Here is a 57671-nt window from a genome sequence, read left to right on the forward strand (position 1 = left end):
TGATTCTTATAAAGCCAAAATCTAATTTGGATATTTTTTTTGCATCAGGAATTATTGCTGTAACAACGCTCAACTGGTTTGTGAAGTTCTTTTATAAAGACAATTCTATTGTTAAGACTATTGGAATAATAGGGATTAATACTTTGTTAGTCTCCTTTTTGTACAAATATTTAGCTACTTATTATATCGTTCAGATTTTCGGATTGTTTGTAATCGCTTTACTGAATCATGAATTTTTATGGATTCAGTTTAAACGAAAAACACTTTCTGTAGAAAATCAGACCTTATTATATGGCCTTTGTCTTGCTTTTTCTGTTTTTGGAAGTTTTCTGTTTTTGTATAATACGCGATTCTTCAATAATACCGAAATTGGTTTAATCGCAGTTGGACTTTCTGCAATTGAAATTTATATTTTCTTTGGAGAAAAAATCAGAAATAAATCGAATGAAATTATTTCAGGATGGAAAAATTTCAACGTTCTAAGCTCTGATTTTGTTCTTTTTAATGCTTTGGTTTTTGGTTTTTTTTGCATTGAGATGAACTATATTCCTGTTTACTTAGGTATTTTGGCATTGGTTACTTTTTGCGGTTTTCAAAAAATAGAAAATATCAAGCGCTATAATATTTACTCTTTTGTACTCTTAATTGTTGCTGTATTCCTAACGATTTATTTAAGTGCTTTTGAGTTGAGTGGAAATAATCAAACCACTTTGTACATTATAGAAGCAATCAGCGTTTTATGGTCTGCTGTATATGTATATCTGCAGACTAAAAGCCGTAAAGAAGAAGGTAAAATGTTTATTGCAGTTTTGCCAATTGTTCAAAATTTGTGGATAATCGCTTTATTATTTATTCAGGTAGAAATGGCTTATCTGCCTTTGCTGTTTATGATTCTGGCATTAGTCAATTTTGGTTTGATTCTTTATAAAAAAATAGTATTAGTATCAGAATCAGTATTAGTTATAGGAGTTTTAGCTATTTTGGCTTCTGTTTTTTATAGCATTAAAAACCTTAATGATTTCTCTTTACTGGATTGGATTTTGCAACTTTCGGCAGCAGCATTGTTGATTGTTTTAACTTTCCTGATTCACAAAAAAGAATTTATAAAATCATTTCAGATCGATTATCAAATTGTGATTAACGTTTGGCTTTCTATTATTATGTTTTCACAATTGGAGCACAAATGGCTTCCAGTATTTTGGTCAGGAACAGCGATTGTAAACGCTTGGCTTTATTATAAAAAGATTAGCAGTAAAAAAGAAATCAGTATTGTTTATTATTTATTAGCTAATTTTCATTTGGCCTTTGTTAGTTTCAACTATTTTGAATCCAAATTTGAGTTTGTGTATCTCATTATATTTGTACTTCTTGCCCTGTATGTTTTTATCGTTTACAAGTTTATCGAAGATTTTCAATTCAAAAACAGTATTATTATTTATCCCGCAACTTTTAGCATTGGATTATTTTTATATCTCACATTCGACAAAGGAATCTTGACCTTTTTCTGGATTTTGGAATCTTTAGGATTGTTGATACTCGGAATTATTCTAAAAGAAAAATACTTCCGTTATGTTTCACTTTTCTTAGTAGGTGTTTGTGTCGTTCGATTAATGTTTTTCGATTTATCAAATGCCGATTTCTTAATAAGAGCCTTAGTTTTATTAGGAGTAGGAGTAGTGCTTTTAGTAATGAATACTTTGTTCAAAAAATATAAAGAGCGATTTGATTAAAAATCGAGTTTTGTTTTGTAAAAAAGCCTCAAATTCAAATGAATTTGAGGCTTTTTTTTAATCTCTACAAAATGATTGGTAAAGATTATTTGCGGGTTATAAAAGCTATTAAATCTAAAAGTTAAGTACAAGCATCATTTGAATATCTACTCTATTGTAAGCTGAAGAAAGACCTGTTATTTCTTTAAAACCTAATTTTTCGTATAATTTTATAGCAGGTTTCAGTTTGGTGTTGCTTTCCAGATAGATTCTTGAAGCGCCTTTGTCTGTAGCCCATTTTATTGCCGATTCAGCCAGTAATAATCCAACGCCTTTTCCTTGCGCTTTTGGACTTACAGCCATTTTTGCCAATTCGTAATCATAGTTTTTTCCATCACTTTTAATTAAAGCACAAACGCCTAATACTTCATTGTCTAAAATTGCAGAAAATATTTCACCACCTTTGTCTATAATATATTCTTCAGCATGATCGAGCGCTTTTACATCATTGGGTTCAACCTCAAAATAAGTTGAAATCCATTCTATATTTAAATCCTTAAAACTTTTTTGATATTTGGGGTTGTAAGTTGTTATTTCTACTTGATCTTTATTCTTCATAATGCTATTAAATACTGTTTTTTATTATCCTGCCCAATTTTTCCAAATCAGAATCTACGCGTTCATTCCATTCTAAAACATAGGTTAATCTCATGCAGTTGTTGTATTGATTGTACTGCGAAAAAATTCTTCCTGGCGCAAAGACGATTTTTTGGGCTAGGGCAGTATTGTATAATTCTGTTGTAGAAATTCTTTCATCTAATTCTAGCCATAACATAAAACCGCCTTTTGGTTGTGCTATTTTAGTGTTATCCGGAAAATAAGATTCTACTGCACGACTAATCTGAAGATAATTATTGTAAAGCTTATTTCTAAAAGACCTCAGATGATGATCGTAACGTCCGTGTTCTAAGAAATCTGCAATTACATCTGAATATAAAGAAGAATTGCAAACTGTTTGAACTAGCTTTTGACGTATAATTTTATCTTTAAATTTTCCGGGAGCAATCCATCCAACACGATATCCGGGAGCAAGCGTTTTAGAAACAGATCCGATCCATAAAACCAAACCAGCTTCGTCATAAAATTTACAAGGTTTCGGGCGCTCTGAACCAAAGTAAAGATTGCCGTAAATATCGTCTTCAATTAATGGAATGTTATATTGTGTTATGAGTCGTACCAGTTCCTGTTTGTTTTCATCAGGCATTTGAAACCCCATCGGATTATTAAAATTGGTAACAAAACAACAGGCCTTTATTTCAGGCAGTACTTTTTTTAAAGCGTCGAGATCTATTCCATACAAAGGATGTGTCGGAATTTCAACAGCTTTTAAACCTAATGCCTTAATGGCTTGAAGTATTCCAAAATAAGCAGGACTTTCTACAGCAACGCTATCTCCTGGAGATGTCACGGCCATAAGTGCATTGTACATGGCATGCATAGCACCAGAAGTAATTACAAGATCGTCTTCGGTAATTTTTCCTTCCATGACAAGTGCCCATTTTGCAATGGCACGTCTAAGTTCTTCAGATCCTTGAACGGGTTCGTAGGTCGTGCCTGCATCACCTCTATTGCGGACAGCATTGATGATTCCTTTGTTAAGTTTGGCAACTGGAAGGAAATTCTTTCCGGGTAATCCAAGTGCAAATTGTGTTACATCGGTTTGATTGATCGTGCCGAAAACTTTATCAATAAGTTCTTCGGGTGTATTTTCTGTTTCATGATTGTCTATACTTGCAACCGTTGGAAGCCCCTTTGTGCGCTGTGAACTTTTGCTTACATAATATCCCGTTTTTGGACGAGATTCTATGAGAGAACGGCTTTCGAGTTCTAAATACGCTTGTTTAATGGTATTAAGACTAACATTATATAGTTTCTGTGCACTTCGTACAGAAGGTAGTTTGTCGCCAAGCATTAAAGTTTCAGTGTGAATTTGATCTTCAATGATTTTTGCAATTTTTAAATATAATGTCTCTTGATTCTTCATTGTGCTTTTTCTTAAGCGTTTAAAGGTTTAGATAATGAATAAAATGTTCGGTACTTTTTTTTAGTTGTTCAGCATTATTAAAATTGGCACTTCTTTTTTTCGTTAGAAAATTTTTGATGTAGTCATTAAATGCTGCTTTGTCTTCATTTGTCAAACTTCCGTTATCATAAATTTTAAATCCGATTTCATTATTTTCATCCAATACTAAACTGGCAAACGAATTTATTTCATTGTCTTTTTCGCAGAGAAGAAAAGGCATTCCAAAAAGCATTTTATCTTCAGCTTTTTCACGCATGTTCTGAATGAAGATGTTTTGCAAAATCTCCATATCAAATACATAAACTTCTCTAAATGTTGTTTTTTTCTGTGTTACTGCTTTAGGTTCCATATCTTTTTTTAGCAAAATTATTGCTATTAAAAACTTGGGTACAGATACAGAAAATGCTTTTTTTATGGATACAGATAAAATTACTGCTTTTTGACGAGAAGAGAAAATAGCAAAAAAAAGAAAGTCCCTGAATGTTTTATTCAAGGACTTTTGGTATTCTTTTAATAAGTATTAAGGAAAGGACAATAAAAACAATTATTGGTTTTCCTTTTCCAAATCTGCGGCAGAAATCTGGTCTAATATATTAGTCTGATTTGGCGAAATGTAATTTTTGTTTTCGCTAATTTGCTCTTTCTTAAAAAGAAGATCTAATGCGTTGTAAAGTTTTAATAAAACATCTTTATCTTCTTTGGCAATATCCAAAGCAGTATTGAAATTAAAAACATAATTGTTAGAATTACGTACTTCTACTTTGATCGTTTTAGATGTGATCTTAAATTTTACTATGTCCATATGTTATAAAATTGCATCTGCAAAATAACTATTTTAATGGGAGTTATTGCGGTTATTTTTTGATTTTTTAATTACAAAGAATTTTTACTTTCTTGTTTTAATTTCAGGAGTACTTCCATTGCTTTCACAGCATCATTCTCATCAACAAAGATATGGTCGTGTAAATATGCCGCGACAACATTGCAGCTAATATTTGCATTTCCTAATGCTTGAGAAAATGCAGCAGTTAAACCTACAGCGGCCAAAGAAGAATGAACTTCTAAAGTTATCCAAGAAGCAATATAAGAGAAAGTAAGATTTAGCTCTTCTGCAAAGCGTTTTTCTAATACTAAAGTGATTCCTTCTTTTTCTTTAAATAGAAACAAAATCTTTGAAAAAGGAATCTGATCTAGAGCATCAACTTTTGTAAAAACATATTTTCCTTCATTAAGAACAGGATTAAGATTCTTTAAAATAGTACTTAAATTAATTTCTCCTTCCATAAAATTAGGATTGTTTTTTATTTAAAAATAATAAAAAACCCTTAAACATTTCTGTCTAAGGGTTTTACCTTCTAGTAGCGAGGACGGGAGTTGAACCCGTGACCTCAGGGTTATGAATCCTGCGCTCTAACCAACTGAGCTACCTCGCCTGGACTGCTATCATGAATTCCTGATTGCGGGTGCAAAGATATAAATATTATTAAAGCATACAAGCATAAAATGAAGAAAAAAAAATATTTTTAAAAATGCATTGTTTTTGGACATATATTCTTATATTTCGAAAAAATTAAAAGTAGCACATGGATTCAAAAATACGTTACGAAATCGAGTTTCCGATCAATTCTTCGCCGCAATTATTGTATCAATATATATCAACTCCGTCAGGTTTACAAGAATGGTTTGCTGACAATGTTAATTCAAGAGGTGAGTTTTTTACCTTTATGTGGAATGATTCACAAGAAAAAGCGCGTCTGGCTTCAAAAAAATCTGGAGAAAAAGTAAAATTTAAATGGGTTGATGACAGCAGTAAGGATACTGAGTACTTTTTTGAACTTCATATTTTAGTAGATGAATTGACTAAAGATGTATCGTTAATGGTAGTTGATTTTGCCGATAAAGATGAATTGGGAGAAGCTAAACAATTGTGGGAGAATCAAATCTCAGATCTAAAACATCTTATAGGATCTGTTTAGTAAAAGTCTATTTTATACCTTATATTTGCCCTGAACAAAATTCAGGGTTTTTTTATGATTAATTTTAACGGAAATATAGCGAAGGAAGATAATATACTAACTCTAAACCGCGCTTTTTTGTATGGTGACGGAATTTTCGAAACAGTAAAAATTGTCAACGGAAAAATCTTGTTCCTTGAAGATCATTATTTTAGATTAATGGCTTCAATGCGTGTAGTTAGAATGACGATTCCTATGGATTTTACAATGGAATATTTTGAAGAGCAAATTCTTAATTTGGTTAATCAATTAAATATTGCCTCTTCAGCACGCGCAAGAATTACTGTTTTTAGAAATGATGGCGGTTTGTATCTTCCAAAAAGCAATGATATTTCATTCTTAATCAATGCCATTTCTCTTGGAAATAAAGCCTACAGTATAAATGCAAACGAATACGAAGTAGATTTGTATAAAGACTTCTATGTGACAAAACAATTATTATCATCTCTTAAAACAACAAATAAGATGATCAATATTACAGGAAGTATTTATGCGAGTGAAAATGATCTTGCGAATTGTATTTTACTGAATGATAGTAAAAATGTTGTAGAAGCACTTCAGGGGAATGTTTTTATGGTAACAGGTAACAAGCTTATTACACCTCCAGTTTCAGAAGGTGCTTTAAACGGGATTATGCGCAAGCAAATTTTAGCATTGGCTAAAAAAGTTGAAGGCATAGAAGTTGTAGAAGATATAATTTCGCCTTTTGATCTTCAAAAAGCAGACGAATTATTTCTGACTAATGTAATCACGGGAATACAGCCGATAACTAAATATCGAAAAAAGGAGTTTACAACAAATCTGGCTCATTTATTAGTGCAGCGACTAAACGAATCCATTTCTGAAAATTAATTCAGATATGGATTTTCTGGTGCATTAGACCAAATAAGATAATCACCGCCAAGCTCAATAATCTGCTCTTTCCAAAAATGGGTAGTAGATTTTCCGATAATTTTATTTTTGTAATTATTATCAGCAATAATCCAAGAGTTTCCTTGCATCTCATTCTCAAGCTGATTTTCTTCCCAGCCAGTGTAGCCTAAGAAAAAACGAATATTATTTTTACTAATAGATCCGTTGTTTATTAAGTCTTTGGTTGACTCAAAATCGCCACCCCAATAAATCCCGTTTGAAATCTCAACACTATTTGGGATCAACTCAGGAATATTGTGAATAAAATAAAGGTTGTCTTGTTCTACAGGGCCGCCGTTATATATCTTAAAGTTAGCATCAATCTCAGGAATCAAGTCATTAATGGTATATTTTAATGGCTTGTTAATTATAAAACCTATTGATCCTTCTTTGTTATGGTCTGCTAATAAAATTACCGATCTATTAAAAGATAAATCTCCAATTATTGAAGGCTCGGCAATAAGCAGGTGTCCTTTTTTTAATTTTTCTGAAATCATACGGTTACAATTTTTATTAAATTTAATCATAAAAAAATTAAAATCACAAAAAAAATCGTTAAACCGCATAAAAAAACCTTCCAGAAGGAAGGTTTTAATTATATTATAAGTTTAGAGAACTTTCTTACTTAGTTCACTGCACCTTCTAATTCAGCACCAGCTTTAAATTTTACAACGTTTTTAGCTGCGATTTTGATAGTTTTTCCTGTTTGAGGGTTTCTACCGTCTCTAGCAGCTCTTGAAGATACTGACCATGATCCGAAACCTACTAATGAAACTCTTCCACCTTTTTTCAAAGTAGTTCCTACATTACCTAAAAAAGACTCTAAAGCTAATTTCGCCGCAGCTTTTGTAATTCCTGCATCAGCAGCGATAGCATCGATTAATTCTGATTTGTTCATAATAATTAGTTATTAATTGTTGGTTAAAAAAAATTGTTAATACACAAATTTAGTAGGAAATCCGTTGCGTGCAAGTGTTTTCTTTATTTTTAGCAAAAAATGTTAATAACTTGCTTTTTTTGTTCATAAAGAGTGTTGTTTATCGATGAAAAACAGGTACAAACCCCTGTTTTACTGACCTTAATACACTTTTGCAGCATCTGAAAAACTCACTCCATTTAATAATTCTGAAGCAAGCATTCTCTTTTTTCCTGGAAATTGTAGACTTAATAACTGAATAAAGCCCTCTTTTATTGCAATCTTGATTTCTTTTTTACTGCTAATTAACTTTCCGGTCTCATAAGAATGTGATTCTGAGATTAGTTTTGCTTCGTAAATTTTTATGTTAAGTTCTTCATTTTGATCTTTTAAATAACACCAAGAAGCAGGATATGGGCTTAAGCCTCGAATCAAATTATTAATTTCTGCGCCAGATTTCGTCCAGTCAATTTTACAGTTTTCCTTGTTTAACTTATAAGCTGTTTTAATATTGTCGTTATCTTCTTGGATTGTTGTGGTTACATTTCCGCTTTCTATAACTTTTAAAGTATCAATTACAGTCGTGCTTCCTAATTCCATTAAACGATCATGCAGTTGTCCTGCCGTTTCTTCTGGTTCAATATTGATTTCAGAATTTAAAATCATAGCTCCGGTATCAATTTTATCATCAATAAAGAATGTTGTAACACCAGTTTTAGTTTCTCCATTAATAATAGCCCAGTTGATAGGAGCAGCTCCACGGTAATTTGGCAATAACGAAGCATGAAGATTAAAAGTTCCTAAACTTGGCATTTCCCAAACAACTTTTGGCAGCATTCTAAAAGCAACTACGATTTGTAGATTAGCATTTAACGCTTTTAATTCTGCTAAGAAATTTTCGTCTTTTAAATTGGTTGGTTGTAACAGAGTAAGATTGTTGGCAAGTGCATATTCTTTTACAGCCGAATATTTTATTTTTTGTCCGCGTCCCGCCGGTTTGTCTGCAGCAGTAATTACGCCAACAACGTCATAGTTATTTTTAATAATGGTATCCAAAATGCCAACGGCAAATTCTGGTGTTCCCATAAATATAATTCTCAATTTCTCCATTATGATTTTAAAGTGTATTTATTATTCGCTTGTATAATGATATGATTGTTTTCGAGCAATTCTTGAAGAACCATAATAATGTCTTTTGCGTCCATTTTGATTTGATTTTCAATTTCTCTCGAAGTCAACGAAGCTGTTTTGAGCAAAGAAAGGATTTTGTCTGCAATCGAATCAGCTTCAGTGATTTTTCCTTTTTGTGTAATGCAATAAGAACATATGCCACAATTTTCAGTTGTTTCTTCTCCAAAATAATTCAAAACCAATCTGTTTTTACAGGTTTTGTTATCCTTTATATAATGAAGAACCGACAAAAGCTGTTCTTTTTTAACCTCGTTTTGTTTTTCTAAATACTTCGAGACTCTATTTATAGTAAGATCATCCTCGCGGATTTCATTAAATAATATAGTAGCGTCGTTGTTTTTAGACTTGTATTCTATAATTTCTTTTTCTCTTAACTTTTCTAAAAGTGCTGTAACTTGTTCTTCTGAGTGATGAGATTTTTTAGCAATTAAACCAAGATTCAGATTAGATTTAACGTCATAAATTCCAGGATAAGTTCTCAAAATAGCCAGTATAATCTCTTCGTCATTCGGATTCAAACTTATGTATCGAATGACTTCTTTAGATTCTATTAAAAATTGAGCGCTAATTTTTTCTGAGAATTCTTGAGACATTGTAATAATTCCCTGCTGATTTAAAAATTGTAAAGAATTGTAGGTTTTAAGAGTAGGGAAGTCGTATTTATTGCAAAAGTGATTCAGCTTAAATGAAAAAGATTCATCTAGACCTTCGCCATATGCAATCTGAAAATAATTACAGAGTTTGATGTACATTGTTTTTAAAAACTTCTTGTCGGGAAGAATGTTTATAAACTGCTGTTCGGTCTGAATCATGTCTGAATTATTGTAAAGCAAAACCGAAAAAGCTTTTTCGCCATTTCGTCCCGCCCTGCCAGACTCCTGATAATAGTTTTCTATGTTTTCTGGAAGCTGTGTATGAATAACGGTTTTAACATTGTCTTTGTCAATTCCCATTCCAAAAGCATTTGTTGCCACAATAACTTGTGCTTGCTGTGACATCCACAACTGCATGTTTTTGTCTTTTTCTTTAGACGAAAGTCCGCCGTGATAATACGTTGATGTAAAACCTAAAGATTGCAATTGCGAAGACATATTCAAACATGCTTTGCGATTTCGTACATATATAATAGAAGGCTGCGGATTCTTTTTAAGGATCTGTTCAGTACGATATAATTTATCTTCGACTTCAAAAACCATGTAACCGATATTTTTTCGCTCAAATGACTGCTGAAAATGTTTCGGATTTTTTAATTCTAACTGCGTTCTAATATCTTCAATAACTCTCGGAGTTGCTGTAGCAGTCAGAGCTAAAAACGGAATTTTAGGGAAGAACTTTTTCAGATCCGAAATTTTAAGATATGCAGGCCTAAAATCATGACCCCATTGCGAGACACAATGCGCTTCGTCAATAGCAATTAAATTGATAGGAAGGTTTTTAATGCGCTCCAGAATCCAATCTGACTGCAAACGCTCTGGCGATAAGTAGAGAAATTTATAGTTTCCGTATTGGCAATTGTCTAAAAGATCAATTAATTCTTCGGTGTGAATTCCGCCCGTAAGAGCAATTGCTTTAATATCTCTTTTTTGTAGATTGGCAACCTGATCTTTCATTAAAGCAATCAGAGGAGAAATAACAAGACAGATTCCTTCTTGCATCATGGCTGGAACCTGAAAACAAATCGATTTTCCTCCGCCTGTCGGAAGTACTGCAAAAGTATCCTGTCCCTCTAAAACAGAATCAATAATTTCTTTTTGCAACGGTCTAAAACTGTCATGTTTCCAGTATTTTAGAAGTATATCCTGCGCTCCGAGCATTGCGTAAGTTTTAAAGTTAAAAATTTAGAAAACAGCTTCTAGTTTTGCAACTTTAAAACTTTTTGCTAAATTTTGTCTAAGATATAAAGAATTCTGTTTTCAACTGTATCTTTTGGAACCTCAATTAGTTCGTAACCATATTTTTTATAGGTCTCAACAAGATGTTCCTGAATTTTAACTGCCTGTTCAAAATTTTCATAACGCTCTGCATCGCTTTGGTAAATTTCTTCCCATGGCGGCAGAATAAAAGTTTTAGAGTATTTATAGTCCTCGCAAGCCTTAACGAAACTTTCCGGATATTCGTCGCCAATATAATCCATATAAGCGACAACATCTGGAATTCCTCGGTCAATAAAAACCACATTATCGGGTTCTTCAAGAGCATTTTTGTATTGTTCTATACGACCTTCAAGCAACATTTGGCTAAATAAAAGAGGCTGTTCTAAAAACAGCTGTTCAATGCCTTCCTGCTGTGCTTTCATGGTAACCTGTCTAGAGATTTCTGGATAGCAGCAAAAGCCACGAGCTACCAATTCGTTAATAAGTGTTGATTTTCCAGTACCAGGTCCGCCAAGCAAGACTATAATTTCTTTTTGCACTATTCTAAAAATAAAGCGCAAATTTACCTAAACTTATTCGTAATTAAAAAGAATTTTTATTTGAAGCGAAAGATTTGGCATTTTTAGCAGTCATGGGTTCCTGCTGTCCGCTCCAATCTTTTGCTTTTTAAAGAAAAAATCAAAAGGATTTCCGCTTCCATCAGGGCTAAAAAGGAGAGATGGTTTTGTTTTTGGAATTATTAAAAAGATAACTTTTGAAAAGAAGAAAGTCCCAGAGGGATGACATATTTATAGAAAAATTATGCGTTATTAATATAAAGCTCCAGCGGAGCGACATATTTAGAGTGATTTATATGTCGCTCCGCTGGAGCTTTTTGATGCTGTATGATGTATTTGCTATAAATATTTTGCTCCGCTGGAGCAGTTTTTATTTGAATTGCCGTTGGTTTAACCCAAATGATTATTTAAATCTTGGCTTTAGCCAAATAAACTATTCGCAAAATGAATACTTTCCAGAACTTTTCCCATTTTTAGAAGGCATAATCAAATGCGATTGGAATTTTTTACCATTCAAAACATCATTCACAAAATCGAGAACATATTGCTGTCCTTCATGGAAAAGATAACCCGAAAATTCATGTCCGCCGCCGCAGAAAGTAATCAATTCAATGTCTTTATGCAAATCAGTCATTTGATTGTAAACTGCATACGAGCCAAAAAGAATCAGCCAGCCCGAAGCATTTGTTGGGCAAGAGCGATGCGAACCTGCAGCGTAAGGAACTGTGTCATCATTGCTTCCGTGCGCTAATAACATCGGTATTGCTTTTTCTTTTGTAATCAGATTAATATCCTGAATTGCTCCCGAACCTCCGATGAAGCCTTTGTATTTAAAATTTTCAGGAAGATTGCTTTTGTATAAGTTCATTAATTTATAATCCCAGAACGAAGCATGAAAACCAATTTCAGCACCAGCGCTAATTCCAGAAATGAAGATTTTTGAAGTGTCAAGGTTGTATTTGTCAGCATTCTCAACCAAGAAAGCTGTCGCTTGCCACATGTCGCTTACACCAATTTGGATTGCTTTTATTTTTTCGGTTAAAGTCCCTTTGCATCCAAAATCTTTTCCTTTCATATATAAACTATATGAAATGCTTGCAACAGCATAACCATTTTTTGCCATGAATAAACCAAAATCTTTTTCGCTTGTACGCTCTCCGCCAGAAAATCCGCCACCGAAAGCAAACATAATCAGCGGAATTTTCTCGCCTGCTTTTTTCTTTGGCAGATACAAATCTAAATCTAGTTTTAAAGTGTCGTTTTGGAAATAAGTCAGTGTTTTGACTTCTTGTGCTTGAACTGAATTTAAGGTAAGAGCGATAAAAAGTAAAAGGAGTTTTTTCATTATAAATGTTTTTAATCTCGCAAAGTCGCTAAGACGCAAAGTTTTTTCGCAATATTGTCATTTCTCCTTCGTCGAAATCACAAACAGTACGATACATACTTCCTTCTGGGGAACTTTTTGAGAAATATTGCAGGTATTGTTTTTCTCAAATATAAGCGTAAAATTTACAAAGAAATAATCTTTGATTGCTTTTTTCTCTGCACCTTTGCGCCTTTGTAACTTTGTCCCTTTAAAACAAAGTTTTAAGCCCCAAAAAAATCTAAAATCTAAACTCAAAAGTCTAAAATCAAAACCGTATATTTGCGTTTATTTTTAATTACGAATGGAGAACGATAAAGAAAAAAATACCGCCGAATTTTACGAAAGATTAAAAGTAGAGCTAGATAACGCAAATACTTGGCCAGCAGAATATTTATACAAATTTATTGTGCCTTCTATAGCAGACAATGTAGAGCGTGTCGAAAAAGCTTTTGATCGAATGGGTGCGGTAATTAAAACAACAAAATCTAAAACAGGTAAATTTACCAGTGTTTCTGTAGACGTTACGATGCACAGCTCAGACGATGTGATTAGTAAATACAAAGAAGTTTCTACAATTGAAGGTATAGTTTCATTATAAACTTATGATCGAAAAATATAAAAGAGAAGCAGCAAGCGACGTTGTGTATAATTTAGAATACAATTCTGAAAGACAACGTTTGATAATCCCAGAATATGGTCGTCATTTACAAAAACTGATTGATCAGGCAACTGCAATCGAAGATGATGAAACGCGCAATAAAGCCGCAAAATATATCATTCAGGTTATGGGAAGTCTGAATCCGCATTTGCGTGACGTACCAGATTTTCAGCATAAACTTTGGGATCAGCTTTTTATTATGTCTGATTTTAAACTGAATGTAGAATCTCCGTATCCAATTCCGTCAAGAGAAGTTTTGGAGCTAAAACCGGATGCTTTGCAGTATCCGCAGAACTTTCCAAAGTATAGATTTTATGGTAACAATATCAAGTATATGATTGATGTTGCTAATAAATGGGAAGAAGGCGAAATGAAAAATGCATTGGTAATGGTAATTGCCAATCACATGAAAAAATCTTTCTTAAGCTGGAACAAAGACACCGTAAAAGACGATGTTATTTTTGAACATTTATATGAATTATCTGGAGGTAAAATCAATTTATTGCACAGTACAGAAGAGCTTTTAAATACGACAGACTTAATGCGTACAAACAAACGTATGTCTAATAAAACAGCTTCTGGTGCTCAGCCAAAAATTCAGAACAACAAAAATAACAACAACAAAGGCGGTCAAAAAAAGACATTTCAAAAAAACAATAATCAGAAATAAAAAAGGGTCTAAGATGCTAAGTTACTAAGATGCTAAGATTTTAGCTCAGAACCTTAGAATCTCAGAACCTTAGAACCTAAACAAAATCTATGGGAATTTTTAAAATCGAAGGAGGAACTCCTTTAAAAGGAGAAATCACTCCACAAGGAGCAAAGAATGAGGCACTACAAATTTTATGTGCTGTGCTTCTAACAGGAGAGAAAGTAAAAATTAATAACATTCCTGATATTATAGACATCAATAAATTAATCACTTTGCTTGGTAATTTAGGGGTGAAAATTCAACGTAACGAGCCGGGTTCAATTACTTTTCAAGCTGATGAAGTTAATGTTGGATATTTAGAAACTGAAGCTTTCAAAAAAGAAGGTGGAGCGCTTCGCGGTTCGATTATGATTGTTGGTCCGCTTTTGGCTCGTTTTGGAAAAGGTTATATTCCAAAACCTGGAGGAGATAAAATTGGACGTCGTAGATTAGATACTCACTTTGAAGGTTTTATTAACCTTGGAGCAAAATTTAGATACAACAGAGAAGATCACTTTTATGGAGTGGAAACTCCTAAGGAAGGTCTTAAAGGAACAGATATGCTTTTGGATGAAGCGTCTGTAACTGGAACAGCAAACATTGTAATGGCTGCAGTTCTAGCAAAAGGAACAACTACAGTTTACAATGCTGCTTGTGAACCTTATTTACAGCAGTTATGTAAAATGTTGAACTCTATGGGAGCTAAAATCACAGGGGTTGGGTCTAACTTATTGACTATTGAAGGTGTTGAAAGCCTTGGAGGATGTGAGCACAGAATTCTTCCAGATATGATCGAAATTGGTTCTTGGATTGGTCTTGCGGCTATGACAAAAAGCGAAATTACAATCAAAAATGTAAGCTGGGAAAACTTAGGTTTGATTCCGAATACGTTTAGAAAGTTAGGAATTACGGTTGAAAAACGTAATGATGATATTTATATTCCTGCTCACAAAGATGGATATGAAGTAAAAACAGATATCGACGGTTCTATTTTGACAATTGCTGATGCGCCTTGGCCAGGATTTACGCCTGATTTATTAAGCATCGTTTTGGTTGTAGCAACTCAAGCTAAAGGAGATGTTTTAATTCACCAAAAAATGTTCGAAAGCCGTTTATTCTTCGTGGATAAATTAATAGACATGGGCGCAAAAATTATGTTATGTGATCCGCACAGAGCTGTGGTTATGGGACATAATTTCGAATCTCAATTGAAAGCAACAACAATGTCTTCTCCTGATATTCGTGCGGGAATCTCATTATTAATTGCTGCGCTTTCTGCAAAAGGAACAAGTACAATCCAAAATATCGAGCAAATCGATCGTGGATACGAGCGTATAGATGAGCGTTTAAGAGCAATCGGCGCAAAAATCGTGAGAGCTTAAAAAAATATTTGCCACGAATTCACGAATTAAACTAATTCAAAATTTTTAAAGTTAAATTAAACGAATTTCATTTTAAAAATTAGAGAATAAGATAAATTCTAAATTTCGTTTAATTCGTGAATTCGTGGCTAAAAAAATGTCTTTAAATGACAAACGAACAAAAAGCTGTAAAAGCTACTATTTTTAGTATAATAGGAAATACCTGCTTGGCCCTTATAAAAGGTCTCGCAGGTTTTTTTGGCAATTCTTATGCCTTAATTGCAGACGCGATAGAATCGACAACAGATATATTTGCGTCTTTTTTGGTTCTGTTTGGAATTAAATATTCGAATAAACCAGCAGACGAAAATCATCCTTACGGTCACGGCCGTGCAGAACCTCTAATTACCTTTTTGGTTGTTGGGTTTTTAATTACTTCGGCAACAATTATTGGTTATGAAAGTATCGCCAATATTGGAACTTCACACGATTTACCTAAATCTTGGACTTTGTATGTTTTAGGTGCAATTATTTTCTGGAAAGAATATTCTTTTCGCTTGGTAATGAAACGTAGCCGACAAACCAATAGTTCTTCTTTGGCAGCCGATGCATGGCACCATAGAAGCGATGCTATAACTTCTGTAGCAGCTTTTATCGGAATTTCAATTGCCTTAATTATGGGCAAAGGTTATGAATCTGCAGATGACTGGGCAGCGCTTTTCGCAGCCTTTTTTATTCTTTATAATAGCTATAAAATTTTCAGGCCAGCACTTGGTGAAATCATGGATGAAAACCTAAACGATGATTTAGTAGAAGAAATCCGAATCGTTGCTTTGACAGTTCCAGGGATTCTTGGAACAGAAAAATGCTATATCCGAAAAGCAGGAATGCGTTATCATGTTGATCTTCACGCCATAGTTTCGGCTAAAATTTCTGTAAAAGAAGGTCATGATTTATCTCATAAATTGCAAGATAAATTGAAAGAACAAATTCCGCAGTTAGGAAATGTTTTGATTCATATAGAGCCAGATGATTATCATTGAAAGAGGTTCTAAGATGCTGAGATGCTAAGATTCTAAGTTTTTTTCTTTGTCAAAGTTTTAAACTTTGACAAAGATTAATTTTAAAAACATTTGCGAGGGCTTCGACTTCGCTCAGTCTGACAAAACATAGTATTCGTTGCTAAAAGAAAAACTTAGAATCTTAGCATCTTAGAACCTTTGCACCTTAATCTAATGCATTCAAAATCTTCAATCCAAATACAACACCATTTTGTTGGATACCGGCTTGGTAAGAATGTACATAATCCACTCGGAATAATTTGAATTTACCAAAGCCTAAGTTGTCTAAACCGACTGTGAATTCGGAATATGGTTTTCGATCAGGAATTGCAAGAGAATGAAAGCCAATATTCATAGTTGATTTTAAAAGATTTAGTAACGGAATTTTATTCATGATAAAACCTGTGTCATTATATTCGGTGTGCATTTCAAAGTAACTATCGTTTGTGCTGTTAGAATAATAGGGCATCATATTAAAAACATTCAAATAACGTTCACTTGTTCCAATATGAGTTTGGTTTCCATTAAAATGTCTGTAATCTATAAACGAAATGTTTTCGGCATTAAAGAATTTTCCGCCTCTAAAATTGGTTCCTAAAAGACCTTTGTTTCCAAGTGATAAATCATATTGAACAGAAGCTCCAATTCTTTCATACTCATATTTTTTTTCGCTCGCCGCGAATGTTTTTTCAAAAGCTAGATAAACCGTCGGATATTTATCGTTTTTGAAATTAAATCTTCCGTCAGGTCTAGAAATGTATTTGTTGCCAAAGTTGATTCTAGTTGTTACAAGAGCTTTAAACAAATGATGCTGATTAAAAGCAGGTGTTGTAAAATCGTCTGGAGCCAAGGGATTATTAGAGGAATAAACATCATCTTTTTTAAAGAAAGAATAATCAGTTGTGTTGAAAAGTGGTTTTCGTTGTTCGTAGCCAATTTTTCCCGTAAGATTCATTCCATTTGCAATATCTTGCCCATAATTGATTTCAACAAATTCCAAGTTGTACAACTTCATATAATTGTCTTTAAAAAATAAGGAGCTTACAGAGTTGATCAGTTTAGAAATAGGTTCGGCACTATTAAACTGAGCCGTTTTTGTTCCTCCCGAACCCCAAACTGTCGCATAATTTATAGTATTGAATCGATGGCTGAATTCGCCAATTACGCGAAAGCGTTCGTCTGAAAAACCATAGTTAAAAGTTGTGCTTATAGAAGTGTTTGTTCCTTTTTCTTCATCCCATTTTCTGAAAGAGAAACCCGAATCCAAATTAAAACCTTGTACAGTATTGAAGCTTAAAGAAGCAACATTCAATAAACCTTTATAATCAAAAGAATATTTCTTAAAAGTATTTTTATAATGGTAACCCATTAAAATATCCCAAACCTTAAACTTATTGTTTTTGGCATCAATAGAATCGGTATATTTTTTTGATTTTCTAATGGTTTGCAAACTGTCTTTTTTAGCATAATCATTACTTTCTTCAATTGTTAACGGAATGGGACGGATTTCATTCCAGAAAGCATCATCTTTTTTGTTGGCATTAAGTTCAAAAGCTACGAGTTCATTTCCGAAAGTTTTCTTGTCGAAAGAATCAGGAAATTCATAATTCGAATAAACATAATTGAAATTTCCAGAAAACTTTATTCCAAAAATACCGGCATTAAAAGACAGAGTCTGTGCATTTTTAGACCAGATTTTATTTTTAGTATTGTAGCTAAAACTCTGTTTTAGATTCATTACTTCTGTAAATTCATTTTTCATTCGATACCCTTTGATATCTAAATCAACGGCATAAATAGCAAAACTGTCGTCTACAATATAAATATAGCCTTCAAAAACAGGTTCTTTATCTCGTCTCGGAATAACTTTGATTTTATTAATCTGCTGGTTATTGTCATCATAAAAAGTGCTTTCCAGTTTGTATTTGTAATAATTGAAAGCATTGTCGGCAATAGGAGAGATGAGTTTTACATCAAAATCTAAAGTGTTGTCGTAGAAGTCATAATTAGATAGGGCAGCCGTGTTATAGCTGTAACCTCGATTGTTGCCAGAAATTTTTGAAGCAATAATTTTTTCTTTTAGTTTGTCTGGTTTTTCAAGAGCAACTTTTGAAACAGTTTCAGACAAATATAAAATACCCGTTCCTGTAGAATCTAAATTTGCGCCCATATCATTACCAAGTTCTACTTTTTTACCGAGGATTTTTTTTGGAAGATCTTTTACTTTAAACATTCCTTTTGAATAAAAATCGGCTGTATAACGTCCTGTTTTACCTAGATTTTCTTTCTTATGCGCAATAGCACTTTTTATGATGTCGTTTGCGGGATTGTTTTTAGGATCAATGATAACTTCATTTAATGCGAAACTTTCTTCCTGAAGTTTAACATCTAAATTGACAATTTTCGTTGCCGCTAAGACGGTTATTTTTTGAGTTTTATAGCCTAAATATTGAAAAGTGATTTTGTTTCTTCCAACTTCTTTTACATTCAGCTGATATTTTCCCTGTTCGTTTGTAGTAGTTCCAGAATAAGTATTTTCTTCAAAAACGGAGACAAAAGGAAGCGGATTTCCCTTGTCATCTGTTACAGTTCCTTTTATTTGAGCAAAATTGGAAAGCGAAAAAAATAGAAAGGCTAATAACGTATAGTTTCTCATGCATGTGTGTTTTTCTTACAAAAATATAATAAGTTAAATCTGAGCTTATTAATAATTTGTTAAATTGAATGAGAGAGTTTGTCTGATTGGGCAAAGTCGAAGTCAGTAGTCTTAAAGGCCTTCGACTTCGCTCAGGATGACATTATATTATAGAAAAGATTGTATAGCCAATTCGTAGCTTTTTAGACCGAAACCTAAAATAACGCCTTTAGCATTTCCAGATAAATAGGATTGGTGTCTAAAACTTTCGCGCGCGTAAGTATTTGAAATGTGCACTTCAATTACGGGAGTTGTAACGGCTTTCATAGCATCGCCCAAACCTATAGAGGTATGTGTATATGCACCAGCATTCAGAATAATTCCGTCAAAAGTAAAGCCGCATTCTTGAATTTTACCAATCAGTTCGCCTTCAATATTGCTTTGGTAATATGAAAGTTCGATGTTTGGGAATTTTTGTTTCAACGTTTCAAAATAATCTTCAAAAGTCTGGCTTCCGTAAACTTCTGGTTCGCGTTTTCCTAAAAGATTCAAGTTCGGTCCGTTGATAATGCAGATTTTCATAAAGTAATTTCGTTTTTAATTAAGTAATGTGATGTATTTTACATTTCACAAATGACATTTCACACACAAGTGTAAAAATAAAAAAAACCGCACTAATAATTAGAGCGGTTTTTATAAAAGTATGTGATATTCTTTTAGAACATGAATCCAGCTGAAAGCTGAACTACTGAGTTTCTAATGTCTGCATTTGAAGAAGCGTCTGTTAATCCTAGACTATAACGTCCTTGAACAAAAATGCTTTCTGTAATTTTTAAACCTAAACCAGCATTAAGAGCAAAATCAAATGTATTTGCATCGTCAAATCTTACATCATTTTTTTGACTCAATAAAAATGAAGCTTGTGGACCAACCTCTAAGCTTAATGATTTAGTCATATAGATTTTTGCCATTACAGGAATCGATAAATAAGCTAATTTATTTTCGAAATCTTTTTGAGCATCAGAAAATTTATAAGTTGCTCCTTGAGTAGAATACAAAAGCTCTGGCTGAATTGCGAATTTTTCTAATAATTTTACTTCCGCTACTACACCGGCATGAAAGCTTGTAATTCCATCTTTATCAAACGCTACACCATTTAATGTTGCATCACCAGGCTGGCTTGCAAAGTTAACTCCGGCTTTTACCCCTAATTTCAATAATTGTGCTTGTACTGCCGCCGATGTTGCAATAAACAAAACAGCTGCTAAAAGTATTTTCTTCATAAAAAGGTTTTTAAAAATTGGTATTTTAAAATGTTATTCAAAGGTCAAAACTACATATTTAGCATTTTATTGCATTATAATTTGGATTAAATAATTAATAAAATTCCCACTCAAATTGATTTTTAATCTATAAAATCCTTCTTTTTCTCATCTAAAGTTTTGATTTTGAGCAAGTCTAAGTCAGTTTTATTTTTGTCCTATTTTAATACTTTTTAGGCTTTTTGTGGAGTTTATTTTGTAGGTCTAATCTTAGTTTTGTCCAATATTTAATCAAATAATATTTTAAAAATTATGAAAAAAATTGTTTTAGCTGCTATTGCAGTATTTGGTTTTACATTTGCTAACGCACAAGAACAAACAGCAAAAGGAAAATGGTTAATTGAGGCTAATACTGCTTTTGGTGGAGCTGATGCAAATGTTGGCAATACTAGTTTTAATTTGTCATCTAGAGATGGAGAGACTGAATGGGGGTTAGGAGTTGAAGGTGGTTACTTTGTTGCCAATAATTTAGCTGTTAAGGCTGGTTTAGGTTATAATGACTTTGGTCATAGCTCAAATGCTTTTTCTTATAAAGTTGGAGCGAAATATTATTTATTAAACAAGTTTCCTTTAGAGGCTTCTTACACAGGAGCAAGTATTAAAGATGCAGATGAAAACCCTTCTTATGTAGGATTACAAGGAGGATATGCTTGGTTTGTTGGAAAAAACATATCTATTGAGCCAGGACTTCGTTACAATATTTCTATGAACGAAGATTATGGAAAAGATGTTTTCCAATTAAACATTGGTTTTGCATTACACTTCTAATATTTAGTTAATAGTGTTTTTTGAGAGCCTTTCCAGAAATGGAAAGGTTTTTTTTATTCTGATCTTTTGATAAATTCATGATCTCTTAACAATTAGCATATTAGTTACTATTTTATTTGTTAAATTCCTAATATAGATTTATGAAGAATATTTTTATATTTGACGCATTAATTTAACCCAAAACAAATTAGAATGAAAAAAATTATCTTATCTGCCATTGCAATTATGGCTTTTGCATTCTCAAATGCTCAGGAAACAAGATTTGGAATAAAAGGAGGTCTTAATATTTCAAGTATTGTTGGTGGTGATGTGAGAGATGCTAATTCATTAGTAGGATTTCATATTGGTGGTTTAGCTGAAATCCACGTCGTAGAAAAGTTTTATATTCAACCAGAGCTTTTATTCTCTACTCAAGGAGCTAAATTTGATGGACCTTTTGGAACTAATGAAGATGTAAAATTAAACTATTTAAATGTTCCAGTTTTGGCGAAGTATTATATTGTTGACAAAAAATTTAGTGTAGAAGCGGGGCCACAACTTGGTTTTTTACTATCAGCTAAATCTGATAGTTTTGATATTAAAGACGATACAAAATCGGTGGATTTTGGATTTAATTTCGGAGCAGGTTATAGTTTTACTGATAATTTTTCAGTTGGTCTTCGTTATACTGTGGGCTTATCTCCTATTTGGGATGACAATATTGATGATTCAGAAGATTTGTATGATAGTGCGAAAAATGGTAATTTCCAGATTTCTTTGGCTTACAAATTCTAATCTGAATTTTTAAATATTTAAAGAACCTTCCCGATAACGGAAGGTTTTTTTATGCCAAAAAATCACTTACTTTGTAAATATGAATTGGAGTAGATATATAAAAGATTATCAGTCGTATTTGAGGATAGAGAGAGGTTTGTCTAAAAATACGATCGAAAATTACGGCTTTGATATTGAACGTTTATGTCTGTTCTTGGAAACCAATCAGATTGATGTTTCTCCGATAAAAATTTCCGACGAAACTTTACAGCAATTTATTTATACGGTAGCCAAAGAAGTTAATCCAAGATCGCAGGCAAGGATTATTTCTGGACTCAAAAGTTTCTTTAATTATTTGGTTTTTGAAGATTATAGAAATGATAATCCTTTAGAATTAATTGAAGCTCCAAAAACAGGTCGCAAATTACCCGATACTTTATCGCTTCCGGAAATCGACACTTTAATTGAAACAATTGATTTAAGTACTAATGAAGGAGAGCGTAACCGTGCAATGCTCGAAACGCTTTATGGTTGCGGACTTCGTGTTTCTGAACTGATCTCACTTAAAATTTCGGATCTTTACTTTGATGAAGGTTTTATTAAAATTACCGGTAAAGGAAACAAGGAAAGATTTGTTCCGATCGGACCGCTAACTCAAAAATACATTGATATTTATAGAAATGCGATTCGCTGCAACCTCAATATTAAAAAAGGAGCAGAAGATACTTTGTTTTTAAACAGAAGAGGGAGTCAATTAACACGTGCGATGGTGTTTACAATCATTAAAGATCTCGCGCAAAAAATGGGGCTTAAAAAGAGTATCAGCCCCCACACACTGCGACATTCTTTTGCAACTCATCTGCTTGAAAATGGTGCTGATTTAAGGTCAATTCAGTTGATGCTTGGGCACGAATCAATTACAACAACTGAAATTTATGTGCATCTGGATCGCAGTTTTTTGAAAGAAGTAATGTATAGTTTTCATCCAAGAAAATAATTTTTTTGCAGTATGATATGTTTTTGATTTGAAAATTTATATATTGTGTTAAAATTTTGTTTTAATTTGAATAAAAAGCACTAAAACGTTGTAGTTTGTCTTTGCTTTTTCTGAATAAGTTCTGAATATCTTATTTACATAAAAGAAGTAGTATATGGTTTTTGATTTATATGGAAATGACGATTGCTTGGAGGTAAATAATTTTTATAAAAAATTGTTGGCCGAAATGCCCGACCTGCTTTTTCAGTTTGTTATTGATGCGGATAATAATTACACATTTCCTCTTGTAAGTAAATCGGCAGATGAAATATTTGAACTTTCTGCAGCAGATTTTAATAACGATATGAAGTTTATAGTTTACGATCGAATTTTACCTCAGGATCGTGAACCTTTTTTTCAATCTTTGGTCAAAGCTAGAAAAGAAATAAAACCTTGGAAAATTGAGTTTAGAGCGACTCTTCCTAAAAAAGGAATTCGCTGGTTCAGGGTATCCTCAAAAACAGAATCTTCCACAAACGGGAGTGTGATTTTTTACGGACATGTTTCGGATATTACCGAATTGAAAGATAAGGAAGAAAAGCTTAGAATTTCTGAAGAGCGTTTTCAATTTGCTCTCGATGCCTCTACCGCTGGAATCTGGGATTGGGATATGGTCACAAATAGTGTTTTTTATTCTTCTTTGTCTCTTAAAATCTTGGAGCTGGAATCTACTGATATTTTTGACGATCCTGAGCGATGGGATAAAATTGTGCATCCAGATGATCTCCCAAAATATTATTCAGATATTCATGATCATTTTGATAATAAGATTCCGTTTTACGAAAATTATCATCGTGTAATGACTTCTAGTGGTAATTATAAATGGATTTTGGACCGCGGAAAAGTGATTAAACGCGACGAAAATGGAAAACCTCTGCGTGTAATTGGAACACATACCGATGTTTCGGCTCAGAAAGAAAAAGAACTTGAGCTTATGAAAACCATGAAGCTGTATAGTGATCAGAATAGCCGTTTGTTGAATTTCTCACATATTGTTTCGCACAATTTAAATACACAGGCAGGAAATATAAAATCAATTTTAGACCTTATTGATGCCGATGTTAGCAAGCAGACTGTGGCAGAAATGCTGGAATATTTGCGTGCCGTTTCTAACGATCTGAATGAAACTATTTCAAATTTGACCCAAATCGTTAAAACGCAGAGCAATATTAATATCGCTGTGGTTCCGTTAAAGCTATGTGAGTATATAGAAAAAACTATTTCGACGATCAAAGGCTACGATAAACAGCGTAAAGTGACTATTATAAACAATGTTCCGAAGTATTTAACGATTAATTTTAATCCGGCTTATATGGAGAGCGTTTTGTTGAATTTTACCACAAATGCAATCAAATATGCGCATCCAGATCGTGATCCCGAAATTACTTTTGATTTTGCAATCGAACCGGAAGGCTTTAAGTCACTTAAGATTACAGATAATGGACTTGGAATCGATTTGAAAGTCTATGGCGATTTGTTGTTCGGTATGTATAAAACTTTTCATAAACATGAAGAAGCACGAGGTATAGGATTGTATATTACCAGAAATCAAATTGAAGCAATGAAAGGAACTGTTGAAGTGGAAAGTGAAGTAGGAGTAGGAACAAGTTTTAAAATCATTTTTAATGATATGTAGAACTTTAGATTATAGATTAAAAATAAAGGCTGTCAATTGACAGCCTTTATTTTTATTTATTGTTTCTTGGATTATTTAGCAATATTTACAGCTCTTGTTTCTCTAATAACTGTAACTTTTACCTGTCCAGGATAAGTCATTTCTGTTTGGATTTTTTGTGAAATCTCGAAAGATAGGTTTGCAGCATTATCATCAGAAACTTTTTCACTTTCTACAATTACACGAAGCTCTCTACCAGCTTGGATTGCGTAAGCGTTTTTAACACCGCTGAATCCGTAAGCTACATCTTCAAGATCTTTTAGACGCTGGATGTAAGAATCAAGAACCTGACGTCTTGCCCCTGGTCTTGCTCCAGAAATAGCATCACAAACCTGAATAATTGGAGATAATAAAGATTTCATTTCAATCTCGTCGTGGTGCGCTCCAATAGCGTTGCATACTTCTTCTTTCTCGCCATATTTCTCAGCCCACTGCATACCTAAAAGTGCGTGAGGTAAATCACTTTCTGTATCTGGCACTTTTCCGATATCGTGTAATAAACCAGCTCTTTTTGCCAACTTCACATTAAGTCCTAATTCTGCAGCCATAATACCGCAAAGCTTAGAAACTTCTCTTGAGTGCTGTAATAAGTTTTGTCCGTAAGAAGAACGGTATTTCATTCTACCTACAACTTTAATTAATTCAGGATGTAAACCGTGAATTCCTAAGTCAATAACGGTACGTTTACCAACTTCGATAATTTCATCATCGATTTGTTTAGCCGTTTTAGCAACAACTTCTTCGATACGTGCCGGGTGAATACGTCCGTCAGTTACAAGTTTGTGTAGAGACAAACGAGCAATTTCTCTGCGAACAGGATCGAAACAAGAAAGGATAATTGCTTCTGGTGTATCGTCAACAATAATTTCAACTCCAGTTGCAGCTTCCAGCGCTCTAATATTACGTCCTTCACGTCCGATAATTCTACCTTTTACATCGTCAGATTCTATGTTGAAAACAGATACACAGTTTTCTACTGCTTCTTCTGTTCCAACTCTTTGGATAGTGTTGATGATGATTTTTTTAGCTTCTTGCTGCGCAGTAAGCTTTGCCTCTTCAATAGTCTCTTGAATATGAGACATTGCTTTTGTTTTAGCTTCAGCTTTTAAGCCTTCTACTAATTGTTCTTTTGCTTCTTCTGCAGAAAGACCAGAGATTACTTCTAATTGCTGTAATTGGCTTTTGTGAAGCTTTTCAACTTCAGCTTGTTTTTTGTCTAAAACTTCAATTTTGTTTTCGTATTCAGCTGTTCTTGCTTCAAAATCGTCGTTTACTTTTTTAGCTTTAGAAAGTTCGTTAGAAACTTGAGATTCTTTATCGCGAACACGTTTTTCTACTTCAGCCACTTTTTTGTCACGTGCTAAAATAACTTGTTCGTGTTCTGATTTTAGTTCGATAAAACGCTCTTTTGCTTGAAGAATTTTATCTTTTTTGATGTTTTCTGCTTCTAAATTAGCGTCTTTTAAAATAGAAGCTGCTTCTTTTTTAGCGTTTTTAATTAGGTTTGAAATATTACTTTTCTCGATAATTTTAGCTATTGCAAATCCTGCCGCAATACCTACAATACCAATAATGATCGTTATGATGTCCATGTTTGTTAGGGTTTATATATAAAAAAAGCCTACATTAATTGCTTGTATAAACTCGTAAAGACAAGTTTTGAGCTAACTCACTGTTCAAGTTTCCCAGCCAAAAGGAGGGCATACTATAGTAGCGACGATTTGCTCATTCTAAATTGTTAGTGTTGAGTTTACCAATTGTGAACTAATGTAGGCAGTATCTTAGTTTCTGTAAAGAACGTTTAATTTTCGAGATATTGATCTAAAAGCGTATTTAATCTTTTAATTCTTTCGATAGTTTCCTCTCCATCGATTGCATTATCAATTTGTTTTTGTTCTACTTGCGATGCAAATTGCAATGCACACATGGCTAGAACATCTTGTTTGTCACGAACCGCGTAATTTTCTTCGAACTGCTTGATCATGGCATCAATTTTTTTAGAAGCACTTCTAAGTCCTTCTTCCTGAGCGGGTTCAACCGTAAGTGGGTAAACGCGGTCGGCAATTGATATTTTAATTCTAAGCTTTCCGTCCATATTATTAATCTGATAGTTGCGCTATACAGTAATCAATTTCGCGAATTAATGAATTTATTTTAAGCTTTGTCTCTCTCTTGTTATTGTCGCTGCCAAGCAACGAATTGGCTATCTTAAGTGTTTCATTTTGCTTCTTCAAAGCTTCCATTTCCTCAGATTGTTTCTGGATAATTTGCGCAGCTTTGGCTAGTTCTAATCGTAATACTTGATTGTTTTGTTCAAAAGCCTTTGATTTTTCAAATAGCTTTTCAACTTTATATTCAAGAGTATCAATTATTTCTGCAATTACACTCATTATACATCCTATTCATTACTTAATCATACAAAGTTAGTATTCCTTTTTATTAATGCAATTTTTTATCGATTTTTTTACATTAAAAATAGGCAAATAAATGAAATTCAAGTTATTGTGTTTTTATGGGGGTTTTGCTCGGTTTTACCCTGTTAATTTTTTATCTTAGCAAAAATGTTGTTTATGAGATTTTCTGTACTTACCCTTCTGTTTTGTAATTTTATATTTGCTCAAGCACAATATCCAAAAGACTATTTCCGACCTCCATTAGATATTCCAATGCAGCTTTCGGGCAATTTTGGAGAACTAAGGCCGAATCATTTTCATGCTGGTTTTGATTTAAAAACGAATCAAAGAGAGGGGCTAAGTGTACACGCAATAGCTGATGGATATGTTTCTAGAATAAAAATTTCGACTTTCGGGAACGGAAAATGCATTTATATAACTCATGCGAACGGCTATACATCTGTTTACGGACATTTGCAAACGCCAGTTGGACCAATTTTGGATTATGTAAAAAAAACGTATTACAAGGAAAAAGCGTATGAAATCGAAATGTTTCCAAAACCAGATGAGCTTCCTGTTAAAAAAGGTGATATAATTGGACTTTCTGGAAATACAGGTTCATCAGAAGGACCGCATCTTCATTTTGAAATTCGAGATACCAAGACAGAATTTGTGATCAACCCGATTTTCTTTGGCTTTGACCAAAATATTAAAGATACCAAAAAGCCAACTTTGTCTAGTTTGTATGTTTATCCTTTGGATAATGCTACGGTAAACCAGTCTAAACAGCCTTTGCTGGTAAACATGGCGCTTCAAAAAGACGGAACTTATCTAGCTTCAAAAGTTAAGGCAAACGGAAAAATTGGTTTTGGAATTAATGCTATTGATACGGATGATGTTTCCCATAATAGAAATGGGGTTTTTAACGTTTCGACTTTTTTAAACGGAAATCAGAATTATAACTATCAATTTAATACCTATTCTTTTGATGAAATGCGTTATGTAAATGCATTGATAGATTATTCTCGTTATAAAAAATCGGGACAGCGTGTGCAGAAACTTTTTATGAAAACGCCTTTTGCGTTAAGCATTATCAAGACAGATTCTCTTCGCGGTATTGTAAAAGCAGAGCCTAATTTAACTTCAAATTACAAAATTGAAGTATCGGATTATTTTGGGAATATGAATTCGATTACGGTTCCAATTGAATATGATGCTGCGATACCTCTTGTGGAGTCAGAGTCGGTTAATGGAAAATATTTCATCAAGTATAATAGAGATGCTAATTTTGAGAAAGATAATATGTCGGTCTTCTTTCCAGCTGGAACTTTTTACGATGATTTTAATATGAATTTTGATGTGAAAAATAACAAAGTTTATATTCACGATGATACGGTTCCTGTGCATTCTAATTTTACTATTACCATAAAAGACGACACTTATCCAGAATCTCTAAGAGATAAACTTTATATTGGTAAAGGAACAAGTTTTAATGGAACCGTTAGAAAAGGTGATGTTTTTACTGCGAAAGCAAAAATATTGGGAACTTACGGTTTAGTTCTTGATACGATTCCGCCAGTTGTTAAAATTGCAAAACCAATTGAAGGAAAATGGATTAGTGATCAAAAGAAAATTGATTTTACAATAAGCGATTCTCTGTCTGGAATAAAATCGTATAACGGTTATCTAAACGGAAGCTGGGTTTTGTTTGAATACGAAAATAAAGCCAGAAGAATCACTCATACTTTTGAGGATCAATATTTAGCAGAAGGTGAAAACGTATTAAAAGTTGAAGTTGTTGATAATGTAGGAAATACTACTATCTTTGAAACTCGTTTTTTTAGAAGTCAACAAAAATAAAACCCAAAATCTTTGAGTTACAATAGGTTTACATTCGCTTTTCTTTTTTTATTTTTCAGCTGTATTGCTTTGGCTCAAAATGCTCGCGTGAAAGGGCTGATTTTAGATGCAGAAAAACATCCGGTTGCAAGCGTAAATGTCTCTTCGCAGGAAACTTCTGTGCAGTCTGATGCAAATGGATTTTATGAAATTGCAATTCCATCAAACAAAAAAGTTTCTCTGATTTTTACTCACCTTTCTTTAAAAATGATGAGTTTGACTGTCAGTTTAAAAACAAATGAAGTTTTTGTTTTTAATCCGATCATGAGCAATTCTGAAGAACAAATGGGAGAAGTTTTTGTTTCTTCTGGAAATAGAAAACGAGTTCAGGGAATAACATCAATTGATACCGAAACTATAAAGAAAATTCCAGGTGCCAATGCTGGAATCGAAAATATTCTAAAAACACTTCCGGGCGTTAATTCAAATAATGAATTGAGCACACAATACATGGTGCGTGGTGGAAATTATGACGAAAACCTAGTTTATGTAAATGAGGTAGAAGTATATCGCCCGTTTTTAATTCGTTCAGGACAACAGGAAGGATTAAGTTTTACCAATACCGATTTGGTTCAAAATGTTGAATTTTCTGCTGGCGGATTTCAGGCAAAGTTCGGAGATAAATTGTCTTCGGTTTTAGATATTACCTATCGAAAGCCAACTCGGTTTGGTGCTGCCTTTGAGGCAAGTTTTTTAGGAGGAAGTGCAGCTGTTGATGTGGTTTCGAAAAATAAAAAATGGTCAGCTGTAACAGGAGTTCGTTACCGAAATAATAGTCTTTTGGTAAATAGCCAAGATACAGAGACGAATTATAAACCGACTTTTGCAGATATTCAGACCAATATAAATTATGATATTTCTGAGAAATGGCAAATGAGCTTTTTAGGAAATATTTCTCAGAATAAATATTCGTATCAACCGTTAGTCCGCCAGACAAATTTTGGAACAGCAGATCAGCCTATGGCTCTTGCTGTTTATTATGATGGGCAAGAAAAAGATCAATACGATACTTATTTTGGTGCTTTAAAAACTACTTATAAAGCATCGCCTTCACTGACTCTTAAATTGATTGGTTCTTTGTTTCATACTACAGAACAAGAGCATTTTGATATTTTGGCACAATATCGTTTAGGAAATGTAAATGTAGAAGATTTAGAAAATGCATCTGCAGTTGATTTTACGCGGGGAATTGGTTCTCAGCTGAATCATGCTCGAAATGATCTCGACGCTTTAATTGCAAATATCGAATTGAAAGGAATTAAAGATTGGAAAGAAAGCCAACTGGAATTTGGTTTAAAATATACCAGAGAATCTATTCGAGATCGAGTAGTAGAGTGGGAAGTTATTGATTCGGCAGGGTTTTCTATTAATCCACCGTTAGTTATTCTTCCTAAAAATAATCAGCCTTATGCACCTTATACGGGACCGCTTTTGCCATATCAGAATATTCGAGCAACCAATTTTAATACCATAAATCGATTCTCAGGTTATGCGCAATGGAACAAACAATCAGAAATTGGTTCGAGCCAGATCTGGTATCATTTGGGGGCGCGTTTTCAGGGTTGGAATGTTTCGGGAGCTCTAGAAGAAGGAAAAACACAATTTGTAGTAAGTCCGCGTGCGCAATTTGCTATAAAACCAGATTGGGATAGCGATATGGTTTTTAGGATTTCGGGAGGATTATATCATCAGCCGCCATTTTACAGAGAATTGCGTGATCTGGATGGAGTTGTAAACCCAAATGTAAAAGCTCAGGAAGCTGTTCATGTGGTTTTAAGTAATGATTATAACTTTAAAATGTGGAACCGTCCATTTAAATGGGTAACGGAACTGTATTATAAATCACTTTCAGATGTCAATGTTTATTCAATAGATAATGTTCGAATTCGTTACGTTGCTAATAATAATGCGAAAGCCTATGCACAAGGACTTGATTTTAGATTAAACGGGGAATTTGTGCCGGGAACAGAATCTTGGATTAGTTTTGGATATTTGAAAACGGAAGAAAATTACGAAAGCAAAGGTTATATAGCCCGCCCGACAGATCAGCGCTTGAAATTTGCGATGCTGTTTCAGGATTATATGCCAAATATTCCAAGTGTGAAAGTGTATTTAAATTTGGTTTATAATACTGGTTTGCCTGGTGGTGCGCCAGCATATTCAGATCCTGATTTGTATCAAAATAGATTGAATGATTATAGAAGAGCTGATATTGGTTTTGCAAAAGTTTTTGTAGATGCTAGTACGCAAAATACAAAAAAAGGCTGGCTGAAAAACTTTAAAGAATTAGCTGTTGGATTGGAAATTTTCAATCTTTTCAATAATCAAAACGCTATTACGAATACTTGGGTTCGTGATGTGTATTCAAAAAATCAATATGCGATTCCAAATTATATGACTTCGAGGGTTTTTAACGTTAAGATAAATACGAGGTTATGATAGAAAAACGTGAAAAAAGAAAAAAGATTTTTTACGTTCCAGGAATGATTTCTCTGGTTTTGATTCCTTTGTTTTGTTTGTATCATTTTTATAAAGTGGATGCTTTTAAGGTTGAAGGCATGATGAGTTTTTACATTCCTACTGACTCTGTTATGATCGGAAATTTTTTGGCTTTAAAAAGAAATTATCGAATTGTTTGTTTTAATAATTCTTTAGATTTAGAGCGTAGAAGAATAAATGAACTTGAACTTGCGTTAAGAAAATTAAAGAGAGAAAATGATACTGTAAATGGAATTAAAATTCATTTTGGTAAAAAAGTAAAATATGAAATGTATGTCCGTGTTTTGGAGATTTTTCAAGTTGAAGACATGCCTTATTATTTGCAGTACAAAGATGATTTTTTGGTTTTGATGCTGCCTAAGCCTAAGCTGAAAAATAAACCTGAGTTGTCAATTTTTGTGTGTGGGTATCAGCCTTCTTATAGGAGTGAGGAAGATCTTTTAAAAGAAGAAAGAAAAAGACAGATTGAATATCTAATAACGTTATTTAAAAAGAATTGGATTTTGTTTACTGGTTATCTTGGTTTGGCGGGAGTAAATATCCTTGCATTAGTAAAATTCAATAAAACTCAAAAATACAATCAAAAATAGTATATTTGATAATCGTATATAATCATTGTAGATGAAAAAGTATTTTAAATATATAGCCCTTATACTTATCGGAACAGTAATAAGCTGCCGAGAAGAAGTTCAAAAACCCAAAGTAAGCTACGGTGCTTCAAATAAAGTAAGTATTACCAAAACCGATACAACTCAAATTGAAATTGCAGATCTTCCTATTCAGTTGGAAGGCACTAATTATTTAATTCATCCCGTTGGAGATTTAAGAGTTTATGAAAGAGGCTCAAAAGCTCGTTATGGTTCTTCGAGTGTAAATGATGTGAGTTTTACAATTTCTAATTTGGGCGAATATGAAATTACAGGATATCTTCAGAATTTAAAATTCCAAAAAGTAGATTCAGATTCTATCCGACCATTATCTGATAAGCCAGTTTTGATTTTAACAGCAACTTATTTAAAAACGGTTGCAGATAGAACGCATAATAATGTGATGGTGTACACGCTGACAGATTCAGATACCAATAAAGATGGTAAAATTGATACCAGTGATATCAAAACTTTGTATTTGAGTGATATAAGCGGAGAAAATTTCACAAAAGTTTCAGCAGATTTACAAGAATTGGTAGATTGGAGCTTAATTGAGTCTAAAAACCGTTTATATTTTAGAACAATTGAAGATACGAACCAAAATGGTCAGTTTGATAAAAATGATGTGTTGCACTACAATTATATAGATTTGGCTTCTAAAAAATGGGAAGTGAAAAGTTATAAACCTATTTAAAAGGTTCTGAGGTTCTAAGATACTAAGGTTCTAAGTTTTTTACCACAAATTAAAAGGATTAGAAGGATTTTTATAAAAAAGAGAGGCTGTTTCAATAAGTTGAAACAGCCTCTCTTTTTTTAAATTGTTTTCATTAATGAAAACAGCTTTTTTTCATTTTTATACGTCAAGTTGTCATTCCGTAGGAATGTCTGGTTGGTAGAAAAAAATGAAGATCAATCAATTTACGTTACGTAGGAACGTTTGATGCGTTGCGTTGTTAAAAAAAACATATCAAACGTTCCTATGGAACGTAAAATGAACAAAAAAAATATAATTTTTCTACCAATGAAATGTTCCTACGGAACATGGTCAGATACTCAAAAAAAATCCTTTTAATCTGTGGCAAGAAAAAAAACTTAGCATCTTAGCCTCTCAGAACCTTAGCAACTTCAAATCAATATATCGCTTTCTAGATCCGATTTTTCGATTTCAAAACCAAAACCAAGGCGCTCTACCAATTCTATAACCAGTTTTTTGTACCAGTTTTCAGATTTTGGATGAATGTATATTTTTTCGATTAATTGGTTAATGTCAACATTGATTTTTAATCCGTCATTTAATTTGATGTCGCTTTTTGAAGTATCACTCAGAATGCGGACTTCTCTTTCATATTGAAAACTTTTTCGTTTAAATAAAAACGGAAAGAATAAATCATCAAATGGAATATATTCTTTTTTGTAATCAATGTAGTTTACTTCGCCTATAAACTGGTCAAAATTGTTTTCAGGTTTTACCGCTTTCTGCAGCCTTCGAATGGTGGACTGAATGGCCAAACCTTCATTGTTTTTGGTAAAGATCTGCCACATGGCAAAAGATTCATATTCGTTAATATGCCAGCTGCTAATGGCTACTTTTTCGCGATGTGTTTTGTAGTAATTTAAAAACTCAGGATTGTCTGCGGCAAGTTTTTTTATCTCTTCATAAGTCGGTTCGCTAAAAGTGCCTTCGTATTGGTCTTCAAACTTGTCCGAACGCGACATAAAAAGTTTCTTAGAAAGTAATAAATCAAGAAATTTAGATAAGTCTAGATATTTCCAAACAATAGTATCGGGATCGTCGGGAAGTTTTATGTTGGGGTTGTTAAGATACATTTTCTTTAGATTAAATGATTTTCAATCTTTAACTAACCTAAAGTTATAAAAATAAACACAGATTAAAGAAATTAAACTGAGTTTTAATATTTCCTTAATCTGTGCATTATTAATTTGGTATTAATGATTTCTTACGATTCGAAAGACTGCATTGTTACCAGTTTATTGTAAGTTCCGTTTTTTACAATTAATTCATCGTGTGTTCCTTGCTCAACGATTTTTCCTTTCTGCATTACCACAATTACATCTGCTTTTTGAATGGTAGAAAGACGGTGTGCAATTACGATTGATGTTCTATTCTGCATCATGTTTTCAAGCGCTACCTGAACAAATTTTTCGCTTTCTGTATCCAATGCCGATGTTGCTTCGTCTAGAATCATAATCGGCGGGTTTTTTAATACTGCGCGAGCGATCGATAAACGTTGTTTTTGACCTCCTGAAAGTTTGTTTCCGCTGTCTCCAATATTGGTGTAAATACCTTTTGGAAGATCTTTGACAAATTCATAAGCATTGGCAATTTTTAAAGCTTCGATAATTTCATCATCCGTAGCATCTAATTTTCCTAGAGAAATATTGGCTTTGATAGTGTCATTGAACAAAATGCTGTCTTGAGTAACCAATCCCATTAAACTGCGAAGCGATTGCAGGTTCATGTCTTTGATGTTGATTCCGTCTATAGAAATAGCACCTTCGTTGACATCGTAAAAACGGGTAAGCAGGTTTGCAATTGTACTTTTTCCGCTTCCAGATTGTCCAACAAGTGCAACAGTTTGTCCTTTTTTAATTTCAAGAGAAAAATCTTTTAAAACATTTTCCTCTTCATATTTGAAGTTGATATTTTGAACGGTAATATTATCATCAAATGTTGTTTTCTCGATTGCGTTCTCTTTAGAAACAATAGTGTTTTCTTGGTCTAAAACTTCAAGAACACGTTCTGCGGCAGCGTTTCCTCTTTTTACTCCGTATGAAGCTTTAGAGATTGCTTTCGCCGGTGTAAGAATGTTGTAAGCCAATCCCATATAAGCAATAAACGAAGGGCCGCTTAGAGTTTTATCAATCAAAACCATTTGACCTCCATACCATAATAAAATGGCAATAACAGTAATTCCCATAAATTCACTTGCTGGCGAAGCTAAGTTCTGGCGGTTTCCTATTTTATTTGATAAATTGAAAAAACGCTGAGTTGAATTTTGAAAAACGGCATTGAAATAATTTTCAGAATTATAACCTTTTACGACTTTTAATCCGCCAATAGTTTCTTCAATTGTAGATAAGAAAGTACCTTGTTCTTCTTGTGCTTTTGTAGATTGTTTCTTCAATTGTTTTCCAATCAAAGAAATAATATAGCCTGAAATCGGAATAAATATAAATACGAACAATGTTAGTTTTGTGCTAATAATTAACATTGTCGTAATCGTAAAAATAATCGTTAAAGGTTCTTTTACAATAAGCTCTAATATGGCTAAAAATGAGTTTTGAACCTCATTTACGTCAGCTGAAATTCTTGATATAACATCTCCTTTTCTTTTTTCAGAATAAAATGCCAACGGGAGTTCTAGTGTTTTTTTATACATCGCATTTCGCATGTCTTTTAAAACACCATTTCGTAAAAAAGTGATAAAAAACATAGCTAAATAATCGGCTAAGTTTTTTAATAAGAAGATTGAAATTATAATCGTCACCATTATGGCTAAAATATAGCCAGGATCGTGATTGCCTTTTGTAGTGGTTATGTAATAGCTTAAATAGTCTTCACCATATTGCTGCAATTTTAAAATTCCTTCATAAACTGGTTTTTCGTGTCTGGCTTTTGTCTGGTCAAATAAAACTTGAAGCATTGGAATTAAAGCAACAAAAGAAAGTGTGCTGAAAAGCGCATATAAAATATTGAAAAAGATATTTAAGAACGCATACTTCTTATACGGGTATATAAAAGGAACTATTTTTTTGAAATTACTCATTTATTTCTGAATGTTATTTTTTCTGCTTGGTTATGCTCTTTTGAGTTTTAGCTAGTGAATTTTTACTGCACAAAAATAATCCAATTGGATTATTTTCAATTTCTTTTAGGTTTTTTTTATAAAAAAAACTCTGATTTTGCATCTTTAATAAATGCAAATCAGAGTTTTAAATATTGGAACTCATTGCTTTTTAAAGGCTATTTGTAAATGGTTGTACTTTAAAAAAATGAGTTTATTTAATTCAACTTCATATCTGCGATAATGTTCTGAATTTTTTGATCTAAGAATTTCTCTGCTTCGTCAAAATCTGAAACTGATTCTATTTCTGCATTTACACTGATATAGAATTTGATTTTTGGTTCAGTTCCGCTTGGTCTTGCACAAATTTTAGAACCATCTTCAGTATAATAAATTAATACATTAGATTTCGGAATATCCATTGTTGATTCTGAACCGTCCAATAAATTTAAAGCAATAGAAGATTGATAATCTTCAACCATAATTACACGCTGGCCATTGATTTCTTTCAAAGGATTTTCGCGTAAATCGATCATCATCTGATTGATTTCCTGTAAGCCTTCCATTCCTTTTTTAGTTAAAGAAACTAAGAATTCTTTATAGAAACCATTTTCAACATAAAGCTGTAAAAGTTCTTTGTAAACTGAGCTTCCTGCTGCTTTAGCTTGAGCTGCAACTTCGCAGATTAATAAGGTTGCCGCAACAGCATCTTTGTCTCTAACGGCGTCACCAACCATAAATCCGAAACTTTCTTCACCACCTCCGATAAATTCAAGTTCAGGAAAATCTTTAATCATTTTTGCAATCCATTTAAAGCCAGTTAATCCAACTTTACACTCTACGCCATAGCTTGTAGCCAATTCCATCATCATTGGAGTTGAAACAATTGTAGAGCCAACGAATTGTTTTCCGTTAAGTTTACCTGCTTTTTTCCATTGTTTCAATAAGAAAGAAGTCATTAAAACCATGGTTTGGTTTCCGTTTAATAAAATCATTTTGCCATCATTGTTGCGAACAGCAACTCCTAAACGATCGCAATCAGGATCTGTTCCTACTACAATGTCAGAATTTGTTTTATCTGCTAAAGCCAAAGCCATAGTTAAAGCTTCTGGTTCTTCTGGGTTTGGCGATTTTACTGTTGGGAAATCTCCGTCTGGTACAGCTTGTTCTGGAACAATATGAACATTTTTGTATCCAGCTTGCGATAAAACATCTGGAATTGATTTTATAGAAGTTCCGTGCAATGAAGTAAACACAATATGAAGATTGTCTTTGGCTTCAGCTGGAGTATTAAAACTTGCGTTTTCGATAGATGATTTTATAAATGCTTTGTCAAGTTCTGTATCAATGTATTCAATTAAACTCTCATTTGCATTGAATTTGATTTTATCATAACCTAAGCTTTCAATCACATTGACAATTTCTTTGTCTTGTGGAGGAACAATTTGTCCTCCGTCTTGCCAATAAACTTTGTATCCGTTGTATTCTGGCGGATTATGAGAAGCTGTTAAAACAATTCCGCATTGGCATTTTAAATATTTAAGTGCAAAAGATAATTCTGGTGTTGGCCTTAAGTCAGAGAATAGGTAAACCTGAATTCCGTTTGCTGAGAAAACATCGGCAACAACTTTTGCTAAAGTATTGCTGTTATGACGACAATCATAAGCAATAACCACTTTTAAAGGCTCGTTTGGGAAAACTTTATGCAGGTAATCAGATAATCCCTGAGTGTTTTTTCCAAGCGTATATTTGTTGATTCTATTGTCACCAACACCCATAACACCACGCATTCCTCCAGTTCCGAATTCTAAGTTTTTGTAAAAACTCTCTTCCAGTTCTTTTGGAGAAGTGGTCATTAATTCTTTAACTGCAGCTTGCGTTTCTTGGTCAAATGTTGGTGTTAACCATTCATTGACCGCGTTTAGTATGTTTGGTGCTATATTCATTTTTGATTTCGTTTTTATTTATTTAAAAATAGATTTTTACAGAGAGTTAACGGTGCTGTATACAATATTTTTATGCCTTAATTAAAAAACGGATTATAAAATACTGCATAAAGACAAAAAAATTAAAAATTAACCTCTCTTGCTACTTTATATCTTGCTTCGTTATTTTTTGTTCTTAAAATAATTTCACCCAAGAATCCTGCTAGAAATAACTGAGTTCCAAGAACCATAGTAGTTAAAGCAATATAAAACCATGGATTATTGGTAACCAGACTGTATTTCATTCCAGTATACATATGGTATAGTTTAGAAACGCCAATATATCCGGCTGCTAAAAATCCTATAATAAACATTAAGGAACCCATAGCGCCAAATAAGTGCATTGGTCTTTTTCCGAATCTTGATAAAAACCAGATCGTAATTAAATCTAGAAAGCCGTTTATAAAACGCTCCATTCCAAATTTAGTCTCGCCATATTTTCTAGCTTGGTGAATAACTACTTTTTCTCCAATTTTCCCGAATCCGGCGTTTTTAGCCAAAACAGGAATATATCGGTGCATTTCGCCAGAAACTTCAATATTTTTTACCACAACATTTTTGTAGGCTTTTAATCCGCAGTTAAAATCGTTTAGCTCAACACCAGAAGTTTTTCTGGCTGCCCAGTTAAATAATTTTGAAGGAAGATTTTTGGCTACAACAGAATCATAACGTTTCTTTTTCCAGCCCGAAACCAAATCGTATTTCTGAGCTGTAATCATTTCATATAATTCAGGAATTTCGTCTGGACTATCTTGCAAGTCGGCATCCATTGTAATAATAACATCGCCTTTTGCTTTTGCAAAACCAGCATGCAAAGCTTGAGATTTTCCGAAGTTTTTCATAAAACGAATTCCTTTTACATTTGGATTTTCGTTAGAGAAACCTTCAATAATCTGCCAAGAATTATCTGTACTACCATCATCTACAAAAATGATTTCATAAGAGTAATTGTTAGACTGCATCACTTTAATGATCCATGTATAGAGTTCTTTAAGTGATTCCTCCTCGTTTAGAAGCGGTATAAGTATAGATAAATTCATTTATATTTTTATTCTTGTGTAGATTTGCTTTTAAAAAATGCTGCGAAAATTAATCCGAAAATTGCGCTTACAACCATAGCAAAAACTGATCCTTTTAATAATTCAAAAGTAGAATACGGATTGCTTTCTTTCATTTTGGCAACAGCTTCATTAATAGAAGCGGCTGGTGCGCCAAATTTCTGCATCATACCAATAGTATATTTGATCATAATTTCGCTCAAAGTATCTTTTGCGCCTGGATCAATTACATTAAACAATACAATGTTAAAAGTTGTAGATATTAAAATACCAATTACTGCCGCTATAAAATAAGTGGTAAAAGCGTCTTTAAAAGGAAAAACACCGTTTAGATCTCTTTTGGTTTTAGAAAGTAAAATAATACTAATTGTAAGACTTATTACGATTCCTATTATTCCCATCCACCAAGCTGTAAATAAATTTAAATCAACAGCATAGATAGTGGCAGTAACCAAAGCCGACGCAATTCCGATCATTACGCCATACGTAATACCGTTCTTTTTTATAACTTCATTAATCATATTTCGATATGTTTAAAATTAATCCACAAATATAGTAATTCCCACTATAATCGGATATAAAAAAAGCTTTTCGAAATAAACTAAAAAAAAGTAAGCTAACTGTTTGTTTATTAAAAAAGAATTGTAAATTTGCACACTCAAAAATAATTAAATTTTTAAACAAAAAAGAGTATTATTTGTTTACACCTTTTTCTAACCATGAAAAAGCTTCAAAATAAAAGTGCTCCAAACAATAAATAAAAGAAAAGATGAAAAAAGGAATTCACCCAGAAAATTACAGATTAGTTGCATTTAAAGACATGTCGAATGATGAGGTTTTTATCACTAAATCTACTGCAGATACAAAAGAAACAATTGAAGTTGACGGAGTTGAGTATCCAGTTGTAAAAATGGAGATTTCTAGAACATCTCACCCTTTTTATACTGGTAAATCTAAACTTATCGATACTGCAGGACGTATTGATAAATTCAAAACTAAATATGCTAAACACGCTAAAAAATAATAGCTGTTTTAAATTATACAAAAGCCTTCCAATACTGGAAGGTTTTTTTTTATGGAATTGTAAAATCTAACCGCAAAGTGCGCAAAGATTTTACCTGATATTATGTTTAGAAAACACAAAGTTCGCAAAGTTAGCATCTGTACAAAGCTTTGCGAACTTTATTTTTTATAAAAACTTGATAATATAAACTTTGCGCACTTTGCGGTTAAATGATTATCAATATAAAAAAAAATGTTAGCCAAAAAGCAATTATTTTCTTATTTTGAATGAGAGTACTTTTAATCAAACACATAAATATTTGTAACTTTGAAGCCAGGTAACCAAATCAAATTTTAACAAACACTCAATTATTTATGAACTACATTCTTTTCGACGGCCCCGTTCGGAATGCTTTATTACCCTTTACTTTTACAAGACCAGTGGCGGATATTTTGGTTGGAATTATGACAATTCGCCAGAAATGGGAAAAATATTTAGGTTCTACAATCACTACTATAACCGAAGAATATTTGTCTGAAAAATTTCCAATGGTTGAAATGGAAGAAAACGTTATGATCAACGCAGCGTATTTACCAAATGATACTCTTGCTGAGATGGTTTCTAATTTAACTGAAAACCAAGCGATTTTTAAAGGAGAAGATGTAATAGCATTTTTTACGAACGAGAATCAGGAAGAAGTCGATTTTGATTCTTACGAAATTATTCAGTACAACGAAGATTGTATCACGATTGAGCACACATGGGATATTTTCTCTAAAAATGATGCAGCAATTCGTCAGGATTTTAAATATCTAACTGAAGATCGTACATCGCAGCCTATTCCAAAAAGCGTAAATGTAATTTCGCCAGAAAATATTTTTATTGAAGAAGGAGCAAAACTAGAGTTTGTAACTTTAAATGCATCAACTGGTCCTATATATATAGGTAAAAATGCCGAAATTATGGAAGGAACCGTAATTCGCGGACCATTTGCTTTGTGCGAAAATGCAATGGTAAAAATGTCAGCCAAAGTATATGGAGCAACAACTGTTGGGCCAGGATCTAGAATAGGAGGCGAGGTTAAAAATTCAGTTCTTTTTGCAAATTCAAATAAAGGACATGAAGGATTCTTAGGGGATTCTGTTTTAGGTGAATGGTGTAATATTGGAGCAGATTCTAATAACTCAAACCTAAAAAACAACTACGAAGAAGTGAAATTATGGAGTTACGAAACAGAAGGTTTTGCTAAAACGGGACTTCAGTTTTGCGGTTTAATGATGGGAGATCACAGTAAATGCGGAATTAATACCATGTTTAATACGGGAACAGTGGTTGGTGTAAGCGCTAATATTTTCGGAAGCGGATTTCCTCGCAATTTTGTTCCAAGTTTTTCTTGGGGAGGCGCTGCAGGATTTACGACTTATGTAACCAAAAAAGCTTTTGAAACAGCAAGGTTAGTGATGAGCCGAAGAAATATAGAGTTCGACGCAACGGAAGCTGCAATTATGGAGCATATTTTCGAAGAAACTAAAAAATGGAGAAAAGATTAATGAGGTAATTAGTCAATTTGAAAATTAGATAATTTTTACAACCCGACAGGTTTCAAAAACCTGTCGGGTTTTGTTATTTTATGGTTTTGAGAATTTTCTAATTTCCTAATTGACACATTCTCTAATTTTACTTATTTGTCAATCTTAATAAAATCTCCTTTTAAGTTGAATTTTAATTCTAAACCATTGGTTAATTTTGTTTCGTAGCCAGAACTTCCAAGTTCGATTTTGGTTACGTCTTCTTTAGGAAAATTAGTTTTTATGTAAGACGCAATTTTTTTGGGAATAATAGATTTTGGAATTTTTCCAGTTTTAGCATCCACTTCTTTCCAATTTCCTTTCTTATCAAATTCAATTTCAATTTTGTTTTCATATTGTACTTTGTACTCTGTTGAAAGAATTTCTTTGTCTTCTAATATGTAGCTTGGCTTTTTTGATCCGAAATGTGTTTTTAGGAAGGTTTGCGCATTTCCTGGTAAAGCTTCCTTCTTAATTACGGTTTTTTGAGCATTTGCAGTAAGTCCAAATAGTAATCCTGCAATTAAGTAGACGGTCAGTTTTAATTTCGTTCTCATATTTTGCTGATTTTTAAATTGTTATACAAGGTAAGATTAAAATTTTAAAATATGGTAAAACCAAGTAATGTTTCGTTCATTGCGATTTAGGTGTTATTTAATTGGTATATTATCTAATTGACACATTTTCAAAATTATCTAATTATCAAATTGGGACATTATCTAATTAAATCTATCTTTGCAGCACGAAAAAAATGGGTAGTCAGTCAAACGATTAACCGATTAAACAAAATTCACAAACACAAATGATTACAGTTAACGATATTTCGGTTCAATTTGGTGGAACTACACTTTTTAGCGATGTTTCTTTTGCTATTAATGAAAATGATAAAATTGCCCTTATGGGTAAAAATGGTGCGGGAAAATCTACACTTTTAAAGATAATTGCAGGGGCAAACAAACCTTCAACAGGAAGTATTTCTGCTCCGAAAGAAGCTGTAATTGCATATCTGCCTCAACATTTGCTTACCGAAGATGGTGCTACCGTTATGGAAGAAGCGTCAAAAGCTTTCAGTGAGATTTTTAAAATGAAATCTGAAATCGATGAGATCAATGAGCAGTTAACAGTTCGTACTGATTACGAAAGTGACGAATACATGAAATTGATCGAAAGAGTTTCTGATTTAAGCGAGAAATTTTATGCTATCGAAGAAGTGAACTACGAAGCAGAAGTTGAAAAAATATTAGTTGGTTTAGGTTTTGAAAGAGAAGATTTCGCACGTCAAACTTCAGAATTTTCAGGAGGATGGAGAATGCGTATTGAGTTAGCGAAGATTCTATTGAGAAAACCAGATTTGATATTGCTAGATGAGCCAACAAACCACATGGATATTGAAAGCATTCAATGGTTAGAAGATTTCTTATTGACTCAAGCAAAAGCAGTTGTGGTAATTTCGCACGATAGGGCGTTTGTAGATAATATTACAAATCGTACGATCGAGGTGACAATGGGAAGAATTTACGATTACAAAGCAAAATATTCTCATTACTTAGAATTGAGAAAAGATCGTAGAATTCACCAACAAAAAGCGTATGATGAACAACAGAAAATGATTGCTGAAAATCGTGCTTTTATTGAGCGTTTCAGAGGAACATTTTCTAAAACAGATGCTGTTCAGTCTCGTGTCAAAATGCTTGAGAAACTAGAAATAGTGGAGGTTGATGAAGTTGATACATCTGCATTGCGTTTAAAGTTCCCGCCAGCGGCACGTTCTGGTCAATATCCAGTTATTGTGAAAGAAATGTCTAAAGCTTATGGAGATCATGTTGTTTTTAAAGATGCAAATATTGTAATCGAACGCGGTCAGAAAGTAGCTTTTGTTGGAAAGAATGGTGAAGGAAAATCAACAATGATTAAAGCCATTATGAAAGAAATTGGTGTTGATTCTGGAAGTGTTGAAATCGGACATAATGCTCAAATTGGGTATTTTGCTCAAAATCAAGCGGCGTTATTAGATGAAAATGCTACCATTTTTGAAACTATTGATAGTATTGCTGTTGGAGATATCAGAACGCAGATTAAAAATATTTTAGGAGCTTTCATGTTTCAAGGAGATGATATTACTAAAAAGGTAAAAGTGCTTTCGGGAGGTGAAAAAACGCGTTTGGCAATGATTAAATTATTGTTGGAGCCAGTTAACTTGTTGATTCTGGATGAGCCTTCGAATCACTTGGATATGAAAACCAAAGATATTATTAAAGATGCTCTACGTGATTTTGACGGAACATTAATCTTAGTTTCGCACGATCGTGATTTCTTAGACGGTTTGGCTACTAAAGTTTTTGAATTTGGAAATAAAAGAGTAAAAGAGCATTTTGAAGATGTAGCTGGTTTCTTAGCTCATAAGAAAATGGACTCTATGAGAGAAATCGAAAAATAAGTATTTTTAAATATAAAATTCTAGAGGGTATAAGTTTAATTCTTATGCCCTTTTTTTATTGTTGTTTATTTTGATAACAGTATTTTAATGCAATTTTATTTACATAACGAATCTTTTTTTGTTATTTTAGTATTCTCATTTCGTGTTGACTAATAAAGAGTTAATTTTTTTTTGCCTAAAGACTATATGTCGATTTTTAAAATCGCTATAGAGATTAACATTTCATTTATTTTAAGCCTATGAATAAAAGTCTACTCCTACGAATTCTTTTTATTATAATCCCATTTTTTTTACATGCCCAAGATAATGTCAATCAAGGAACTGATAAAAAAGAAAATGAAGAAGTAAAATATCCGCAGTTTCAATTAAAAGGACTTCTCCAAGCCAGATATTTGGAAAGTTTTGGCGATAATGTAGATGTTTTAGGTAATCAGCACTCAACTGGAGATGTAACCCAAAGTTCTTTTGATATAAAAAGAATGCGTGTTGGGCTAAATACCAAATTAAGCGAAACAACAGAAATTGTAATTCTGGTCAATCTAGCAGATTTTAAATCGGATACAAAAGGGAAAGTTCTTGAGAATGCTTACGGGAAATATACTTTTAATAAATATATTGCTTTAACAGGAGGGCAATTTCGCCCTGCATTTGGTATTGAGGAGCTTGTTCCTGTAGATATTATTAAATCTTTCGATTTTTCGAATCAGTATTATGAATTCGGAAAAAATGGATGGACAAGTTTCCAAATTGGTGCATCGGCAACAGGAGCTTTTGATATTGGAAAAATTCCTGTGAATTATGCTGTTTCAGTTTTAAACGGAAACGGAAAAAATCAGGAAATGGACAAAGACAACGGAAAACAATTTTCTTCTAGATGGGTTTTTGGTTTGTCAAAAGAACATAAAATAAATCTTGGTTTAAACGGCGGTTTCGGAAAAGTTTTTAAAGAAGATGTTTTTGCAATCGGCGCAGATATTACAAGCGATTTTAAGCTGACGGATAAATTTAGTTTTGATTTGCAGATAGAATACAAGCAGGGAACAAACCATAATTTGTACTATTCGCTTCCGGTTACTGGCAGAACAGATAATGTTGCCGATTATCAGATGAGAGGAATTTATTTTCTTCCGAATTTGAGATATGTAGTAGATTATAAAAAGCTTACAGCACTTGAATTGTCTTGTCGTTACGAAACTTTCGATCCAAGTTATAAAATCAATTCAAATGTACGCACCACTTATACGCCAATGGTTAGTTTAGAATTCGGAAAATCGTATACAGGCCGTATTGAAATGGGATTTCAAATTGACAGATTTGATAAAAGTATTCCAGATACATTAGACTATAATAATGATTTGTTTTTGATTCAGTTGCAGCTCAGAATTTAATTCACCTTAATTTTTGTTTTTATGAAAGAAGTAAAAATTCCTCAGACTTTAATTACGCTGGCAGTTTTAGTTGCCATTTGGTTTATTCCAGCTCCAGAAGGTGTTGTGATAGAGGCGTGGCATTTATTTGCCATTTTCGTAGCTACGATTTTAGGAATCATCTTAAAAGCGGCTCCAATGGGAACAATGTGTATGATTGCAATTGCTTTAACGGCAATGTCTCAGGTTTTGGCTCCTGGAGATCCTGGAAAGTCGATTACATTAGCATTAAAAGGATTTGGCGATAAAGTAATTTGGCTGATTGGAATTTCGTTTTTTATAGCAAGAGGATTTATTAAAACAGGTCTCGGGAATAGAATTGCTTTTTTATTCATAAAAATATTCGGAAAAAGTTCTTTGGGATTGGCTTATGGTTTAGGATTGGCAGATTTGGTTCTAGCACCAGCTGTTCCGAGTAATACTGCGAGAGGAGGAGGAATTGTTTATCCGATTATGAAATCAATGTCGATGAGTTTTGGTTCCATGCCAGACAAGCCGGAGACACATAGAAAATTAGGGGCTTATTTAACTTTGAATAGTTATAATATGAATTTGATTGCTTCTTCTATGTTTTTAACAGGAACAGCAAGTAATCCGATGTGTCAGAAGTTTGCGCTTAATTTAGGAATAAAAATCAGCTGGATGTCTTGGGCGGCAGCAGCGATTGTTCCGGGTTTGTGTGCTTTTATTGTAATTCCGTTTGTTCTTTATAAAATTTATCCGCCAGAATTAAAAAAGACTGGAGATGCTCCGCAGATTGCAACACAGAAATTGAAAGAAATGGGAGCGATCACTAGAGACGAATGGATGATGTTGCTTACATTTTTTATTCTGCTTTTCCTTTGGATGACGGGAGATTTATTTTCTATTGATGCAACAACAACGGCTTTTATCGGATTGGTAATTTTGCTTTTAACTTCAGTTTTGACTTGGGAAGATGTTAAATCAGAAAAAGGGGCTTGGGATACAATTGTCTGGTTTTCTGTTCTAGTAATGATGGCCAGTTCGCTTAACGAATTGGGTTTTATTGCTTGGTTTAGCGACTTAGTAAAAGCTCAAATTGGCGGATTAAGCTGGCAGATGGCTTTTCCGATCATTATATTGGTATACTTTTTTAGCCATTATCTTTTTGCAAGTGCAACTGCGCACGTTGCAGCAATGTACGCAGCCTTACTTGGTGTTGGAGTTTCGCTTGGAATTCCGGGATTATTATTAGCGTTTATGCTTGGTTTTGTCGGATCTCTTTACGGAACGTTAACTCATTATGGTCACGGTCCGGCACCTGTATTTTTTGGGAGCGGTTACGTTGACCTAAAGAGCTGGTGGGTCAAAGGGCTTATAACCGGTTTGGTTATGCTTTTAATCTATATGGTAATTGGAGGATTATGGCTCCGAATTATTGGATATTTTTAGATTCTAATTCCTGGAGGAAGCAATTCTTTATATCGAGGGTTTTTTTTGAAAAATGAAACAATCTTTGGGTGGATAGGAACTACTCTATAATTTTTTTCAGAGCTTAAATCTAATATGTTTTTAAGTAGCGTATTAATTGTTTCTTCGTCTTCGTATGAATCTGGTTTGTTGATCTTGGTTAAAAAGATTTTTTTTTCTTGAAATGAATACTCAACTGCTAACATTCCTTCAGGGATGACAGTTTCAAATTGGCGTGCAAAAGTGTTGTCTTTGATTTCCATAGTTACAGAAGATTCCATAGTAATTTCTTGTTAGGTTATTGGTAAATAGTGAATTTGGGACTCGAAATTTTATTGAAAGAAAATTCTTTATAAGTTTTAAATTCAAGAAATATTTCGAATTGCAAAGGTAATCATTTGATTTTCAATATTAAATTATTTTTTGCAGCTATAAACTTTAAGTTTTTGTTTTGAACATGGATTTTTTTTGAATTGCTATAAAATAGGTCTGAAATTTGATTATCATGACATTAAAAAAAGTAACTTTATTTTTTACAATAAAGGTCTTATTGGTAATTTCATTTTAATGTTATGAGTAAAATTCCCGTATATTTTATGCCAGGTCTGGCGGCAAGTTCATCTATTTTTGAAAGAATAAAATTGGATGAAGATACTTTTGAAATGCATCTTTTGGAATGGGAAATTCCAAACCAAAAAGAATCTTTGTCAGATTATGCACTTCGAATTAGTAAAAACATAAAACACGAAAATCCTGTTTTAATTGGGGTTTCTTTTGGAGGAATTCTAGTACAGGAAATTTCAAAGCATATAAAAACACGAAAAGTCATTATTATATCGAGTGTAAGAAGTAATCATGAATTCCCGAAAAGAATGAAAATAGGGAAGAAGACAAAAGCTTACAAGCTAATTCCGATGCAGTTAATTCTTAATATTGAGAAACTTGCCAAGTTCTCTTTTGGTGAAAAAGTAAATAAACGTATTAAATTGTATGAGAAATTTTTATCTGTACGTGATTTAGGATATCTACAATGGGCCGTAGAAAGTGTAATTTTATGGGATCGAGATAAAATTGATGAAAATGTCGTTCATATACACGGAGATCAGGACGAAGTTTTTCCAATTAAGTATATCGACAAATGCATTTTAGTCAAAGGAGGAACCCATATTATGATTCTCAATAAGTATAAATGGTTGAATGAGAATTTACCTTCGATAATTTTGGAATAAAATTCCAATTCTTTCTAGATTTTAGCGCAATCTTGTCATTTCGACGAAGGAGAAATCTTCACGAGTAACTCTATAATCAAAATCGACAATCTTTGTCGAGCCACTTGTGAAGATTTCTCCTTCGTCGAAATGACAAACTAAGTCTTGGTCTTGTGTTATAAAGAAAATCTACAATAAAAAAATCCCAAACTCCTTTTGGAATTTGGGATTTTAAATATTAAAAATTAAAGAAAATTAGATTTTCTTCATTTGTTCTTTCATCATAGAGATTTGCTCTTTCAGCATACCTTGTTTGTCTAATTTTTTAGCTTCGTTAAGTAAATTAGTCGCTTCCAATTTTCTTCTGCGAGACATTGCAACTCCTGCAAGGTTTAATTTAGCTACAGCTAAATCCATATCCATTGATAATCCAAGTTCGATTGCTTTTTTGAAATGTTTCTCAGCTTGGTTAATATTGGTTTGAGATAACATGATACCTTGTAAGTAATTTAAGTATCCTTGTTGTTTTCTTACTAATGCACCTTCTGGATTTTTGATATATGATAACCATTTATTAGCACCTTCAAAGTCTTGTTTTCTTAATTTAAGGAAGGCTAAAAGGATGAATTCGTTTTTAAAATAAAGAAAAATTGGAATTGCAGTCAATAAGATAAGGAATATACCATTCCCAATATTACTTTCTGTAAATTGCCAAACGCCCGCCACTACAAGAAGTCCGGCCAAAATAAGTTTAATATTCTTGTGAAACATAATTATTGTAAATTTGTGATTGCAAAGATAGTAAAAGGAATTAAAAATATTTTTATAAAAGTGCTTGCCAGAAAAAAAAGTCTTTGTATATTTGCACTCGGTTTTTGAACAACGATATCCAAAACCAAATAACGAGTTAATAGATACCATTTTTAAAGATACAAAGCAATGAGCAAAAGAACGTTTCAACCATCGAAAAGAAAAAGAAGAAATAAGCACGGATTTATGGACAGAATGGCTTCTGCGAATGGAAGAAAAGTTCTAGCGCGTAGAAGAGCAAAAGGAAGACATAAATTAACTGTTTCTAGCGAACCTAGACACAAAAAATAATGTTTGTATAAACATACATAAGGCGATTACTTTTTTAGTATCGCCTTTTTTTATACCTTGTCGGTAATAAATTTGTAACATTCTAGTTTCTAAAGCACTGTGAATGTTTTTTGAATACAATAATAACTACACAATACATACAAAATGCCTAAAGACACATCAATAAAATCAGTTTTAATAATAGGTTCAGGACCTATTGTTATTGGTCAAGCTTGCGAATTCGATTATGCGGGATCTCAATCTGCGCGTTCGATTCGTGAAGAAGGAATTGAGGTTATCTTGATTAACTCGAATCCAGCGACGATTATGACCGACCCATCTATGGCCGATCATATTTATTTGAAACCTTTAACGACAAAATCGATTATTGAAATTCTTAAGGAACATCCGCAGATTGATGCAGTTTTACCAACAATGGGAGGACAAACTGCTTTGAACTTGTGTTTGGAAGCTGAGGAAAAAGGAATCTGGCAGGATTTCGGAGTAAAATTAATCGGTGTTGATGTAAACGCGATCAATATTACAGAAGACAGAGAGCAGTTTAAACAGCTTTTAGAAAGAATTAATGTACCAACTGCACCTGCAAAAACAGCTACATCTTACCTTGAAGGAAAAGAAATTGCTCAGGAATTTGGTTTCCCACTTGTAATTCGTCCTTCGTTTACACTTGGAGGAACTGGAGCAGCGGTAGTTTACAAAAAAGAAGATTTTGATGAGCTTTTAACTCGCGGACTTGAAGCTTCTCCAATTCACGAAGTTTTAATTGATAAAGCTTTGATGGGATGGAAAGAATACGAATTAGAGCTTTTGAGAGATAAAAACGACAATGTCGTAATTATCTGTTCTATCGAAAATATGGACCCAATGGGAATTCATACTGGAGATTCTATCACAGTTGCACCAGCGATGACATTATCTGATACAACTTTCCAAAAATTACGTGACTATGCTATCTTAATGATGAGAAGTATCGGAAATTTTGCGGGAGGATGTAACGTACAATTTGCAGTTTCGCCAGACGAAAAAGAAGATATCGTAGCCATCGAGATCAATCCTCGTGTGTCTCGTTCTTCTGCTTTAGCATCAAAAGCAACCGGATATCCAATTGCAAAAATTGCTTCTAAACTAGCTTTAGGATACAATTTAGATGAGTTGCAAAACCAAATTACAAAATCTACTTCGGCTCTTTTTGAACCAACTTTAGATTATGTAATCGTAAAAATTCCACGTTGGAACTTCGATAAATTTGAAGGTTCAGACAGAACTTTAGGTCTTCAGATGAAATCTGTAGGTGAGGTTATGGGAATCGGACGTTCTTTCCAAGAAGCACTTCACAAAGCAACTCAATCTTTAGAGATTAAGAGAAATGGTTTAGGAGCTGACGGAAAAGGATATAAAAATTACGAACAAATTATCGAAAAACTAACTTATGCAAGTTGGGATCGTGTATTCGTAATCTACGATGCAATTGCAATGGGAATTCCATTAAGCACAATTCACGAAATTACAAGAATCGACATGTGGTTCTTAAAGCAATACGAAGAGCTTTATACTTTAGAAAAAGAAATTTCAAACTACAAAGTTTCTAATCTTCCAAAAGAATTATTGCTTGAGGCAAAACAAAAAGGTTTTGCAGACAGACAAATCGCTCACATGATGAGCTGTCTGGAAAGTGAAGTGCACACTTTACGCATGAACATGAACATCAACCGTGTATTCAAATTGGTTGATACTTGTGCGGCTGAGTTTAAAGCTAAAACACCTTATTACTACTCAACTTTTGAGGCAGAAATCGAAAAAGCAAATGGAGAGCGTTATGTAGATAACGAAAGTATCCTGACAGATAAAAAGAAAGTAATCGTTCTAGGTTCTGGGCCAAACAGAATTGGTCAGGGAATCGAATTTGATTATTCTTGTGTGCATGGAGTTTTAGCAGCTAAAGAATGCGGTTACGAAACGATCATGATTAACTGTAATCCTGAAACGGTTTCTACAGATTTTGATACAGCTGATAAATTATACTTCGAGCCAGTTTTCTGGGAGCACATTTATGACATTATCCAACACGAAAAACCAGAAGGTGTAATCGTGCAGCTTGGAGGTCAGACAGCTCTTAAATTAGCAGATAAATTATCTAAGTACGGAGTGAAAATCATCGGAACTAGTTTTGACGCACTTGACTTAGCAGAAGACAGAGGAAGATTCTCAGATTTATTGACTGAATTAAATATTCCTTTCCCAAGATTCGGAATCGCTGAAACGGCTGATGAAGCTTCGAAATTAGCTGATACTTTAGATTTCCCACTTTTAATTCGTCCTTCTTATGTATTAGGAGGTCAGGGAATGAAAATTGTAATAAACAAAAAAGAACTTGAAGAGCACGTTATCGATTTGTTGAAAGCAATTCCAGGAAACAAATTATTACTAGATCACTACTTAGCTGGAGCAATCGAAGCTGAAGCTGATGCAATCTGTGATGCTGATGGAAATGTTTACATCATCGGAATTATGGAGCACATCGAGCCTTGTGGAGTTCACTCTGGAGATAGTAACGCAACATTGCCTCCTTTTAACTTAGGAGAATTTGTAATGCAGCAAATTAAAGATCATACGCATAAAATTGCAAGAGCTTTAAAAACTGTAGGTTTAATCAATATTCAGTTTGCGATTAAAGACGATACAGTTTACATCATCGAGGCAAACCCAAGAGCTTCAAGAACGGTTCCGTTTATTGCGAAAGCTTACGGAGAGCCTTATGTAAACTACGCTACAAAAGTAATGTTAGGCCATAATAAAGTAACTGACTTTGATTTCAATCCACAATTAAAAGGATACGCAATCAAACAACCAGTTTTCTCTTTCAGCAAATTCCCGAACGTAAACAAAGCGTTAGGACCAGAAATGAAATCGACAGGAGAAAGCATCTTGTTTATTGATGACTTGAAAGATGATCAATTCTACGAATTGTACTCTAGAAGAAAAATGTATTTGAGTAAATAATCTCAAATTCTAGTATAAAAAAAGCTCCAATGAAAATTGGAGCTTTTTTTATTTTAATTGGTTTTAAACTTTTATTCGCTTTGACTAAAAGTCATATTGTCTCTAGTATTTTTCTGAACTGAAATTGCACCGAACAAAGCTAATAGAAAAGCAAAAGCATAAAACCCTTTTTCGCTTGGCAGAATTGTTGCATTCCAAAGTCCAACAACTAAAAGAACGATTGAAAGTAAAGTTCCAAACCAGCAGATTCCGTAATATATATCAGTTACAGGAAGTTTTTCAAGACGGTCTCTTACACTTTTTTGCAATGAAACAACAGCAAAAAGTCCGAACATTAAAACAGTGAAATAATATCCTTTTTCGTTTAATAGCATTTCAGCTCTGGCAAGTCCAACAATAAAGCCAACTGTTCCTGCTCCAAGAGCAACCCAAGATGCCGCGATAAAGGCATTTGATGTTTTTTGTATCATAATTTATTATTTTGGTAAGAAGCAAATATAATTAAATTAGATTCAGAATAAAATAATTAGCAGTTATTTTGTTCAGTAAAATCTCTCAAATAAGTAAAAAGAAAAAGCTCCGTAGTTGGAGCTTTTCTCATTTAAAAAGTAAGAAGTTTTTATTTTTTCAGCAATTGTTCTAAAGGTTTTAACTGTTCCATGTCTATTTTAGATTTCTGTAAAACAGACATTAAAGTCATAATATTATTTGGGTTCATATCTTTGCCTAACACACGAACTACTGCAAAACCATTTTCTTTTCTGTTGGCAAAAATGACAAACTCTTTTATATCGTCATCACTTCCAACATAGCTTACAGAGGCACCGTCTTTTCCAGAACCAATCTTCATCAATTCTTGATATTTCGGATCTTTTAAAATGGCTTTTACTTTGTTTCTTTCTGTTTCAAATTCTGCTTGATTATTTTGATCCGCTTTGAAAGCTAGAATGTTCATTTTGTCAAACGAATTTAAAGCTTCACTTTGTTCTGCTGATAATTTTGTTTTATCAACATTTAGAATAGTTGGTGAAACATCTAATGAAATAAAATCTTTTTTCTCTGAATTTTCGACAAAATATTTTTGAAGTGAAGGTTCAGAATTACAGCTCCCTAAAGTTAGTAGAGCTGTAAGTGCTATGATGAAGATATTTGTTCTCATTTTATTTTTTGCCTTTTGAAGCTTTTTTTAAGTCTGTTCCTCCAGGAAGCTGCATCTTATCTGTTAATACTGAGATTTCGTTTAGATCAAAATTACCCGTTAAAGATAATAAAACAGTTTCGTCGTTTTTGGCACCATCAACATACATTAAAAGTTCTTTTATCTGTGTATCAGTAGCACCAGATTTTACCATAATTCGAACGTTTTTTCCGCTATCATTTACTCGCATTAATTCTTCTAGACCGGCTGTTTTTACATATTTGTCGGCAGTAGCTTTCATATCGGCTTCGATTTTTGGATTTTTAGTGGTAAACACTTTTAAATAATCCAGTTTTTTAATTAAAGCAATATATTGCTGTGTCTCTTTATCAGACGGGTCAGATTTTACTTTGCTCATTAAATCGAACATTTTTTTGTTTACAATTACAGAAGTTACATCGTCCTGACCATCAAATTTGTCAAAAGCACCTTGTGCATAAAAAGTGGTAGAAACGAATGCGAAGACTAAAGTTATAATGAAATTTCTCATGATTATTTTTTGTTTAATTACTGTTTAAAGATTTTGTTTTTTGATTGTTCGTATTCTTTAATGTACTGTACACTTTCAATACCTACATTAACATTGTTTGATAATAAAGTCAAAGCCTTTTGAGTTGCTTTTAAGGCTTCTTCGGGATCATCGTAAGTTCCTAATTCTGTTTGTGAAGCTACTGCAGCGGTGTCATTTTTTTCGCTAACAAAAAAGTAGGTTCCGATGCCTAACAAAACAACAGCAGAAGCCGCAATCGATAACCACGCTACGTTGCGTTTTTTAGATTGTAGTGGAATCTCATACGTCGATTTCTGTTCTTTTGCTTGAGAGAAATAGCCAAACATAGGTTTGTACTGCTCCAAATGCTGCGCAACATTTGGCGAAGAAAAATATTCTTTTAATTGATTTTCTTCGGCAATAGAAGTTTCTCCCTGAAAGTATTTTTCTAATATATCTTCTATTTTATTTAGTTCCATAAAGGTGTGTATTTGTCATTGATTCTCTAATTTTTTTTCTCGCTCTCGAAAGTGCCACGCGTATTGCGGTTTCGTTCATATTTACGATTTTGGCTATTTCTTCAAATTCATATTGTTCAACATCCCGAAGCTGAATTAATAGTTGCATTTGTTCGGGCATCTCGTTTATAATTTTTTCAACCCATTCTAAACTATCTTGATCCTCTAATTTTTTGTCCAATTGCGGCTGCCGATCGGTAAAATTATTATGAACAATCTGCAGATTGCTAGCTCTTTTAGATTTTAACTGGTCGAGACAATAGTTTTTAGTCATAGTCATTGCCAATGCTTCAACACTATTGTAACTTTCGAGATTGTCTTTTTTGTTCCATAATTTTACCATTACTTCCTGAGTTGCATCCTCTGCTTCTTCAGTACTTGTAAGCAATCTTTTTGCCAGACGAAAAACTTTGTCTTTAAAAGGATTTATTAATTCTATAAATACAACTTGGTTCATTAATCTGATGGTTAATCGTTAGCTTATATATTCAAGACGAGGTACAATTATGTTTGTTACAGCAAAAAAGAAAATATTTTTTATGTAAAAAAATACTGCTTTAACGATAAAGCTTAAACTAAAGATACTACTTTTACGTTTATTCAGAATATAGATAACCTACACGATATGAAAACAACTTTAAAGAGCGTTCTTTTTCTCTTTTTATTCGCTTTTTCTTTACAGTCTTGTGAAGATCAGGATGATGTAGCTGCTCCAGCTGACCTGCAGATTAATAATTTTATATGGAGAGGATTAAATGAAGTTTACTTATGGCAACAAGATGTTCCAAATCTAGCTGATGGCCGTAATTTACAACCAGATTTTAATCAGTTTTTAAGAGGATATTCTCATCCCGAAGATTTATTTGAAGATTTATTAAACAGACCAGTTAGTAAATATCCCAACGGAGATGCTATTGATCGTTTTAGCTGGATTGTTGAAGATTATACTGTTCTAGAACAGGAATTAGGCGGTGTAACTAAAAATAATGGTGTCGATTTTAGGTTGAGTCGAGTATCTTCGACATCAAATGATGTGGTGGGGTTTGTGCGATACATTATTCCAAATTCTGATGCCGCTACTAAAGCAATTAAACGTGGCGATTTGTTTACTAGTGTAAACGGGACAAAACTTACTGTTTCTAATTATCAGCAGCTATTATTAAATCAAGATAGTTATACTTTAGATTTGGCAGATTATAATGGAACGAGTTATGTTCTAAACGGGAAATCAGTTGCCTTAACTAAAACTGTTTTAGAAGAAAATCCTATTTTTATTAATAAAGTGATTACTTCTGGAAGCCATAAAATTGGTTATTTGATGTACAATGGTTTTTATTCAAGTTATGATGATAGATTAAATCAGGCCTTTGGAGAATTAAAATCGCAAGGAGTTACAGATTTGATTTTAGATCTTCGATATAATGGAGGAGGAGCAGTGCCTTCTGCTATAAGGCTTTCAAGTATGATCACAGGGCAATTTGATACTCAGGTTTTTGCAAAAACGCAATTTAATACTAAGTGGATGAAAGATATGACTGCTGAGGATTTGGAAAGTTTGAATTACAGATTTGTGAATAATATTGAAGGTAAACCATTAAACAGTTTAAATTTAACTACAGTTTATATTATTACTACAGCAAGCACAGCCTCTGCGAGTGAATTGGTTATTAACGGCTTAAAACCATATATCAATGTAGTTCAGGTTGGAGAAACTACAATAGGTAAAAACGTTGGCTCTTATACCATTTACGATTCAGAAACTTTGTTTTCTAAAAAAGGAATCAATCCAAATCATAAATATGCGATGCAGCCTCTAGTTTTTAAAATCTCAAATTCTGCAGGTTTTGGTGATTACCAGCAAGGTTTGCAACCTACTTATCCGCAGCTTGAACATGTGAGCACTTATGGTGTTTTAGGAGATACCTCTGAGCCTTTGCTTAATCTGGCTATTTCTAAAATTACAGGATCTACAGCCAAAAGAACTCTTAATGATAATTCTGAGCCGGATACTCCTTATTTTACAGATTCAAAAATCATTAACGGATTAAGACACGGAATGTACATTCAAAATCCATTAAAAAACTAAAATACAATAAATAGAAAAGGCTTTCAGAAATGAAAGCCTTTTCCATAAAAAAACAAAAACTAATTCTAAAGGTTAAAATTAATCGTTAAAGTAGAATCCGTTTGGACCAACACCAACAGTTAATTCTTTTAATAAACTTCCGCTGAAGTTATAAATATAGGCTTTGCTGTCTGTTTTAAAGTTTCCTCCATCTGAAAGGAAAACGCGGTTGCCTTTTACTGCAAATCCGTAAAGGTATCCAATATCTGAAGTAGCCGTGAAAAGTGGGCTAGCAGAAGCTGTTGTTGCAGCCGTGTTAATTGAGTATACTGAGTTTCCTACTGTATAATAAACTTGGTTGTTTTCGATGTCTAAATATCCAGCAACTCCTTGAGATTCTGGAATTTCAATTTTAGAAACTGATTTGTCAGAGATTTTAACTTTTATAATTTCGCTGCTTTGTGTAAAAGAAGGACGTAAGATAAAAAGCGTTCCATTTTCTTCCTCAATAGAATCTGAACCAGAACCAATTGTTATTGGAGCTTCTAAAGCTTTTGTGTTGATATTGTAAATTGAAAGCTTGTCACTACCGATAGGATCTGTAATGTATAATTTTCCGCTTTCTTCAACAATTCTATTTCCAGTTGTATTTAGGTTAATTTTAGATTCAACAAGATTTGTTGCTAAATTAATAATAGCAATATAATCATCTGTAACAGAATCATATGAGTTTGCATTGGTTACATAAGCTTTGCCATCTTTTACAACACCATATCTTGGATTAGCCAATCCGCTGTCAACTTTAGCGATTAGCTTAAAAGTATAACGGTTTACGATGTTTATTACGTTAGATCCGCCAGCAATTATATACGCTCTGTCTCCGCTGAAAAAGATGTTTTGAGCAAATTTTCCAAGTACATCAGATCCATTTTCTGCTTTATAAGCGTCTTTAGTAAAAATGCTGAAATCATCGCTAGAAAATGATACCGTTCCAGCATCTGTGCTGCCTTCATTTAAAATAAAAAAACCATTGTCGTAAGCACCTTTTGGACCATCGTTGTCATCGCTTGAACAAGAAGCAAATAACGAGATGCTTAACGCTATTAAAAGTAATTTACTAAACTTCATATATTAAAATTTTAAGGTTAAATACATATTGAAATTGCGACCAGGCATTGGTCTGTTTTCTAGACTTTCGTAGTCTTTATTAAAAAGGTTTAAGACCTGAAAACCTACTTTGAAAGAATCTAAAAATTTAAGATCATAATCGATTCCGATATTTGAAATCGTATAATCATTAATAATTTCATCTGGATTATTATCGGCTCTTGTGTAAACAAAACCGTTATAAAGAA

At 33.1% G+C, this 57671-nt stretch carries 56 protein-coding genes and 1 tRNA gene (2 of these 57 cut by a window edge); 24 read left to right on the plus strand and 33 right to left on the minus strand.

Translation table 11 applies throughout. The annotated features are described in order from the left end of the window. Positions 1 to 1730: the final stretch of a cyclin family protein gene (locus tag AAYQ05_RS19365; protein ID WP_343544971.1), read on the plus strand. The gene continues 1900 nt to the left of window position 1, outside the view; only the last 1730 of its 3630 coding nucleotides appear in the window; the start codon falls outside the window, past its left edge; the stop codon is at positions 1728 to 1730. A gap of 114 nt (positions 1731 to 1844) precedes the next feature. On the opposite strand, the gene AAYQ05_RS19370 is transcribed toward AAYQ05_RS19365, so the two are convergent. The 6 genes from AAYQ05_RS19370 to AAYQ05_RS19395 all read right to left on the minus strand — a co-directional run bounded on the left by AAYQ05_RS19370 (position 1845) and on the right by AAYQ05_RS19395 (position 5225). Beyond that, complete coding sequence (locus AAYQ05_RS19370) at positions 1845 to 2327, minus strand: GNAT family N-acetyltransferase (protein WP_343544972.1); 483 nt, start codon at positions 2325 to 2327, stop codon at positions 1845 to 1847. Between the two features lie 7 nt (positions 2328 to 2334). Beyond that, on the minus strand, positions 2335 to 3753 hold the full coding sequence (locus AAYQ05_RS19375) for an aminotransferase-like domain-containing protein (RefSeq protein WP_343544973.1): 1419 nt from the start codon (positions 3751 to 3753) through the stop codon (positions 2335 to 2337). 19 nt (positions 3754 to 3772) lie between these two features. After that, complete coding sequence (locus tag AAYQ05_RS19380; protein ID WP_343544974.1) at positions 3773 to 4141, minus strand: hypothetical protein; 369 nt, start codon at positions 4139 to 4141, stop codon at positions 3773 to 3775. A 195-nt stretch (positions 4142 to 4336) separates the two neighbouring features. Then, positions 4337 to 4594, minus strand: coding sequence for a hypothetical protein (locus AAYQ05_RS19385; protein WP_281633763.1), 258 nt, complete (start codon positions 4592 to 4594; stop codon positions 4337 to 4339). A gap of 71 nt (positions 4595 to 4665) precedes the next feature. Next, a complete protein-coding gene (locus AAYQ05_RS19390; protein WP_343544975.1) occupies positions 4666 to 5076 on the minus strand; it encodes an ACT domain-containing protein in 411 nt (136 codons plus the stop codon). Between the two features lie 75 nt (positions 5077 to 5151). Next, a tRNA-Met gene (locus AAYQ05_RS19395) sits at positions 5152 to 5225 on the minus strand. Between the two features lie 150 nt (positions 5226 to 5375). On the opposite strand from AAYQ05_RS19395, the gene AAYQ05_RS19400 reads away from it, so the two are divergent. Then, positions 5376 to 5768 carry an START-like domain-containing protein gene (locus AAYQ05_RS19400; RefSeq protein WP_095929482.1) on the plus strand — a complete coding sequence of 131 codons (393 nt, stop codon included), beginning with the start codon at positions 5376 to 5378 and terminating at the stop codon, positions 5766 to 5768. A gap of 54 nt (positions 5769 to 5822) precedes the next feature. Continuing rightward, positions 5823 to 6659 carry an aminotransferase class IV gene (locus AAYQ05_RS19405; protein WP_343544976.1) on the plus strand — a complete coding sequence of 279 codons (837 nt, stop codon included), beginning with the start codon at positions 5823 to 5825 and terminating at the stop codon, positions 6657 to 6659. Here the strand turns inward: AAYQ05_RS19405 and AAYQ05_RS19410 are convergent. The 6 genes from AAYQ05_RS19410 to AAYQ05_RS19435 form a co-directional block, all read right to left on the minus strand. Then, complete coding sequence (locus AAYQ05_RS19410) at positions 6656 to 7216, minus strand: YqgE/AlgH family protein (RefSeq protein WP_008464759.1); 561 nt, start codon at positions 7214 to 7216, stop codon at positions 6656 to 6658. The genes AAYQ05_RS19405 and AAYQ05_RS19410 overlap by 4 nt on opposite strands. 128 nt (positions 7217 to 7344) lie before the next feature. Further along, entirely contained in the window at positions 7345 to 7617 is a 273-nt protein-coding gene (locus tag AAYQ05_RS19415) for an HU family DNA-binding protein (protein WP_008464760.1), read from the minus strand. 180 nt (positions 7618 to 7797) lie between these two features. After that, entirely contained in the window at positions 7798 to 8745 is a 948-nt protein-coding gene (fmt, locus tag AAYQ05_RS19420) for a methionyl-tRNA formyltransferase (RefSeq protein ID WP_343544977.1), read from the minus strand. Further along, positions 8745 to 10640 carry a RecQ family ATP-dependent DNA helicase gene (locus tag AAYQ05_RS19425; protein WP_343544978.1) on the minus strand — a complete coding sequence of 632 codons (1896 nt, stop codon included), beginning with the start codon at positions 10638 to 10640 and terminating at the stop codon, positions 8745 to 8747. Before AAYQ05_RS19425 ends, fmt begins: the two co-directional genes overlap by 1 nt. Positions 10641 to 10705: 65 nt before the next feature. Continuing rightward, positions 10706 to 11239: an AAA family ATPase gene (locus tag AAYQ05_RS19430; protein ID WP_177212237.1), complete on the minus strand. Its 534-nt coding sequence runs from the start codon at positions 11237 to 11239 to the stop codon at positions 10706 to 10708. A gap of 451 nt (positions 11240 to 11690) precedes the next feature. After that, positions 11691 to 12602 carry an alpha/beta hydrolase family protein gene (locus AAYQ05_RS19435; RefSeq protein WP_343544979.1) on the minus strand — a complete coding sequence of 304 codons (912 nt, stop codon included), beginning with the start codon at positions 12600 to 12602 and terminating at the stop codon, positions 11691 to 11693. 322 nt (positions 12603 to 12924) lie between these two features. On the opposite strand from AAYQ05_RS19435, the gene AAYQ05_RS19440 reads away from it, so the two are divergent. The 4 genes from AAYQ05_RS19440 (at position 12925) to AAYQ05_RS19455 (ending at position 16376) form a co-directional block, all read left to right on the plus strand. Further along, positions 12925 to 13221 carry a DUF493 family protein gene (locus tag AAYQ05_RS19440; protein WP_343544980.1) on the plus strand — a complete coding sequence of 99 codons (297 nt, stop codon included), beginning with the start codon at positions 12925 to 12927 and terminating at the stop codon, positions 13219 to 13221. Between the two features lie 4 nt (positions 13222 to 13225). Then, complete coding sequence (locus AAYQ05_RS19445) at positions 13226 to 13951, plus strand: DUF4290 domain-containing protein (protein ID WP_177212240.1); 726 nt, start codon at positions 13226 to 13228, stop codon at positions 13949 to 13951. Between the two features lie 89 nt (positions 13952 to 14040). Next, positions 14041 to 15354 carry a UDP-N-acetylglucosamine 1-carboxyvinyltransferase gene (gene murA / locus AAYQ05_RS19450; protein ID WP_144338813.1) on the plus strand — a complete coding sequence of 438 codons (1314 nt, stop codon included), beginning with the start codon at positions 14041 to 14043 and terminating at the stop codon, positions 15352 to 15354. 146 nt (positions 15355 to 15500) lie between these two features. Continuing rightward, positions 15501 to 16376: a cation diffusion facilitator family transporter gene (locus tag AAYQ05_RS19455; RefSeq protein ID WP_343544982.1), complete on the plus strand. Its 876-nt coding sequence runs from the start codon at positions 15501 to 15503 to the stop codon at positions 16374 to 16376. Between the two features lie 184 nt (positions 16377 to 16560). Here the strand turns inward: AAYQ05_RS19455 and AAYQ05_RS19460 are convergent, their stop codons facing one another. The 3 genes from AAYQ05_RS19460 to AAYQ05_RS19470 form a co-directional block, all read right to left on the minus strand. Further along, complete coding sequence (locus AAYQ05_RS19460; protein ID WP_343544983.1) at positions 16561 to 19050, minus strand: DUF5686 and carboxypeptidase regulatory-like domain-containing protein; 2490 nt, start codon at positions 19048 to 19050, stop codon at positions 16561 to 16563. A 147-nt stretch (positions 19051 to 19197) separates the two neighbouring features. Further along, positions 19198 to 19611 (minus strand): type II 3-dehydroquinate dehydratase, encoded by a 414-nt coding sequence (aroQ, locus tag AAYQ05_RS19465; RefSeq protein ID WP_198858214.1) that lies wholly within the window; start codon positions 19609 to 19611, stop codon positions 19198 to 19200. A gap of 134 nt (positions 19612 to 19745) precedes the next feature. Beyond that, positions 19746 to 20312, minus strand: a complete 567-nt coding sequence (locus tag AAYQ05_RS19470; RefSeq protein WP_281633755.1) for a porin family protein — start codon at positions 20310 to 20312, stop codon at positions 19746 to 19748. A gap of 291 nt (positions 20313 to 20603) precedes the next feature. Here AAYQ05_RS19470 and AAYQ05_RS19475 point away from each other — a divergent pair, with 291 nt between their 5' ends. The 4 genes from AAYQ05_RS19475 (at position 20604) to AAYQ05_RS19490 (ending at position 24544) form a co-directional block, all read left to right on the plus strand. After that, positions 20604 to 21119 carry a hypothetical protein gene (locus AAYQ05_RS19475; RefSeq protein ID WP_343544984.1) on the plus strand — a complete coding sequence of 172 codons (516 nt, stop codon included), beginning with the start codon at positions 20604 to 20606 and terminating at the stop codon, positions 21117 to 21119. A 192-nt stretch (positions 21120 to 21311) separates the two neighbouring features. Continuing rightward, complete coding sequence (locus tag AAYQ05_RS19480; protein WP_281633753.1) at positions 21312 to 21893, plus strand: porin family protein; 582 nt, start codon at positions 21312 to 21314, stop codon at positions 21891 to 21893. 79 nt (positions 21894 to 21972) lie between these two features. Beyond that, the gene (gene xerD, locus AAYQ05_RS19485; RefSeq protein WP_343544985.1) at positions 21973 to 22869 is read left to right on the plus strand and encodes a site-specific tyrosine recombinase XerD; all 897 of its coding nucleotides are present in this window, start codon (positions 21973 to 21975) and stop codon (positions 22867 to 22869) included. A gap of 154 nt (positions 22870 to 23023) precedes the next feature. Continuing rightward, entirely contained in the window at positions 23024 to 24544 is a 1521-nt protein-coding gene (locus AAYQ05_RS19490) for a sensor histidine kinase (RefSeq protein ID WP_343544986.1), read from the plus strand. A 71-nt stretch (positions 24545 to 24615) separates the two neighbouring features. On the opposite strand, the gene rny is transcribed toward AAYQ05_RS19490, so the two are convergent. The 3 genes from rny to AAYQ05_RS19505 form a co-directional block, all read right to left on the minus strand. Next, positions 24616 to 26175, minus strand: a complete 1560-nt coding sequence (gene rny / locus AAYQ05_RS19495; RefSeq protein ID WP_177212248.1) for a ribonuclease Y — start codon at positions 26173 to 26175, stop codon at positions 24616 to 24618. A gap of 209 nt (positions 26176 to 26384) precedes the next feature. Further along, a complete protein-coding gene (locus AAYQ05_RS19500; RefSeq protein ID WP_008464801.1) occupies positions 26385 to 26678 on the minus strand; it encodes a cell division protein ZapA in 294 nt (97 codons plus the stop codon). Positions 26679 to 26682: 4 nt separating this feature from the next. Next, positions 26683 to 26973, minus strand: a complete 291-nt coding sequence (locus AAYQ05_RS19505; protein ID WP_008464802.1) for a hypothetical protein — start codon at positions 26971 to 26973, stop codon at positions 26683 to 26685. A 180-nt stretch (positions 26974 to 27153) separates the two neighbouring features. Between AAYQ05_RS19505 and AAYQ05_RS19510 the strand changes: the two genes are divergently transcribed. Genes AAYQ05_RS19510 through AAYQ05_RS19525 form a run of 4 tightly spaced genes read left to right on the plus strand, consistent with a single transcriptional unit; the run spans position 27154 to position 32715 of the window. Continuing rightward, on the plus strand, positions 27154 to 28836 hold the full coding sequence (locus AAYQ05_RS19510; protein ID WP_343544987.1) for a M23 family metallopeptidase: 1683 nt from the start codon (positions 27154 to 27156) through the stop codon (positions 28834 to 28836). Positions 28837 to 28848: 12 nt separating this feature from the next. Further along, the gene (locus tag AAYQ05_RS19515) at positions 28849 to 31314 is read left to right on the plus strand and encodes a TonB-dependent receptor (protein ID WP_343544988.1); all 2466 of its coding nucleotides are present in this window, start codon (positions 28849 to 28851) and stop codon (positions 31312 to 31314) included. Next, positions 31311 to 31964: a hypothetical protein gene (locus tag AAYQ05_RS19520; RefSeq protein ID WP_343544989.1), complete on the plus strand. Its 654-nt coding sequence runs from the start codon at positions 31311 to 31313 to the stop codon at positions 31962 to 31964. Before AAYQ05_RS19515 ends, AAYQ05_RS19520 begins: the two co-directional genes overlap by 4 nt. 31 nt (positions 31965 to 31995) lie before the next feature. Continuing rightward, entirely contained in the window at positions 31996 to 32715 is a 720-nt protein-coding gene (locus AAYQ05_RS19525) for a CREC-EF hand family protein (protein ID WP_177212251.1), read from the plus strand. Positions 32716 to 33146: 431 nt separating this feature from the next. Here the strand turns inward: AAYQ05_RS19525 and AAYQ05_RS19530 are convergent, their stop codons facing one another. From AAYQ05_RS19530 to AAYQ05_RS19550, 5 genes are all read right to left on the minus strand, one after another. Further along, entirely contained in the window at positions 33147 to 33848 is a 702-nt protein-coding gene (locus AAYQ05_RS19530; RefSeq protein WP_281633747.1) for a hypothetical protein, read from the minus strand. A gap of 131 nt (positions 33849 to 33979) precedes the next feature. After that, a complete protein-coding gene (locus AAYQ05_RS19535) occupies positions 33980 to 35809 on the minus strand; it encodes an ABC transporter ATP-binding protein (protein ID WP_343544990.1) in 1830 nt (609 codons plus the stop codon). Positions 35810 to 36045: 236 nt separating this feature from the next. Beyond that, entirely contained in the window at positions 36046 to 37773 is a 1728-nt protein-coding gene (locus tag AAYQ05_RS19540) for a phospho-sugar mutase (RefSeq protein ID WP_343544991.1), read from the minus strand. Between the two features lie 122 nt (positions 37774 to 37895). Beyond that, positions 37896 to 38852, minus strand: coding sequence for a glycosyltransferase family 2 protein (locus AAYQ05_RS19545; protein WP_111424571.1), 957 nt, complete (start codon positions 38850 to 38852; stop codon positions 37896 to 37898). A gap of 8 nt (positions 38853 to 38860) precedes the next feature. Beyond that, on the minus strand, positions 38861 to 39391 hold the full coding sequence (locus AAYQ05_RS19550; protein WP_343544992.1) for a DUF4199 domain-containing protein: 531 nt from the start codon (positions 39389 to 39391) through the stop codon (positions 38861 to 38863). Between the two features lie 248 nt (positions 39392 to 39639). On the opposite strand from AAYQ05_RS19550, the gene AAYQ05_RS19555 reads away from it, so the two are divergent. Together AAYQ05_RS19555 and AAYQ05_RS19560 are read left to right on the plus strand one after the other, a co-directional pair. After that, complete coding sequence (locus AAYQ05_RS19555; RefSeq protein ID WP_008464817.1) at positions 39640 to 39894, plus strand: type B 50S ribosomal protein L31; 255 nt, start codon at positions 39640 to 39642, stop codon at positions 39892 to 39894. A gap of 353 nt (positions 39895 to 40247) precedes the next feature. Further along, positions 40248 to 41423: a GlmU family protein gene (locus AAYQ05_RS19560; RefSeq protein ID WP_177212256.1), complete on the plus strand. Its 1176-nt coding sequence runs from the start codon at positions 40248 to 40250 to the stop codon at positions 41421 to 41423. Positions 41424 to 41554: 131 nt separating this feature from the next. Here the strand turns inward: AAYQ05_RS19560 and AAYQ05_RS19565 are convergent, their stop codons facing one another. Then, positions 41555 to 41998 carry a PepSY-like domain-containing protein gene (locus tag AAYQ05_RS19565; RefSeq protein WP_343544993.1) on the minus strand — a complete coding sequence of 148 codons (444 nt, stop codon included), beginning with the start codon at positions 41996 to 41998 and terminating at the stop codon, positions 41555 to 41557. 245 nt (positions 41999 to 42243) lie between these two features. On the opposite strand from AAYQ05_RS19565, the gene AAYQ05_RS19570 reads away from it, so the two are divergent. The 3 genes from AAYQ05_RS19570 to AAYQ05_RS19580 all read left to right on the plus strand — a co-directional run bounded on the left by AAYQ05_RS19570 (position 42244) and on the right by AAYQ05_RS19580 (position 46718). After that, positions 42244 to 43878 (plus strand): ABC-F family ATP-binding cassette domain-containing protein, encoded by a 1635-nt coding sequence (locus tag AAYQ05_RS19570; protein WP_177212258.1) that lies wholly within the window; start codon positions 42244 to 42246, stop codon positions 43876 to 43878. Positions 43879 to 44117: 239 nt separating this feature from the next. Next, positions 44118 to 45266: a porin gene (locus AAYQ05_RS19575; RefSeq protein WP_343544994.1), complete on the plus strand. Its 1149-nt coding sequence runs from the start codon at positions 44118 to 44120 to the stop codon at positions 45264 to 45266. 21 nt (positions 45267 to 45287) lie between these two features. After that, positions 45288 to 46718, plus strand: coding sequence for an anion permease (locus AAYQ05_RS19580; protein ID WP_274254191.1), 1431 nt, complete (start codon positions 45288 to 45290; stop codon positions 46716 to 46718). On the opposite strand, the gene AAYQ05_RS19585 is transcribed toward AAYQ05_RS19580, so the two are convergent. Beyond that, positions 46715 to 47017: a GNAT family N-acetyltransferase gene (locus AAYQ05_RS19585; RefSeq protein ID WP_255462957.1), complete on the minus strand. Its 303-nt coding sequence runs from the start codon at positions 47015 to 47017 to the stop codon at positions 46715 to 46717. The genes AAYQ05_RS19580 and AAYQ05_RS19585 overlap by 4 nt on opposite strands. A gap of 291 nt (positions 47018 to 47308) precedes the next feature. Here AAYQ05_RS19585 and AAYQ05_RS19590 point away from each other — a divergent pair, with 291 nt between their 5' ends. Next, positions 47309 to 47965: an alpha/beta hydrolase family protein gene (locus tag AAYQ05_RS19590; protein ID WP_343544996.1), complete on the plus strand. Its 657-nt coding sequence runs from the start codon at positions 47309 to 47311 to the stop codon at positions 47963 to 47965. A 234-nt stretch (positions 47966 to 48199) separates the two neighbouring features. Here the strand turns inward: AAYQ05_RS19590 and AAYQ05_RS19595 are convergent, their stop codons facing one another. Next, complete coding sequence (locus AAYQ05_RS19595; protein WP_248728046.1) at positions 48200 to 48715, minus strand: DUF2892 domain-containing protein; 516 nt, start codon at positions 48713 to 48715, stop codon at positions 48200 to 48202. Between the two features lie 168 nt (positions 48716 to 48883). Between AAYQ05_RS19595 and rpmH the strand changes: the two genes are divergently transcribed. Further along, entirely contained in the window at positions 48884 to 49045 is a 162-nt protein-coding gene (gene rpmH, locus AAYQ05_RS19600) for a 50S ribosomal protein L34 (RefSeq protein WP_008464848.1), read from the plus strand. Positions 49046 to 49189: 144 nt separating this feature from the next. Further along, positions 49190 to 52045, plus strand: a complete 2856-nt coding sequence (carB, locus tag AAYQ05_RS19605; RefSeq protein WP_343544997.1) for a carbamoyl-phosphate synthase large subunit — start codon at positions 49190 to 49192, stop codon at positions 52043 to 52045. Between the two features lie 71 nt (positions 52046 to 52116). Here carB and yiaA read toward each other — a convergent pair whose 3' ends face one another. From yiaA to AAYQ05_RS19630, 5 genes are all read right to left on the minus strand, one after another. Next, on the minus strand, positions 52117 to 52515 hold the full coding sequence (gene yiaA, locus AAYQ05_RS19610; protein ID WP_281633738.1) for an inner membrane protein YiaA: 399 nt from the start codon (positions 52513 to 52515) through the stop codon (positions 52117 to 52119). Positions 52516 to 52664: 149 nt separating this feature from the next. Continuing rightward, entirely contained in the window at positions 52665 to 53204 is a 540-nt protein-coding gene (locus tag AAYQ05_RS19615) for a GFO_1091 family lipoprotein (protein ID WP_343544998.1), read from the minus strand. Between the two features lies 1 nt (position 53205). Beyond that, positions 53206 to 53733, minus strand: a complete 528-nt coding sequence (locus AAYQ05_RS19620) for a GFO_1090 family protein (RefSeq protein ID WP_281633735.1) — start codon at positions 53731 to 53733, stop codon at positions 53206 to 53208. Between the two features lie 17 nt (positions 53734 to 53750). Then, on the minus strand, positions 53751 to 54212 hold the full coding sequence (locus AAYQ05_RS19625; RefSeq protein WP_343544999.1) for a PG0215 family putative anti-sigma factor: 462 nt from the start codon (positions 54210 to 54212) through the stop codon (positions 53751 to 53753). After that, positions 54199 to 54708 (minus strand): GFO_1088 family ECF-type sigma factor, encoded by a 510-nt coding sequence (locus AAYQ05_RS19630; protein WP_177212268.1) that lies wholly within the window; start codon positions 54706 to 54708, stop codon positions 54199 to 54201. The genes AAYQ05_RS19625 and AAYQ05_RS19630 overlap by 14 nt, the downstream gene beginning before the upstream one ends. Positions 54709 to 54876: 168 nt before the next feature. Between AAYQ05_RS19630 and AAYQ05_RS19635 the strand changes: the two genes are divergently transcribed. Next, positions 54877 to 56337: a GFO_1087 family putative carboxy terminal peptidase gene (locus AAYQ05_RS19635; RefSeq protein ID WP_343545000.1), complete on the plus strand. Its 1461-nt coding sequence runs from the start codon at positions 54877 to 54879 to the stop codon at positions 56335 to 56337. Positions 56338 to 56415: 78 nt separating this feature from the next. Here AAYQ05_RS19635 and AAYQ05_RS19640 read toward each other — a convergent pair whose 3' ends face one another. Then, positions 56416 to 57444, minus strand: a complete 1029-nt coding sequence (locus AAYQ05_RS19640) for a YncE family protein (RefSeq protein WP_177212270.1) — start codon at positions 57442 to 57444, stop codon at positions 56416 to 56418. A gap of 3 nt (positions 57445 to 57447) precedes the next feature. Next, positions 57448 to 57671 carry the 3' end of a TonB-dependent receptor plug domain-containing protein gene (locus AAYQ05_RS19645; RefSeq protein ID WP_343545001.1) on the minus strand. 1630 nt of this gene lie beyond the right edge of the window, so only the last 224 of its 1854 coding nucleotides appear in the window; the start codon falls outside the window, past its right edge; the stop codon is at positions 57448 to 57450.

Origin of the sequence: Flavobacterium movens (genome assembly GCF_039581425.1) — a bacterium.
In the GTDB taxonomy this organism is placed as follows: Bacteria; Bacteroidota; Bacteroidia; order Flavobacteriales; family Flavobacteriaceae; genus Flavobacterium; species Flavobacterium luteolum.

What these genes read in the sequence shown, in the direction of transcription:
- AAYQ05_RS19370 (WP_343544972.1), bottom strand. Translation starts at nt 2,327, where the DNA reads ATGAAGAATAAAGATCAAGTAGAAATAACAACTTACAACCCCAAATAT.
- AAYQ05_RS19375 (WP_343544973.1), bottom strand. Translation starts at nt 3,753, where the DNA reads ATGAAGAATCAAGAGACATTATATTTAAAAATTGCAAAAATCATTGAA.
- AAYQ05_RS19380 (WP_343544974.1), bottom strand. Translation starts at nt 4,141, where the DNA reads ATGGAACCTAAAGCAGTAACACAGAAAAAAACAACATTTAGAGAAGTT.
- AAYQ05_RS19385 (WP_281633763.1), bottom strand. Translation starts at nt 4,594, where the DNA reads ATGGACATAGTAAAATTTAAGATCACATCTAAAACGATCAAAGTAGAA.
- AAYQ05_RS19390 (WP_343544975.1), bottom strand. Translation starts at nt 5,076, where the DNA reads ATGGAAGGAGAAATTAATTTAAGTACTATTTTAAAGAATCTTAATCCT.
- AAYQ05_RS19400 (WP_095929482.1), top strand. Translation starts at nt 5,376, where the DNA reads ATGGATTCAAAAATACGTTACGAAATCGAGTTTCCGATCAATTCTTCG.
- AAYQ05_RS19405 (WP_343544976.1), top strand. Translation starts at nt 5,823, where the DNA reads ATGATTAATTTTAACGGAAATATAGCGAAGGAAGATAATATACTAACT.
- AAYQ05_RS19410 (WP_008464759.1), bottom strand. Translation starts at nt 7,216, where the DNA reads ATGATTTCAGAAAAATTAAAAAAAGGACACCTGCTTATTGCCGAGCCT.
- AAYQ05_RS19415 (WP_008464760.1), bottom strand. Translation starts at nt 7,617, where the DNA reads ATGAACAAATCAGAATTAATCGATGCTATCGCTGCTGATGCAGGAATT.
- fmt (WP_343544977.1), bottom strand. Translation starts at nt 8,745, where the DNA reads ATGGAGAAATTGAGAATTATATTTATGGGAACACCAGAATTTGCCGTT.
- AAYQ05_RS19425 (WP_343544978.1), bottom strand. Translation starts at nt 10,640, where the DNA reads ATGCTCGGAGCGCAGGATATACTTCTAAAATACTGGAAACATGACAGT.
- AAYQ05_RS19435 (WP_343544979.1), bottom strand. Translation starts at nt 12,602, where the DNA reads ATGAAAAAACTCCTTTTACTTTTTATCGCTCTTACCTTAAATTCAGTT.
- AAYQ05_RS19440 (WP_343544980.1), top strand. Translation starts at nt 12,925, where the DNA reads ATGGAGAACGATAAAGAAAAAAATACCGCCGAATTTTACGAAAGATTA.
- AAYQ05_RS19445 (WP_177212240.1), top strand. Translation starts at nt 13,226, where the DNA reads ATGATCGAAAAATATAAAAGAGAAGCAGCAAGCGACGTTGTGTATAAT.
- murA (WP_144338813.1), top strand. Translation starts at nt 14,041, where the DNA reads ATGGGAATTTTTAAAATCGAAGGAGGAACTCCTTTAAAAGGAGAAATC.
- AAYQ05_RS19455 (WP_343544982.1), top strand. Translation starts at nt 15,501, where the DNA reads ATGACAAACGAACAAAAAGCTGTAAAAGCTACTATTTTTAGTATAATA.
- AAYQ05_RS19460 (WP_343544983.1), bottom strand. Translation starts at nt 19,050, where the DNA reads ATGAGAAACTATACGTTATTAGCCTTTCTATTTTTTTCGCTTTCCAAT.
- aroQ (WP_198858214.1), bottom strand. Translation starts at nt 19,611, where the DNA reads ATGAAAATCTGCATTATCAACGGACCGAACTTGAATCTTTTAGGAAAA.
- AAYQ05_RS19470 (WP_281633755.1), bottom strand. Translation starts at nt 20,312, where the DNA reads ATGAAGAAAATACTTTTAGCAGCTGTTTTGTTTATTGCAACATCGGCG.
- AAYQ05_RS19475 (WP_343544984.1), top strand. Translation starts at nt 20,604, where the DNA reads ATGAAAAAAATTGTTTTAGCTGCTATTGCAGTATTTGGTTTTACATTT.
- AAYQ05_RS19480 (WP_281633753.1), top strand. Translation starts at nt 21,312, where the DNA reads ATGAAAAAAATTATCTTATCTGCCATTGCAATTATGGCTTTTGCATTC.
- xerD (WP_343544985.1), top strand. Translation starts at nt 21,973, where the DNA reads ATGAATTGGAGTAGATATATAAAAGATTATCAGTCGTATTTGAGGATA.
- AAYQ05_RS19490 (WP_343544986.1), top strand. Translation starts at nt 23,024, where the DNA reads ATGGTTTTTGATTTATATGGAAATGACGATTGCTTGGAGGTAAATAAT.
- rny (WP_177212248.1), bottom strand. Translation starts at nt 26,175, where the DNA reads ATGGACATCATAACGATCATTATTGGTATTGTAGGTATTGCGGCAGGA.
- AAYQ05_RS19500 (WP_008464801.1), bottom strand. Translation starts at nt 26,678, where the DNA reads ATGGACGGAAAGCTTAGAATTAAAATATCAATTGCCGACCGCGTTTAC.
- AAYQ05_RS19505 (WP_008464802.1), bottom strand. Translation starts at nt 26,973, where the DNA reads ATGAGTGTAATTGCAGAAATAATTGATACTCTTGAATATAAAGTTGAA.
- AAYQ05_RS19510 (WP_343544987.1), top strand. Translation starts at nt 27,154, where the DNA reads ATGAGATTTTCTGTACTTACCCTTCTGTTTTGTAATTTTATATTTGCT.
- AAYQ05_RS19520 (WP_343544989.1), top strand. Translation starts at nt 31,311, where the DNA reads ATGATAGAAAAACGTGAAAAAAGAAAAAAGATTTTTTACGTTCCAGGA.
- AAYQ05_RS19525 (WP_177212251.1), top strand. Translation starts at nt 31,996, where the DNA reads ATGAAAAAGTATTTTAAATATATAGCCCTTATACTTATCGGAACAGTA.
- AAYQ05_RS19530 (WP_281633747.1), bottom strand. Translation starts at nt 33,848, where the DNA reads ATGTATCTTAACAACCCCAACATAAAACTTCCCGACGATCCCGATACT.
- AAYQ05_RS19535 (WP_343544990.1), bottom strand. Translation starts at nt 35,809, where the DNA reads ATGAGTAATTTCAAAAAAATAGTTCCTTTTATATACCCGTATAAGAAG.
- AAYQ05_RS19540 (WP_343544991.1), bottom strand. Translation starts at nt 37,773, where the DNA reads ATGAATATAGCACCAAACATACTAAACGCGGTCAATGAATGGTTAACA.
- AAYQ05_RS19545 (WP_111424571.1), bottom strand. Translation starts at nt 38,852, where the DNA reads ATGAATTTATCTATACTTATACCGCTTCTAAACGAGGAGGAATCACTT.
- AAYQ05_RS19550 (WP_343544992.1), bottom strand. Translation starts at nt 39,391, where the DNA reads ATGATTAATGAAGTTATAAAAAAGAACGGTATTACGTATGGCGTAATG.
- AAYQ05_RS19555 (WP_008464817.1), top strand. Translation starts at nt 39,640, where the DNA reads ATGAAAAAAGGAATTCACCCAGAAAATTACAGATTAGTTGCATTTAAA.
- AAYQ05_RS19560 (WP_177212256.1), top strand. Translation starts at nt 40,248, where the DNA reads ATGAACTACATTCTTTTCGACGGCCCCGTTCGGAATGCTTTATTACCC.
- AAYQ05_RS19565 (WP_343544993.1), bottom strand. Translation starts at nt 41,998, where the DNA reads ATGAGAACGAAATTAAAACTGACCGTCTACTTAATTGCAGGATTACTA.
- AAYQ05_RS19570 (WP_177212258.1), top strand. Translation starts at nt 42,244, where the DNA reads ATGATTACAGTTAACGATATTTCGGTTCAATTTGGTGGAACTACACTT.
- AAYQ05_RS19575 (WP_343544994.1), top strand. Translation starts at nt 44,118, where the DNA reads ATGAATAAAAGTCTACTCCTACGAATTCTTTTTATTATAATCCCATTT.
- AAYQ05_RS19580 (WP_274254191.1), top strand. Translation starts at nt 45,288, where the DNA reads ATGAAAGAAGTAAAAATTCCTCAGACTTTAATTACGCTGGCAGTTTTA.
- AAYQ05_RS19585 (WP_255462957.1), bottom strand. Translation starts at nt 47,017, where the DNA reads ATGGAATCTTCTGTAACTATGGAAATCAAAGACAACACTTTTGCACGC.
- AAYQ05_RS19590 (WP_343544996.1), top strand. Translation starts at nt 47,309, where the DNA reads ATGAGTAAAATTCCCGTATATTTTATGCCAGGTCTGGCGGCAAGTTCA.
- AAYQ05_RS19595 (WP_248728046.1), bottom strand. Translation starts at nt 48,715, where the DNA reads ATGTTTCACAAGAATATTAAACTTATTTTGGCCGGACTTCTTGTAGTG.
- rpmH (WP_008464848.1), top strand. Translation starts at nt 48,884, where the DNA reads ATGAGCAAAAGAACGTTTCAACCATCGAAAAGAAAAAGAAGAAATAAG.
- carB (WP_343544997.1), top strand. Translation starts at nt 49,190, where the DNA reads ATGCCTAAAGACACATCAATAAAATCAGTTTTAATAATAGGTTCAGGA.
- yiaA (WP_281633738.1), bottom strand. Translation starts at nt 52,515, where the DNA reads ATGATACAAAAAACATCAAATGCCTTTATCGCGGCATCTTGGGTTGCT.
- AAYQ05_RS19615 (WP_343544998.1), bottom strand. Translation starts at nt 53,204, where the DNA reads ATGAGAACAAATATCTTCATCATAGCACTTACAGCTCTACTAACTTTA.
- AAYQ05_RS19620 (WP_281633735.1), bottom strand. Translation starts at nt 53,733, where the DNA reads ATGAGAAATTTCATTATAACTTTAGTCTTCGCATTCGTTTCTACCACT.
- AAYQ05_RS19625 (WP_343544999.1), bottom strand. Translation starts at nt 54,212, where the DNA reads ATGGAACTAAATAAAATAGAAGATATATTAGAAAAATACTTTCAGGGA.
- AAYQ05_RS19630 (WP_177212268.1), bottom strand. Translation starts at nt 54,708, where the DNA reads ATGAACCAAGTTGTATTTATAGAATTAATAAATCCTTTTAAAGACAAA.
- AAYQ05_RS19635 (WP_343545000.1), top strand. Translation starts at nt 54,877, where the DNA reads ATGAAAACAACTTTAAAGAGCGTTCTTTTTCTCTTTTTATTCGCTTTT.
- AAYQ05_RS19640 (WP_177212270.1), bottom strand. Translation starts at nt 57,444, where the DNA reads ATGAAGTTTAGTAAATTACTTTTAATAGCGTTAAGCATCTCGTTATTT.